Below are 56,710 nucleotides of genomic sequence, written 5' to 3' on the forward strand. Positions count from 1 at the left end.
CCGGCGTGGGGACCCAAGCTACTTCACGGTCGAAAGACCTAGATCCACACGGTCGCCCACGCCGGGCTCTCGGCACCTAAAGTGCCAGATCGGCAAGAGATAAGATCCACGCCATGCGTGGATGGGAGCGTGCAGGACCCATCTGGGGTCAGAGCCCTGGCCTGCGGCAAGGGATCCGACCCCGAAACCGGGGCCTCACCCCACCCGGCGCAGGAACTCCTCGGCGTCCATCGGCCGCCCCAGGTGGTAGCCCTGCAACTGGTCACATCCCAGTTCGCTCAGGTACTCGCGCTGCGCCTGCGTCTCCACGCCTTCGGCCACCACCTGCAGCTGCAGGGTGCGGCCCAGCGCGATGATCGACGAGACGATGGCGGCATCTTCGGCGTTGCACTCCAGGTCGTGCACGAATGCACGGTCGATCTTCAGTTCGGTGGCGGGCATGCGCTTGAGATAAAGCAGGCTGGAATAGCCGGTGCCGAAATCGTCGATGGCAATGTGTACCCCCATCGCGGTCAGGTCGTTGAGGATCGCCAGGCTGGCGTCGACGTCCTTCATCGCGGTGGTCTCGGTGATCTCCAGGGTCAGGCACGCCGGTTCGATGCGGTGCCGCTCCAGTGCCTCGCGCACGCTGTCCAGCAGGGCCGGTGAGGAGAACTGCAGTGGCGACAGGTTCACCGCCATCGACCATTGGGAATGTCCGGCATCGTGCCACGCGCGCAGCTGCGCGCAGGCGCGGTCCAGTACCCAGTCGCCGATCGGCAGGATCAGGCCGCTGCGTTCGGCGATGGGAATGAACACATCCGGTGCCAGCAGGCCCAGCTCCGGGTGTTGCCAGCGCAGCAGGGCCTCGGCACCGGTGGCCGGTGCACCCGCCGCGGGGAACTTGGGCTGGTAATGCAGCACCAGTTCGTTGCGCGTCACGGCCTTGCGCAGGTCCTGCAGCAGGCGCAGCTGGCGGTTCGCGCTCAGCTGCATCGACGGCGTGAAGAAGGTATAGCCGTTCCGGCCGGTTTCCTTGGTGTGGTACATCGCCGCATCGGCGTGTGCCATCAGCTCGCGTTCGTTGCCGGCATCATCCGGATACAGGGCGATGCCGAGGCTGGCGCTGACCTGCAGTTCGGCCGCGTCCAGGGTGAACGGCTCGCCCGCGGCAGCGATGATGCGCTCGGCCACGACCACGGCATCGTCGGGAATATCGATGGCCAGCACGATCACGAACTCGTCGCCGCCGAGGCGGGCGAAGGTGTCCTGCGGGCGCAGCAGGCCGCCGATGCGCTGTGCCACCGCCACCAGCAGGCGGTCACCGAGCTGGTGGCCATAGGCATCATTGACCGCCTTGAAGCCGTCCAGGTCGCAGAACATCACCGCCACCGCATGGTTGCGGCGGCGCGCCTTCTCGATGGCCTGCTCGATGCGGTCCTGCAGCAGCATGCGATTGGGCAGCTGGGTCAGCGGGTCATGCAGCGCAGCCTGGATCAGCTTGTCATTGGCGTGCGCCAGCGAGTCGGCCAGCAGGCCGGTGCGCACGCGCATCTGCCGGTCGAACAGCGAGGCGACCAAGGCGATGCCCAGGGTGGCCACGGTGGTGACGATCACCAGCACCGCCAGCCACCGCGTATCGATGCCGCCACTGCCGACCGCGCCGCAGATGCTGCCCTCGGGGAAGCGTGCCGCGGCCATGCCGGTGTAGTGCATGCCAACGATGGCCAGGCCCATCACCAGCGAGGCGAGCAGTCGCAGGCGCGTGGTGTTGCGCTGCTCGGAACGCAGGCGGAATGCAATCCACAGCGCCGCACCGGCGGCACCGATGGCCACCGCGATCGAGGCGGCGAACCAGCCGGGGTGGTAGTCGATCCCCGGTTGCATGCGCATCGCGGCCATGCCCAGGTAGTGCATGGTGGCAATGCCCAGCCCCATCAGTACCGCGCCGGCCAGCAGCCGGCGCCAGGGCAGGCTGGGTCGCGACACCAGCCACAGTGCGTAGGCCGAAGCACCGATCGAGACCGCAAGCGAATACAGGGTGATGCCAAGGTCGTAGCCGACCGGGATCGGCAGGTCGAAGGCCAGCATGCCGATGAAGTGCATCGACCAGATGCCCAGGCCCATCGCCGCCGCGCCACCGGCCAGCCACCAGCGGGCCACGCGGCCCTCGGCCGTGGCCAGGCGTCCGGCCATGTCCAGCGCCGTGTACGAAGCAAGAATGGCCACCAGCAGGGAGATGATGACCAGGCTCTGACTGTAACTGCCAGTCATGTTGAATCCAGTGGGGGGAGGGAGGGGCGCCCGCAAGGCGCACGCCCGCGACCCCTATCGGCGCGGGTGGGCGGGACTTGAGCGGTCGCAGCACCTGCGACCCGGCTCGGCTATCCTGCCACGCCTGTTCCCGTTGCTGGAAATCATCCGATGGCAAAAGCCCGCACCGCCTACGTCTGCAATGAATGCGGCGCCGAATTCAGCAAGTGGCAGGGCCAATGCACCGAGTGCAACGCCTGGAACTCGCTGTCGGAAATCGTGCTGGAAAGCGCGGCGGCGGCCAAGGCACCGGCCTCGCGCCGGGCCGGCTGGGCCGGCAAGATCGATCCGCCGAAGATCACCGCACTGAAGGACGTGGAGCAGACCGAGCACCGCCGGGTCAGCACCGGCATCGGCGAATTCGATCGCGTGCTGGGTGGTGGCCTGGTCGAGGGAGCGGTGGTACTGGTCGGCGGCGACCCCGGCATCGGCAAGTCGACCCTGCTGCTGCAGGCGGTGGCGAAGATGGCGGCCGAACTGCCGGTGCTGTACGTCACCGGCGAGGAGTCGCTGGCGCAGGTGGCCGGCCGTGCGCACCGGCTGGAACTGCCACTGGATGGGGTCAACGCGCTGGCCGAGACCGGCGTCGAGTCGATCCTGCAGCATGCCTCCAGGGCGGGCCCGCGGCTGATCGTGGCCGATTCGGTGCAGACCCTGTGGACCGAGAGCCTGACCGCCGCGCCGGGTTCGGTCAGCCAGGTGCGCGAGAGCGCCGCGCGACTGGTGCGCTTTGCCAAGGAGACCGGCACCGCCGTGTTCCTGGTTGGCCACGTGACCAAGGAGGGCGGCATCGCCGGCCCGCGCGTGCTCGAGCACATGGTCGACGCGGTGCTGTACTTCGAAGGCGAGAGCGGCAGCCGCTTCCGTTTGCTGCGCGCGTTCAAGAACCGCTTCGGCGCGGTCAACGAACTGGGCGTGTTCGCGATGGGCGACAAGGGCCTGAAGGAAGTCTCCAACCCATCGGCGATCTTCCTTTCCGGTGGCAGTACCCACCAACCCGGCAGCTGCGTGATGGTCACCCGCGAGGGCACCCGGCCGCTGCTGGTTGAAGTGCAGGCGCTGGTGGATGCCTCGCCGCTGTCGAACCCGCGCCGTGTCGCCGTCGGCCTGGAGCAGAACCGCCTGGCCATGCTGCTGGCCGTGCTGCACCGTCATGGTGGCGTGCTGGTCGGCGACCAGGACGTGTTCGTCAATGTGGTCGGGGGTATCCGCGTACAGGAGACCGCAGCCGACCTGCCGGTGCTGCTGGCGGTGCTGTCCTCGCTGCAGGACCGGCCGCTGGCGGAAAAGACGATTGCGTTTGGCGAGGTTGGCCTGTCCGGTGAGATCCGCCCGGTGCCCAACGGCGAGGACCGCCTGCGCGAGGCCGCCACCCATGGTTTCAAGCGCGCCATCGTGCCCAAGGCCAACGCGCCCAAGGGCGGTTCGGTGAAGGGCATGGAAGTGATCGCGGTGGAACGCCTGTCCGAGGCCATCGACGCGGCGTAAACCCCGTTGCGTAGAGTCGAGCTTGCTCGACTGCCTTTCCGTAGAGCCGAGCCCATGCTCGGCTGCTTTTCCGCCAGGAGCAGCCGAGCACGGGCTCGGCTCTACAAAGAGCGAACAGCACCCGATGCAGTAACGGTCAGCTTCCCTGTGCTAGTTTTTCCCGCTCGACGAAGGCGCCCTCTGGCGGCTTTCCGCGCCCAGGAGTAAACGATTACATGCAGGACACCGCGCTCACCGCCCCCAACGCCGAAATCCGTCGTGCAGGGGTCGATCTCAATGGACTGATGACGGTGCTGGGCAAGCACCTGTATTCCACCCCGGTGGTGGCGCTGCGTGAGCTGGTGCAGAACGCGCACGACTCGATCATCCGCCGCCGCATCGAACAGCCCGGCATCGAAGTGCCATCGCGCATTTCGGTGCAGATTGATGCCGCAGCCGGCGTGCTGCGCATCATCGATACCGGCGCCGGCCTGACCCGCCAGGAGATCCATGACTACCTGGCGACCGTCGGCGTCGGCTACACCCGCGGCCTGCGCCAGGGCGGCGAGGACGATGAGGGCCTGATCGGCATGTTCGGCCTCGGCTTCCTGTCGGCCTTCGTGCTGGCGCGCCGGGTCAGCGTGCGCACCACCTCGTACCAGACGCCGGAACTGGGCCATCTGTATGTGTCCAGCAACGCCGAGCAGTACACCGTCAGCGAAGTGCCGGCACGCGCGGTCGGTACCGAGGTGGAACTGGAACTGCATGCGGACTTCCTGCCGCTGGCCAACGAGGCGCGCCTGCACGAGGTGCTGGGTCGCTACTGCGCGCTGCTGTCCGAGCCGATCTTCATCGGTGCTGCAGGCGAGGCGCTCAATCCCGAGCCGCCGCCGTGGCGCGGCCAGGGCGACGTCGCTGTGCATCCGGTGCAGGCGCGGCGCCAGGCGCTGCAGTTCGCGGCGCGCTTCGAGCACGATTTCGAGCCGATCGTCACCGTGCCGTTGCGCGCCGATGGCAGCAGTGATGCCACCGGCCTGCTGTGGGTGCAGGACGGTGCTACCTACGGCACCAGCGACAACCGCAACCTGTCGGTGTTCGTGCGCGGCATGCTGCTGGACGACGACGCCCGCGACCTGCTGCCGCCCTGGGCTGGTTTCATCGGTGGGGTGATCGAATCCTCGCGGCTGACGCCTACCGCCAGCCGCGAAGACCTGCAGCGCGACGACCAGTATCGCGCCGTGCAGCATGCACTGCTGGAAGCGCTGATCGATGGCCTGGCCGACGTCGCGCGGCAGCAGCCGGAAGCCTGGCGACGCGTTCTCACGCGCCACAATGAGGCCTTGCTGGGCGCAGCGCTGTGCGATGACCGCCTGTTCGACCTGCTGCTGGAACACGTGCGCGTGCCGACTTCGCAGGGCGACCTGCCGGCCAGTGCGTTGCCGGCGCGCGGTGCCGTGCACGTGATCCTCGACAATGGCGGCGGCTTCGAGGAAATGCTGTTCCGTGCGATGGGCGTGCCGGTGGCGCACGGCCATCGCTATGCGGTGGTGCCGTTCCTGCGGCGCTGGGCCCAGGCCAAGGGCCTGCGCCTGGTTGAACTCGGCACCGAGCAGGGCAACCGCGCGCTGTTCCGCACTGACGACAGCCTCGACGAGGCGCAGCTGGCATGGCTGCGCGAGCAGCTCGGCGATGGCGAACAATTGCTGCCGGCACGCTTCAGCCCGGAGGCATTGCCGGTGGTGGTGGTACCCGACCGCGAGGCCGAACTGAAGCAGCGCCTGGAAGACGACGAGAACGACAAGCGCGTTTCAATGGCGGCGCTGCGCCTGGCCCGGCAGTTCACCGCGCGCATCGAATCGCGTGCGCCGTCGCGGTTGTACCTCAACCTCGACAACCCGGCCGTGCAGGCGCTGTTGCGCGCCCAGCGCGAGGGCCATCCGCAGGCCGAGGCTGCAGCACGCCTGCTGCGTTCGCTGAAGATCATCGTCGCCGCGCAGGGCCGTCCGCTGGCCCGCGCGACCGCCACGCCAGGCCCGGATCTCAACGGCGCCTTCACCGATATCGCCGGTGCCCTGCAGCAGATGCTGCGCTGAGCACCGCCCCCTCTCATCCAGCCTTCGCTAGACAGGAGCACTTACCCCATGGACATCTGGAACTGGGTCGAAAAACTGCAGGGTGACCTGCGCCAGGCAGGCCAGGCGCAGAACGCGCACCTGCTGAACCGCCTCGCCGACGAGGTGAGCGAGCTGCGCGTCGACCGCGTCGACGCACTGCTGCCCGAGGCGCGTGCGCTGGGCAAGGCGCTCGACAACCCGTGGGTCGACGTCTACGTCGGCCACTGGGCGCTGCGCAACCGCGTCGGCAACCGCGTCGAAGGCGAGAGCGCGCTGGGCGAAGCCGTGGCGCTGTTCGAACGCGCGCATCGTGAGGACACGCTGGAGTGCCCGCAGTCGATCTGCGTGACCCAGGATCTGGCTGCCTGCTACGGCAACATCGATGGCCCGGGCTGGGTTCCCGAGCGCGTCGAGGTGTGTGATGAAACACTGGCTCGCATCGACCCGAGCTGGGCGTGCTTCCAGTGCCTGAGCTGCGAGAAGGCCGATGCACTGCTCGACGATGGCCGCGGCCAGGATGCGCTGGATTACCTGCAGGTGCAGTCCGATGCGATCGAGGCCTGCGGCAAGGAAGTTTTCGACAGCTTCCCGGAGATGCAGATCAAGATCCTGCTCGGCATGGGCCGCGCCGAAGAAGCCTTGGCACTGATCGAGAAGCGTGAGGCCGAAGTCGCCGCGTCCGGCGAGTACGAGCCGGCCAACTGCACGGTGCCGCGCCGCCTGTCCAAGGCCTGGGCGCTGGTGCAGCTCGGCCGCGACGAAGAAGCGCTGCAGCAGCTGGTGCCGTGGAATGAACTGACCCCGACCTATTGGCGGCTGTGGGCCAACACGGCCGCCGCCCTGTGCCAGCGTGATCCGTCGCGCAATACCTGGGACCTGGGCACGCGCTACACCACCATCATCGAGCACTTCGCGAAGGTTGGCTCGCACCGCCTGCTGATCGAAGTGGCCGCGCTGAGCCTGGAGCTGGCCCTGCAGCGCGGCGCACGCTGGGTGGCGCAGCGCCAGCTGGAGCTGGCGCGGACCCACCTGGCGCAGCTGCGCCAGGACCGCGGTGCCGCAGCGCTGGTGGCCAGCCTGGCCGCTCGCATCGATGCCTTGCCGGACGTGGCGCCGCTGCCGGTTCCGGCACCGGAACTGCTGGCCTGGCTGGAAGCACAGGGCGAGCAGAACCGGTCGCGTGATCCGGAGCGTGAGGCGCAGTGGCTGCTGCAGGCACAGCTGCAGCTGCCGGATGATGAAGCACTGGCCGAGATGGCTGCCTCGGCATTGGGCGCCTGTGGTGCGCAGGCGGAAGCGCGCGCGTTGCTGTGGCGTTTCGTGCGTGCGCACGCGCAGGATGATGGTCCGGCCGCGTATACGCTGATGCGCTGGCTGACCGAGCAGGGCGACGACGACGGGCTGCGCCAACTGGCTGAACTCTACCGGGGCAGCGTGCCGGTGTTCGCGCACTGGTGCGAGGTGCAGCGCGCCCGCCGCGTATCCGACTGGCCAGCGCTGGAGCAGGCCGCACAGGCATTGCTGGCCGCCTCGCCGGGTTCGCACGGCGCGCGTGGCACGCTGGCGCGCATGTACATGGAAACCGGCCGCTTCAGCGAGGCGCAGGCCTGCTATGCGCAGCTGGTGGAGCTGCTGGAAGAACCGAATGCCGCGCACTGGGACCACATGAGTGCGGCCAGCGCGGCGCAGGATTGGGACGCGGTGCGTCGCTCGGCGGCGGCGATCGGCATGGAGCTGTCCAGCCAGGACGGCGTGGTCGAAGAACCATGGGGCTGGGTGATCATCCGCAGCGAAGAGAACGGCGAGCCGATGGAGTACTACGCGCGCCGTAGTGGCCCGGTGACCGCACGCATCGTCGAGAACGCACCGGCCAACCGTGCCCAGCAGGTCGGTGACTGGGTGGTGTTCGACGCCGCGCTGGTGCACCCGGCGCCGGAGGAGGAAGAGGCTCGCGAGCACTTCATCCCAACCTATGCGCAGGTCCATGTGCTGGAACGCGGTGGTTTTGCCCGCAGCTGGCTGGTCGATGGTGCGCACCCCGGCGAAGAGGCCTGGAATGCCTTTGTCGAAGCCGCCGAGGCGCAGGGCTGGCAGGTGTGGTCGCATAGCCGCGCGGACTACACGGTGACCGATCCGGATAGGGAGGAGAGCACCCTGCCGGGCCTGCTGTTCACCGTCGCCCAGCCGCAGGACCATGCGCCGCTGGCGCTGCACCGCTTCCTGCAGCAGGAGACCGCGAAGTGGCTGTATCCGCATTGCTGGCTGCGATTGGCCGAGGCCTGCGACCAGGATCAACAGCCGCACCTGGACGTGATCGAGCGCTACGGGCTGTAAGTAGAGCCGAGCCTGCGCTCGGCTTATGCTGGAACGCAGCCGAGCATGGGCTCGGCTCTACAACAGATCGCCATCACGACCAACGGGACTGGACATGCGAAAGACAAGGATGTTGATGATTGCCGGGCTGCTGCTGGCCCCCACCGTGCAGGCGGCACCTGCCTGCCAGGAGCCTGCCGCCATGGCCCGCGCCTTCTACGAGGCGACGACCGGCAACGGTGATCTGCTGGAGCCGCCGGCCACACTGGTCAGCCCGGCCTTCGGCAAGGCACTGCGTGGCGAACGCGCCTGCCAACAGCGCGAAGAAGGCATCTGCACGATCGATTCCGATCCGTGGCTGGATGCGCAGGACGGCGACATCGACACCCCGGTGCGTTACAGCTGGAAAGAGGCCTCAGCCACCGCCGGCCAGGTCGAGATGCGCTATTCGGTATGGAAGAAGGCCTACGTGACCCGCCTGCCGATGGTGCGCCAGGCGCAGGGCTGCTGGCAGGTCGATGACATCCTCACCAACAGCGGTCGTTCGGTGCGCAAGATCCTGGCCCAGCCGGTGCCTTGACCTTCTGCGGCGTCCACGCATGGCGTGCTCCTGTTGCCGGCCAGCGGCCGGCACTACCAGGGTGGGTGCCGACCGTGGGTCGGCACGCTGCTATCGCGTATGCCCGAACACCAGCTCGATCACGAACTGGCTGCCGAAGAACGCCAGCAGCAGCAACAGCATCGCCACCAGCGTCCAGTGCACCGCCTTCATGCCGCGCCAGCCGTAGCGCCGGCGGCCGATCAGCAGCACGCCGAACACGATCCACGACAGCACGCTCAGCACGGTCTTGTGCACCAGCTTCTGTGCCAGCAGGTCGTCGACAAACAGCACGCCGGTGACCAGGGTCAGGGTGAGCAGCGCGAAGCCGACGGTGATCACCCGGAACAGCAGCGATTCGAGGTCGGCCAGCGGCGGCAGGGCACGCAGCCAAGGGCGGAACTCACGGCGGCGCAGGGCACGTTCCTGCAGCCACAGCATGATCGCCAGCAGCGCGGCGATGCTCAACGTCGCGTAGGCCAGCAGCGCCAGCCAGGCATGGCTGGCCAGGCGCCAGCCCAGCACTTTGCTCGGTTCGTGGCCGTAGCCGTGGTAGGCCAGCAGCAGCACGGCAGCCAGCGGGAACACCACCACGCCCAGCGCCGACATCCGCCCGCGCGCGCCGACCAGCGAGGTCAGCCAGGCCATGCCCAGGCCGACCAGCGACAATGCGGCGAAGAAGTGCATGTCCGGCCCGCCGGTGGTGCGCATCGCCACCATCGCGTGGTAGCCGCCATGCAGCAGCATGGCCGGCAGGGCCGGCCACAGCCAGGTGGGCGCGCCAGAGGTTCCATCGCGGCCGAGCGCACGCACCAGCAGGGCACTGGCAGCCAGGTACAGCAGGACGGCGATGAGAACGATTGTCATCGTTGCAGTTTCGCATACCCCCGCGGTGGTGGCGACGGCCGCGGCGTCGCAGCCCGGGGGCAGGGGCGGACCCGTTATACTCTTTGCCTTATTGTCCCCCGCTTTCAGACAGGTTGCGCCGCATGTTCGAGTCCCTGACCCAGCGCCTTTCCGGCACCATCGAGCGCCTGCGTGGCCGTGGCCGCCTGACCGAGGAGAACATCCGCGAGGCGACCCGCGAGGTCCGCATCGCGCTGCTTGAAGCCGACGTCGCGCTGCCGGTGGTGCAGGCCCTGATCGAGCGCATCAAGGTGCGCGCGGTCGGCCAGGAAGTGCTGAAGTCGCTGACCCCGGGCCAGGCCCTGATCAAGGTCGTGCGCGACGAGCTGACCGCGGTGATGGGCGCCGAGGCCAGCGACCTGAACCTCAACGTTCCGGCCCCGGCCATCATCCTGATGGCAGGCCTGCAGGGCGCCGGCAAGACCACCACGGTGGGCAAGCTGGCCAAGCACCTGAAGGAAAAGCGCAAGAAGAAGGTGATGGTGGTCTCGGCGGACGTCTACCGCCCGGCCGCGATCGAGCAGCTGAAGACCCTGGCCGAGCAGGTCGGCGTGCTGTTCTTCCCGTCCAGCGCCGACCAGAAGCCGGAAGCGATCGTGCGCGCCGCCATCGACGATGCGCGCAAGTCGTTCGTGGACGTGCTGCTGGTCGATACCGCCGGCCGCCTGGCCATCGACGAAGCGATGATGGCCGAGATCAAGGCCCTGCACGCGGCGGTGAACCCGGCCGAAACCCTGTTCGTGGTCGATGCCATGACCGGCCAGGATGCGGCCAATACCGCCAAGGCCTTCGGCGACGCGCTGCCGCTGACCGGCGTGGTGCTGACCAAGACCGACGGTGACGCCCGTGGCGGTGCCGCGCTGAGCGTGCGCTACATCACCGGCAAGCCGATCAAGTTCGTCGGTGTCAGCGAAAAGCCGGAAGGCCTGGACGTGTTCCACCCGGACCGTATCGCCAGCCGCATCCTGGACATGGGCGACGTGCTGTCGCTGGTCGAGCAGGTCGAGCAGCAGGTCGACAAGGACAAGGCCGCCAAGCTGGCCGAGAAGGTCGCCAAGGGCAAGAAATTCGACCTGAACGACATGCGTGACCAGCTTGAGCAGATGCAGAACATGGGCGGCATCGGCGGCCTGATGGACAAGCTGCCGGGCCTGGGCAACATCCCCGACCATCTGAAGCAGCAGGTCAGCCAGGGCAAGGAAGTGCCGCGCATGATCGCCATCATCGGCTCGATGACCAAGAAGGAACGGCGCAACCCGAACCTGCTCAATGGCTCGCGCCGCGCGCGCATCGCCAAGGGCTCGGGCGTGACCCCGGCCGACGTCAACAAGCTCATGAAGCAGTACATGCAGATGGAAAAGATGATGAGCAAGATGGCCGGCGGCGGCATGAAGGGCATGCTGCGCAGCATGAAAGGCATGATGGGTGCCATGGGTGGCCGCGGCATGCCGTTCCGTTGATCGACGTGAGGGCCGAACGCAGGTGCCGGGATCGGCACTTGCGTGCCCCGGTCCGTATTGCTTGACTACCTTCCGTATCTGACAAGGGAATGTTCATGAACAAAGTGATCGTGGTGATGGTCCTGGCCCTGGGCCTGGCCGCATGCAAGGACGACACCTCGGTGTCGCAGAAGGCTGGCAGTGCCATCAGTGGCACGGCGGCTGATTTCGTTGCGGGCCTGGGCGAGGGCGTGGACAAGCGCATGAACGTGACGCTGCAGGCTGATCCGGGCCTGGCCGCACATGGCCTGACCGTGACCCTGGGCAAGAGCCGCGGCATGGGTTCCAAGGAAGCAGCGGTGTATGTGGTGGCCGACAAGGCCTTCAAGGGCAAGCTGGTGGCGCGCGCGCTGGACGCCGACGGCACCGAGATCGGCCGTGCAGCGGCCGAGGTGGAGTTCGCCGCAGACGACGCGCGCTACGTGACCTTCCAGTTCAACGAGGAAATGGACAGCCAGCTGGTGCGCACCTACGCGGTGGTGGCGCGCTGATCCCTGCGCGACCGGATCCACGGATCCGGTCGCGGCGACTGGCGTATGCTGGGTGGTGACTTCTCCCACAGGTATGTCGCGTGAACGCATCGCCGATTCTTGAACGCGCCGACACCTTCTGTCGGCGTTTTTCATTGCAGCTTCCGGTCCTGCTGGCGCCGATGGCCGGCGCCTGCCCCGTACCGTTGTCGGTTGCGCTGGCCAACGCCGGCAGCATGGGCGCGATGGGCGCGGTGCTGTCGTCGTCGGCCGATATCGGTCGTTGGATGGACGATTTCCGCGCCGCTTCGACCGGCCCGGCGCAGGTGAACCTGTGGGTGCCGGACCCGGCACCGACCCGTGATGTCGCCGCCGAAGCTGCAAGCCGCGCCTTCCTCGCGCAGTGGGGCCCGGACGTGCCAGCCAGCGCCGCCGATGCCACGCCCGCCGATTTCGAAGAACAGTTCGCCGCGCTGCTGGCCGCACGGCCGGCGGTGGCCTCGACCATCATGGGCGTGCTGCTGCCGCGCCACGTGCAGCAGTTGAAGGATGCCGGCATTGCCTGGATTGCCTGTGCGACCACGTTGTCTGAAGCACGCGCGGCGCAGGATGCCGGCGCCGATGCCGTGGTGGCGCAGGGTGTGGAAGCGGGTGGGCATCGTGGTTCATTCGATCCGGCGATGGCCGAGCGCCAGCTGGTGGGCCTGTTCGCGCTGCTGCCGCGCTTGGCTGATCAGCTGACGATTCCGGTGATTGCTGCCGGTGGCATCGCCGATGGTCGCGGCATCGCTGCGGCGCTCACGTTGGGTGCCAGTGCCGTGCAGATCGGCACCGCGTTCCTGCGCACGCCGGAAGCGGCGATCGCTTCGGCGTGGGCCGATGGGCTGGCCGCCAGCGAACCGGAAGACACCTGGCCGACCCGTGCGTTCAGTGGTCGCTTGGGTCGTGGCCTGGCCACGCCTTATGTGCGCGCCGCCGCTGCGGAAGGTGCCCCGGCGCCGCGTCCGTACCCGGTGCAGCGCGGCCTGACCGCGCCGATGCGCAGGCAGGCCGTGCAGGAAAATCGACTGGCCGCGATGCAGGCCTGGGCCGGGCAGTCGGCGTGGATGGCGCCGGCAGAGCCCGCTGCCGAAGTGCTGCGCGGTATGTGGAACCAGGCGCAGGCGCTGCTGCGATGACGGTGACCTGCAACGGCCAGCCGGCGCAGGTGGAGGATCTGCTGCCCGCGCTGGTGAATTACGGCCATTTCACCTCGCTGCAGGTGCGCGACCGCGCCGTGCAGGGGCTGGGCCTGCATCTGGCGCGGCTGTCGCAGGCGACGCGGGAGCTGTTCGGCAGCGCGCTGGACACGGTGCAGGTACAGGCCTGGATGGTGCAGGCATTGCAGCAGGCCGGTCTTGCCGATGCCTCGCTGCGGATCACGGTGTACTCGCGCCGGTTCGATTTCCGCAATCCGCTGGCGGCGGTGCCGGTGGATGTGTTGGTGGCGGTGTCTGCGCCGGTGGCGCTGAGTGCACCCAAGCGCGTGCGCAGCGTGGCCTGGCAGCGTGAACTGCCGCAGATCAAGCATGTGGGTACCTTCGGCCTGTTTGCCGAGCGTCGTGCGGCGATGGCGGAAGGATTCGACGATGTGCTGTTCGTGACCGCCGATGGCGACGTGAGTGAAGGCAGCACCTGGAACCTGGCCGTTCACGATGGTGAGCGTCTGCTCTGGCCGCAGGCGCCGGCCCTGCGCGGGACCGCCGAGACGCTGTTGAAGCAGCACTGGCCTGGGCCGCAGCTGACGCGGCCGTTGGCACTGGCTGAACTGGATAGGGTGAAGGCCGCTTTTGCCTGCAACGCCAGCGGCCTGTGGGCGCTGGAGGCCATCGACAGGCATGTCCTGCCCGGCTCGCAGGCACTGGCTGAACAGGGCAGGGCGGTGCTGGCGGCGGTGCCTTGGGACGGTTTGGGGTCGGAACCCTTTTGCGTCGCAAAAGGGTTCTGACCCCGGGCGAGCCCCCGGGGTTGGCTCGGCCGGGCTCTGCCGCTATAATCGCCCGCTTACCTCGCCATCCTGGCGACTGGGCAATAGGAAAAACACCATGGTCAAGATTCGACTGACCCGCGGCGGCGCCAAGAAGCGTCCGTTCTACCACATCATCGTGACCGACGTGCGCAGCGCGCGCGACGGCCGCAACATCGAGCGCGTTGGTTTCTACAACCCGGTCGCCCAGGGCGGCGAGAAGCGCATCGAGCTGGACCTGGCCCGCGTTGACCATTGGGTCAAGAACGGCGCCCAGCCGACCGACAAGGTCCGCAACCTGATCAAGGAAGCGACCAAGTCCCAGGCCGCTGCGGCCTGATCCTGACGGGCCACGCTTCGGCGTGGCCCTCTTGGTTGAAGCAGATGAAAGATATCGAGCGCCGCATCCTGCTGGGCAGGGTTGTCGGCGCTTTTGGTGTGCGCGGCGAGATCAAGCTCGAGTCCTGGACCGAGCCACGTTCCGCCATTTTCCGTTACCAGCCGTGGATCGTGCGCAGCCCGTCCGGCGTGGAAACCACGATTGAAGGTGTACGCGGCCGCGACAGCGGCAAGCACCTGGTCGCCCGTTTCCCCGGCGTCGAGGACCGCGATACCGTCGAAGCGATGCACGGCACCGAGATCTACGTGGCCCGCAGTGCCTTGCCGCCGCCGAAACCCGATGAGTACTACTGGGTGGACCTGGAAGGCCTGGACGTGAAGACCACCGAGGGCGTTGCCCTGGGCCAGGTCTCGCACCTGTTCAGCACTGGCGCCAACGACGTGGTGGTGGTCCGGGGTGACCGCGAGCGGATGATTCCGTTCGTGCAGCCGGACTTCGTCAAATCCGTCGACTTCGAGGCCAACCTGGTCGTGGTCGACTGGGATCCCGAGTTCTGAGTGTGAGCATGCGTTTCGACGTCATCACCCTGTTCCCCGAGTTCCTCGCCCAGTCCGCTGGACTGGGCGTGGTCGGGCGCGCGCAGGAGAAGGGGTTGTTCAGCCTGCATGGCTGGAACCCCCGTGATTACGCCGAAGGCAACTACCGCCGGGTGGATGACCGTCCGTTCGGCGGTGGCCCCGGTATGGTGATGCTGATCGAGCCACTGCAGGCCTGCCTGCAGGCGATCCGTGATGCCGATCCGACCCCGGCGCGGGTGATCTACCTCAGCCCGCAGGGTGCGCCGCTGACCCAGGCCAAGGTGCGGGAACTGGCGGCACTGCCGCGCATGGTCCTGCTCTGCGGCCGCTACGAGGGCATCGACGAGCGTTTCCTGGAAGCCAATGTCGACGAGGAGATTTCCCTCGGCGACTATGTGCTGTCCGGCGGCGAACTGGGCGCGGCGGTCATCATCGATGCCGTGGCCCGCCTGCAGGACGGGGCCCTGAACGACGCCGAATCGGCCGCCCAGGACAGCTTCGAAGGTGACCTGGGCCTGCTCGACTGCCCGCACTACAGCCAGCCGGCCCAGCACCCGCTGGGTGACGTGCCGGACGTGCTGCGCTCGGGCAACCATGCGGCCATCGCCGCCTGGCGCCGCCAGCAGTCGCTGGTCCGTACCGCCCAGCGGCGCCCGGACCTGCTGGATGAACAGGCGCTGGGCAAGGCCGACCGCAAACTGCTGGACCAGGCCCGCCGGGCCCCGGAACAGAAGGCCGACCCCTAGCGCAGGGCCGGCTTTATCGGCTATCATGGCCAATTACCGCCAGCCTCGGCCGGCGCGCGCAGTACCCACAACAAACGTGCAGCACAGTCCGGTGACTGCATGAGCCTACGTTGTCGACACGACACGCCCACCCGAACAAGAATCGGTGTAACCCATGAGCAAGCTGAACAAGTCCATCGTCGCGGAATTCGAATCCGCCCAGATCACCCGTGAACTGCCGAAGTTCAGCCAGGGCGACACCGTTGTCGTCAACGTGAAGGTGAAGGAAGGCAGCCGCGAGCGCGTGCAGGCCTACGAAGGCGTCGTCATCGCCACCAAGAACGCCGGCCTGAACTCCTCGTTCACCGTGCGCAAGATCTCGCACGGCTACGGCGTCGAGCGCGTTTTCCAGACCCACAGCGCCATCATCGACTCGGTCGAAGTGAAGCGTCGTGGTAAGGTCCGCGCCGGCAAGCTGTACTACCTGCGTGGCCTGGAAGGCAAGGCTGCCCGCATCAAGGAAGACCTGGCTGCCGCTGCTGCCGCCAAGGCTGCCCGTCTGGCCGAAAAGGCCTGATAAACAACTTCGGTTGTTGCCGCGACGGCCACCTTCGGGTGGCCGTTTGCGTTTCCGGCATCGCATCGGCCAGGATCAGGTGATGAACGACATCAACCCGCGCTATCCCGCCGTGATCCAGGCGGCATTGCGCTTCCTCGACGGCAAGGGGCTGGCGCGCGTGCAGTCGGCGCCGCTGCTGCACCGACTGCTGTGGCGCCTGGGCATTGCCCTGCCGCCACCGATCCTGGCCGGCTTCGGCATCAATGCGCTGGTGCAGGGCCTGCTGTTCGGGTTGTTCTGGACCGCGCTGATGTGGCTGATGCTGTGGCAGGGCAGTGAGCGTCCGCTGGCCTTGCTGCTGTTGGCCGGGCTGTTGGCCGGTGCGCTGTTCGGCGTGGTGATGGCGGCCCTGATGCGCTCGCTGCGCCGTCACCGCAAGCTGCCGGAGTGGCGAGCCTTCCGGGCGCGGCAGGCGGACTGAGCCGATGGCGCACTGCGCCGTGACCGCCCGGTACAGGCCGCGCTAGGCTGCGGTGTCATTCCGATGGACGTGCCGTGCGATGCCCGCCAAGCGAACCGCACCCTCCGCCGCCCCCACGCTGCTGTCCGGCGGCAACCCGCAGATAGCCAAGGGCGAGGGCAATGCCCCGGTGCAGGCCTACATTGCCGCCATGCCTGGCTGGAAACGTCCGATCGGCGAACAGCTGGATGCGTTGATCGAACAGGCCGTACCCGGCGTGCACAAGGCGGTGAAGTGGAACTCGCCGATGTACGCGGTGGCCAGGGGCGAAGGCTGGTTCCTCAGTTTCCATTGCTTCACCCGCTACATAAAGGTCGCCTTCTTCCGTGGCGCTGCGCTGAGGCCGGTGCCGCCGGAATCGTCCAAAAGTGCCGATACGCGTTACCTGCACATCGAGCAGGATGGTGTGCGGGATGAGGCACAGTTCCTCGACTGGGTGCGCCAGGCAGCCGCATTGCCTGGCGAACGCATGTAAGTCCACCGTTACGATCTCCTTGCCGACGAGAACCGCTGATGGCCACCCATTCGCCTGATCCCGCCGACGCGGGCACTCCTGCCTCCACCCTGATCGACGCCCGTATCGCCGAATTGGGCGACTGGCGTGGCCAGACACTGGCGCGCGTGCGTGCATTGATCCATGAGGCGCTGCCGGACGTGCAGGAAACCTGGAAATGGCGGGGCACGCCGGTGTGGGAGCACAACGGCATCCTGTGCACCGGCGAAACCTACAAGCAGGCGGTGAAGCTGACCTTCGCCAACGGTGCGGCGCTGGCCGATCCGAAGGGCCTGTTCAACGCCAGCCTGGACGGCAATACGCGGCGTGCGATCGACATCCATGAAGGTGCGATGCCGAATGCCACGGCGTTGAAGGCGTTGCTGCGGGAAGCAGCGAAGTTCAACGCTGCCAAAAAGAAGAAGCGGTAGAGCCGGCCGCTGGCCGGCTGCGCGATGCTTCCGCAGAGGTTTGAAGTTGCCGGCCAGCGGCCGGCACTACCGTGGTAATGACCGGCCGCGAAGAAGAAACGGTAGAGCCGGCCGCTGGCCGGCTGTTGCGCGATGCTTCCGCAGAGGTTTGAAATTGCCGGCCAGCGGCCGGCACTACCGCAGTGGCGCCGCATCCGGGTCGGCCACCGGCGACGGCGGGCAGGCCGGAATTTCCGACGGTGTGGCCAGTTCCTCGGCGTGCGAGGGTTTGCCGATCATCTTCGCCTTGCGCCAGCCGCCCCAGCGGTAATACGCCAGCGACAACAGCATCGACACGAACGAGCTGACCGGGAAGCTCCACCAGATCGCATCCGCACCCCAGTACGGCTGCAGCAGTTCGGCGAACGGCACGCGCACGCCCCACAGCGAACCAGCCAGGATCAGCAGCGGCGGAATCACCGCGCCGGTGGAGCGCACCACGCCGGAGATGACAAAGCTGACACCGAAGAACAGGAACGAGCCGATCACCACGTGGTTGAGGTGGCGGGCGATGTCCAGTGCCTGGCTGGCCGGTGGCAGGAACAATGCAAGCAGCTGGCGATCGAACACCACCAGCGGCAGGATCAGCGCGCCGGTCAGCAGGAAGTTGAACAACACGCCCTGGCGCGCGGTGCCACGCACCCGGTCCCAACGCTGCGCTCCCACGTTCTGTGCGGCCATCGACGAGCACGCTGCACCGATGGCCATCGCCGGCATCTGCAGGTAGTTCCACAGCTGCAGCGCGGCGCCATAACCGGCGCCGGTATCGGTGCCGTACTGGTTGACCATGGTCATCAGCAGGATCACCGACAGCGAGATCAGCACCATCTGCAGGCCCATCGGCACGCCCTTGACCACCAGTGCCTTGAGGATGGTCAGGTCGAGCTTGAACAGGCGCATGTCGGCACGGCCCAGCCACAGCGTGTGGCGCTTGTGCCGCATGTACAGCAGCAGGCCGGCCAGCGACAGCGTCTGCGCGACCAGCGTGGCCCAGGCCGAGCCGGCGATGCCCAGCGCGGGGAACGGCCCCATGCCGAAGATCAGCACCGGGTTCAGCACGATGTCCAGCGCCACCGACACCATCAGGAAACGGAACGGCGTGCGCGAGTCACCGGCACCGCGCAGTGCGGCGGTGAGGAAGGCGAACGCGTACAGCGTCGGCATCGCCAGGAAGATGATCTGCAGGTAGGCCTCGGCCAATGGCAGCGAGGCGGCCGGCGTGCCCATCGCCGCCAGCAGCGGATGGGCCATGAACCAGCCGGCGATGGCGATGATCACCGACAGGCCGATGAAGAAGGTGGCACTGGTGCCGACCACGCGCCGCGCCTGCGCGATGTCGCGCGCGCCGATGGCCTGGCCGATCAGGATGGTCGAGGCCATGCCGAAGCCGAACACCGAGCCGATCAGGAAGAACATGATGTTGTTGGCGTTCGCGGTGGCGGTCAGTGCCGCCTCGCCGAGGAAGCGCCCGACCCACACCGCATTCACCGAACCGTTCAGCGACTGCGCGATGTTGCCGGCCAGGATCGGCAGCGAAAACAGCAGGAGATTGCGGCCGATCGGGCCGGAGGTCAGGTCAAGCGGCGCTTTGGCCATGGAGTGGTGATCGAATCCCGGGAGGCGCACACTAGCACCAAGCCGGTTTGCGGGATGTGGCAATGCATCAACGACTGCGGGTGAAGTGGAGCGTGGCGCTGGCCTTGATCAGCGCTGTACTGGCCGCATGTTCGACAGGTGACCGGCTGGGTGATACCCAGGTGCGGCCGACCGACCGCCCCGAGTGCCTGGTCGGCAGCCAGCGCCAGGATCTGTCTGCTGGCGTACCCACCCTGATCGGGGGCAGCGGTTGCCGCACCGACCCCGATCATCCGCGTCCCCTGAACAAGCCACCGGAGTAGCACCGAACAATGCCTGAGCTTTCCCCGCTGTCGCCCAGTGTCCGCCTGGACATCTGGCTGTGGGCGGCCCGTTTCTTCAAGACCCGCAGCCTGGCCAAGCAGGCCATCGAAACCGGCAAGGTCAGCGTTGCGGGGCAGCGCCCGAAATCCTCACGTGCGGTGCGCGTGGGCGAGCAGCTGCAGGTGGATCGTGGCGAGGAGCATTTCGAGATCCAGGTGCTGGGCCTGAGCGATCAGCGCGGGCCGGCACCGGCGGCGCAGCAGCTGTATGCCGAGAGCGAGGCCTCGAAGGCGCGCCGTGCCGAGCAGCGTGCGCTGCGCATCGCCGCACGCGATGGTTTCCAGCCGCCGGAGCACAAGCCGGACAAGCGTGCGCGGCGGCTGATCCGTGCGCTGGGAGACATCGACGCGCTGTGACGCATCCGCCATGCATGGCGGATGCCGTACGTGCGGAACACCGTCGGGAGCGCCGAGCCATGCCCGGCGGGCAAGGTTCCGGTCAGCCATTGTTGGGTTGACCTCCTGCAGGGTCGGAACATCCTGTCATGGAAGATTGCAATGCGCCTGCGCCACAGCCTGCTGTGCCTGACCCTCGCCGCAGCCCCGGTGTACGCCGCCGACATCACCTTCTGGGATGCTCCGCAACGCGGCGGTAACAGCATGAACATGTCGCCGCCCGACCGGCCTTACTTCGATGCCCTGCGCGCGACCGGCGCGACCTGGGTGAGGCTGGTACCAGACAAGTGGAAGGGGCAGGGCGGGCGTGACTTCCTGATCGGCAACGCCGACGACTACCGTGGCCTGGTTCCGGCCGACCTGGCCATGCTGCGGCGGGTGCTGGATGATGCCGACGCGGCCGGGCTGAAAGTGGTGCTGACCCCTTTGTCGTTGCCGTTGCTGCGCTGGAAGCAGCACAACGGCGACAAGGTCGACCCGCGCCTGTGGCAGTCCTTCGACAATCACGTGCCGGCCCGGCGCTTCTGGAACGACCTCGCCACGGCATTGAAGGGCCATCCCGCACTGGCCGCCTACAACCTGATCAACGAACCGGTTCCCGAGTACGGTGCTGGCCTGGCCGAACACGCCTCCGCCGACGCCATGCAGCAGTGGTATGCCGGTGTGGAAGACGGGCCGCGCGATCTGCGCCGTTTCTATTCGGAACTGATCGCCAGCATCCGCGCGGTCGATGCGGACATGCCGTTGATGCTGGATGCCGGCTGGTACGCCGCTGCCGATGGTTTCAACTACTGGCCGGCGCCGCTGGCGGACTCGAAACTGCTGTACAGCGTGCACATGTATGAGCCGTATGCCGCCACCAGCGCGCCGAACCAGAGGCGCACCACGCCGTATCGCTACCCGGGCGTGGTGCCGTTTGGCGAGCGCAGCGAACGCTGGGATGCCACGCGTGTCCGCAGTTACCTGCAGCAGCCGATGGACTGGGCGAAGACGCATGGCGTGGGAGCCAACCGCATGGTGGTTGGCGAGTTCGGCTGCATGCGGCGCTGGCCCGACTGCCGGCGCTACCTGCAGGATGTGCTGCAGGTGCTGGAGCAGGAGGAGGTGCATTGGGCCTTCTACGCCTTCCGCGAGGATGGGTGGGATGGCATGGACTACGAGCTGGGCGACGGTCCGCTGCCGTGGTCGTACTGGCAGGCCCAGGAGAAGGGGAAGGCCGTGGCGCCGCCGCGTTCGATGCAGGCACCGGTGTTCGCACCGATCCTGGAGCGGCTGAAGGCGGGCAACCGGTAACACGCCGGGCATGGCCCGGCGCTACTCATGGCGAAGCCGGACACGCCCGGCGGATATCGATGAAGGCGACGCCCGGTAGCGCCGGGCCATGCCCGGCGACACCTTCCGTCAGCGCTTGCCACCCAACAGGTTGCCGCCCAGCTTCAGCAGGTCGCCCACGCCCAGCTGGCCATCGCCGTCCTGGTCCAGCAGGCTGCCAAGCAGGCCGCCGGCCAGACCGCCCTGCTGCTGTACCTGCTGCTTCTCCTGGCCCAGCGCCTGGCTGAGCGAACCGGCGTCGGCCTGGCCGCCGCCCAGACGCTGGGCGAGGAAGGCCATCACGATCGGAGCGAGGATCTGCAGCAGCTGGCTGGTGCGGCCGCTGTCGAGCTGGGTGGCCTGGGCCAGGCCGGTTTCGACCTTCTGCTGGCTGCCACCGAAGATGTGGCCGAGGATGCCGGCGCCATCACTGGCAGCACCACCGCCACCGCCGCCCAGCACCGAGCCGAGCACGCTGCCCAGGTCCAGTCCACTGTGGTTGTTCTGCAGTGCGCCGAGCAGCGCCTGCGCGCCCTGCGGCTGCGAGGCGTTGTTGCCCAGCGCGCCCATCAGCACCGGCAGCGCAGCACTGATCGCACCGGAGGCCTGGGTGTCGCTGATGCCGAGCTGCTGCGACACCTGCTGCAGCGGGGCGCCCTGCAGTTTGGAGAGAAGTTCATCGGTCAGGCTCATCAGGGGGCTCCTTGATTGGGTTTGGGCGTGCTGACGATACGACGCGGACCGTTAAAACGGCGACGCCGCCCCACAGGGAGGCGGCGTGCCGTACACGGGGCCGGGCGATCAGAGCTCGATGTCTTCCGCGCCCGGGGTGGCGGCCGGGAAGTCGGTTTCCGGCTGGGCCGGCTTGAACGGATCCGACGGCTGGCTGGCCAGCGCCTTCAGCGCCGCGGCAACACCGGCACCGTAGGCCGGGTCGGCCTTGCTGCAGTTGTCGATGTGGCGCTGCTTGATGAAGTCCGGCGCATCGCCCAGGGCACGGGCGGTGTTGGCGAACAGGCGGTCCTTCTGGGCCTGGTTGTAGCTGCGGAACAGCGCACCGGGCTGGCTGAAGTAGTCGGCGTCGTCCTCACGGAAGTTCCAGAAGTCGGCGTCGCCGCGGATCTTCATCGGCGGTTCGCGGTACTGCGGCTGTTCCTGCCACTGGCCGTAGCTGTTCGGTTCGTAGTGCGGCAGGCCGCCGTAGTTGCCGTCCACGCGCATCGCACCATCGCGGTGGTTGCTGTGCACCGGGCAGCGCGCTGCGTTCACCGGAATCTGGTGGTGGTTCACGCCCAGGCGGTAGCGCTGCGCATCGGAGTAGGCGAACAGGCGCGCCTGCAGCATCTTGTCCGGCGACGGGCCGATGCCCGGCACCAGGTTGCTCGGCGCGAACGCCGACTGCTCCACGTCCTGGTACCAGTTGACCGGGTTGCGGTTCAGTTCGAACTGGCCCACTTCGATCAGCGGGTAGTCGCTCTTCGGCCACACCTTGGTCAGGTCGAACGGATGCACGCGGTAGGTTTCCGCGTCCAGCTCCGGCATGACCTGGATGAACAGCTTCCACTTCGGGAAGTCGCCCTTCTCGATCGCGGCGAACAGGTCGCGGCCGTGGCTTTCGCGGTCATGGCCGACCAGGATCTGCGCCTGTGCGTCGGTCAGCGATTCGATGCCCTGCTGGCTGACGAAGTGGAACTTCACCCAGAAGCGTTCGCTGTCGGCGTTGGTGAAGCTGTAGGTGTGCGAGCCGAAACCGTGCATGTGGCGGAAGCTGCGCGGAATGCCGCGGTCGCTCATCACCACGGTCACCTGCAGCAGGGCTTCAGGCAGCAGCGTCCAGAAGTCCCAGTTGTTGCGCGCGCTGCGCAGGTTGGTGTGCGGGTCGCGCTTGACCGCCTTGTTGAGGTCGGCGAACTTGCGCGGGTCGCGCAGGAAGAACACCGGGGTGTTGTTGCCGACCAGGTCCCAGTTGCCTTCTTCGGTATAGAACTTCAGCGCGAAGCCGCGGATGTCGCGCTCGGCGTCGGCGGCGCCACGCTCGCCGGCCACGGTGGTGAAGCGGGCGAACATCTCGGTCTGCTTGCCGACCTTCTCGAACAGTCTGGCGCGGGTGTACTTGCTGATGTCGTGGGTGACGGTGAAGGTACCGAACGCGCCCGAGCCCTTGGCGTGCATGCGGCGCTCGGGAATGATCTCGCGGTTGAGGTTGGCCAGCTTCTCCAGCAGCCACACGTCTTCCATCAGCAGCGGGCCCCGCGGGCCGGCGGTCTTGCTGTTCTGGTTGTCCACCACCGGTGCGCCGAAGGCCGTGGTCATCGGCGTGACCGGGTCATCGCCGTGCTTCTGCTTGGGCGTGGTGCTCAGCTCGCGCTGCTGCTTTGCGCCCTGCTCCGGCGACGGGGCGGTATGGTACGGGCACTTGGCGTTGTTGTTGTCGGACTGGCTCATCGGCTGGCTCCTGGTGGCGGTGAAGACGTGGGTAAACATCTTCACTCGACTTTAGCTATGGCCGGATGAAATGAATAATCGAATGATTCGTTCAGGTTGATAGATTCTGTCAATTGAAACGCAGAATCGGATTTGCAAAGCCTTTCGATGGGCCTCCCGCAAGGTGGGCGGGAGGCCTTGGGCGCGCGCTGCGGTTACAGCAGCGCCTTCAACCGGTACAGGGCTTCCAGCGCCTGCTTCGGCGTCAGTTCGTCCGGGTCGATCGCAGCCAGCGCTTCCTGCGCCTTGCTGGCCGGTGCACTGAACAGGCCGAACTGCTGCGGCGCATCCAGTGCCTGCGGTGCCAGCTCGGCGGCATGGCTTTCACCACTGCGCTGCTCCAACTCGGCCAGGCGACGACGCGCCTGCGCCACGGTGGCGCGCGGCAGGCCGGCCAACGCGGCCACCTGCAGGCCGAAGCTGCGGTTGGCCGGGCCGTCCTTCACTGCGTGCATGAACACCAGCGCTTCACCGTGCTCGACGGCATCCAGGTGCACGTTGGCGATGCCGCTGCGACCGCCCTCGTGCTGCTCGTCAGCCAGCGCGGTCAGCTCGAAGTAGTGGGTGGCGAACAGCGTGTAGCAGCGGTTCTGGTAGGCCAGGTGGCGGGCCACTGCGTCGGCCAGGGCCAGGCCATCGTAGGTGGAGGTGCCGCGGCCGATCTCGTCCATCAGCACCAGCGAATGCGCGGTGGCGTGATGCAGGATGTAGCTGGTCTCGGCCATCTCGACCATGAAGGTGGACTGCCCGCGGGCAAGGTCGTCGCCGGCGCCGATGCGGGTGAGGATGCGGTCGATCGGGCCGATCAGCGCACGGCTGGCCGGCACGAAGCTGCCGATGTGTGCCAGCAGCACGATCAGCGCGTTCTGCCGCATGTAGGTCGATTTACCGCCCATGTTCGGGCCGGTGATGACCAGCATGCGACGGTCCGGATGCAGGTCCAGGTCGTTCGGTTCGAACGGCTGCTCGCGCACCGCCTCGACCACCGGGTGGCGGCCACGCTCGATCTTCAGGCAGGGCTCGGCCTGCAGCTCCGGGCGCGCCCAGTCCAGCGCCTGCGCGCGTTCGGCGAAGGCTGCCAGCACATCCAGTTCGCTCAGTGCGGCGGCGCACTGCTTCAACGGTTCCAGCTGCGCGCCAAGGGTATCCAGCAGCTGCTCGTACAGGTACTTCTCGCGCGACAGCGAACGGTCGCGCGCGGACAGCACCTTGTCCTCGAACGCCTTCAGTTCTTCGGTGATGTAGCGCTCGGCATTGGTCAGCGTCTGGCGGCGGGTGTAGTGCACCGGCGCGCGGTCGGATTGGCCCTTGCTGATTTCGATGTAGTAACCGTGCACGCGGTTGTAGCCCACCTTCAGGGTGGGAATGCCGCTGCTCTCGCGCTCGCGCTGTTCCAGGTCGACCAGGAACTGGTCGGCATGGGTGGACAGGCGGCGCAGTTCGTCCAGCTCTTCATCGAAGCCGTCGGCCAGCACGCCGCCATCGCTCAGCTTCAGCGGCGGCATCTCGGTGATGGCGCTGGCCAGCAGCTGTGCGCATTCGTCATGTTCACCCAGCGCGGCATGCAGCGCCTGCAGGCGCGGCGAATCCAGCGGCGCCAGCACCTCGCGCACCGCCGGCAGCAGGCCCAGGCCATCGCGCAGGGTGGAGAAATCGCGCGGGCGCGCCGAACGCAGTGCGACGCGGGTGAGGATGCGTTCCAGGTCACCGAGGCGGCGGAACTGCTCGCGGATGTCGGCGTCGCTGCCACGGTCGATCAGGGTTTCCACCGCATGGTGGCGCTGCACCAGCACCTCGCGCAGGCGCAGCGGGCGGTGCAGCCAGCGGCGCAGCAGGCGCCCGCCCATCGGCGTTACCGTGCTGTCGAGCACGCCCAGCAGGGTGTTGCGGGTATCGCCGTCGACGCGCGTATCCAGTTCCAGGTGGCGGCGGGTGGCGGCGTTCATCGCGATCGCCTCGCCAGCGGTTTCCATCGCGATCGAGGTCAGGTGCGGCAGGCGCTGCTTCTGGGTTTCCTCGACATAACCGAGCAGGGCGCCGGCGGCAGCGGTCGCGCGCGGCTTGTCATCGATGCCGAAGCCGCTCAGGTCATGCAGCTTGAAGAAGTTCAGCAGCTGGCGGCGGCCGCTGTCGGCGTCGAACAGCCACGGCGCACGGCGGCGCACGCCGGTGCGCTGGCGCAGGAAGTCGGGCCAGTTCTCTTCGTCGGGCACCAGCAGCTCGGCTGGCTCCAGTCGGGCCAGTTCGGCTTCCAGCGCGTCGTCGGTCTCGACTTCGTTGACGAGGAAGCGGCCACCGGCCAGGTCGGCCCAGGCCAGGCCGTAGCCCTGCTTCGTGCGCGACAGGGCCATCAGCAGGGTATCGCGGCGTTCGTCCAGCAGTGCTTCGTCGGTGACGGTGCCGGGGGTGACGATGCGCACCACCTTGCGTTCGACCAGACCCTTGGCCAGCGCCGGGTCGCCGATCTGCTCGCAGATCGCCACTGATTCGCCCAGCGCCACCAGCCGTGCCAGGTAGCCTTCATAGGCGTGCACCGGCACGCCGGCCATCGGGATCGGCGCGCCGCCGGAGCTGCCGCGCTGGGTCAGGGTGATGTCGAGCAGGCGCGTGGCCTTGCGCGCATCGTCGTAGAACAGCTCGTAGAAGTCGCCCATGCGGAAGAACAGCAGCAGGTCCGGGTAGTCGGACTTGGCTGCGAAGAACTGCTTCATCAGCGGGGTGTGTTCGGCGGACTTTTCTTTGGACATGGGGCTCGTGAATCCGGGGCATCCGTTCGCGCCGGAGGGCAGCGCGGCGGAGCGGGTACAGGGATGCCCATGGTAACTGGTGGGGGCAGGGGCTGCCGCATTCGCAGGCCTGGGCTGCCGCTTGCTTCAGGCCTGCACCAGTGTGATGTCCGGATGGGCTGCGAAGATCTCCATCACGATCTCGAAGTAGGTCTGCCCCTCGCCGCACTCCAATGCCGCCAGCTGCTGCTCGATGGCCGCGGTGTCGAATGTGCCGGGGTGGGCCAGTTTGGCCTGCAGCCAGCTGCGTGTGGCAGCCACGCCCAATGCTGCGCGGCTGAGTTCGACATCGCGCCAGATGATGGTGCGGGTGGACCGTCCGGCCAGGGCGCCGTACCCGCCGTACAGCAGGTCATCCAGCGCATCCAGGCTGGGCGCCAGCTGCCAGTCTTCGCCGGCCATGAACACGCGGTTGATCTCGGCATAGAGGCCGGCGATGTCGCCGATGGCGGCGCCTTCGATCTGCAGGAAAGTCGTCATGTTCCGACTGTAGCGTCCGCAGGCGAAAGCCGGCGTGGCTGGCGCGACAGGACACCACGGACAGCCAATCCAGCCAGGCCAGCAAGTCCAGCGGCTTCTCGGTGGGCGTGACCTACGACCCGACCAAGGCCTACCGCAGCGCCCGCGATTCGACCACCGAGGGCATGGCCGACAGTGGCTCGGCAATGGGGCGGATCACCCGCACCGCTGAAGGCGCAGCCTCCGGCCTGCGCGCGGCCACCACTTCGACCGTGGTGACTGCCGGCAGCCAGCGCACCAACAGCGAACAGAGCCATTCGACCAGTGATGCCCGCGTCAGCCAGTTGGCTGCAGGTGGCGACCTCACGTTGATTGCCAACGGCGGCTCGATCCTCAGCCAGGGCACGCAGATGTCGGCCGAGGGCAACGCCGTGCTGCTGGCCACCAAGGACATCGTGTTCGACGTGGCCCACAACACCGAGCGCAGCGACAGCAGCAGCCGCGGCAAGGGCTGGGGCTTTGCCAACAACACCAGCGGCCTGCCGTTCGGTACCAACAACTCGCAGAGCCAGGGCAGCGGTAGCAGTGACACCATCACTGGCACGCAGCTGTCGGTCGGTGGCGGTGTGCGCGTGGCCACCACCGAGGGCAACATCAGCCTGACCGCAGCCAACATCGCCGCCGAGAAGGACGTCAGCATCCGTGCGGCCGGTGATCTGCTGGTCCGCAGCGGGCAGGATACGGTCAGTAACGCCAATACGTCGGACAGCAAGGCGATCGGCACGGTACAGATATCGGATACAGAGAAGTTCTCCGGCTGGCACCGCGAGCAGCACCAGGACGACAGCGCGCAGGTGTCACAGGTGGCCAGCAGCATCGGCAGTCTGGGTGGCAGCGTGAACCTGGCCGCCGGTGGCAAGTACACGCAGACGGCCAGCAACGTGGTGGCCGCCAAGGACGTGAACATCACCGCTGCCGAGATCGAGCTGCTGACCGCCGACGAAAGTGGTCACTACTCGCAGAGCGACAAGGACCTGAAGATCGGCGTGTTCGCGCGGGTGAAGTCGCCGTTGATCGACCTGATCAACAACGTGGACGCGGCCCGTCAGTCCGATGATCGCCTGCAGAAGATGCAAGGCATGGCGGCAGGCGCCAACGCGTACCAGGCAGCCAGTGCGATCTCGGCACTGTCCGGCCGTGGCGGCAGTGGCGAACTGTTCCGTGCTGAAGCAGGCATCGGCTTCAAGACCGCCAACAGCAGTGCCGATGGCAGCAGCATGGTGTCGCGTGGTTCCACCATCCAGGGCGGCGGCAACGTCAACCTCACCAGCCCCAGGGCGACATCCATGTGGTGCAGGGCAACCTCAGCGCGGGCAACACCCTCAGCCTGGATTCGGCCGGAGATATCCTGCTGGAAGCTGGCAAGGCGCATGTGGCCGACCGCAGCAAGAGCAGCAATGCCGGCGCCGAGGTGGGCGTAGGCGTCTCTGTAGGCGCGCAGACCGGCGTGTATGTGTACGCCGAAGCGAGTGTTGGCAGCAGCAAGGCCAATGCCGAGAGCAGCAGCTGGCAGAACACCATGCTGACCGGCAAGAACATCTCGATGAAGGCAGAGGGCGATACCACGCTGCGTGGCGCCACGGCGACCGCTGATCGCATCGACGTCAAGACCGGCGGCACGCTGACCATCGAGTCGCTGCAGGACATCGCCGAGAGCATGTCCAAGAACAGCCAGGTGGGTGGCCGCGTGCAGGTGTCGTTCGGCACTGCGTGGAATGCTGATGGTTATGCCAGTGCAGGCAAGGCCAGCGGCAGCTATCAGGGTGTTGGCCAGCAGAGCGGCCTGTTTGCCGGCAATGGTGGGTACCACGTCGACGCCGGCCACGTGAATCTGGTGGGCGGCGCGATTGCCAGCACCAATGCGGGCAACAGTGAACTGACTGCGGGCTCGCTGACGTTCACCGACCTGCAGAACCACATGGACTACACGGCCAGCTCCGGCAGCATCAGTGGTGGTGCGGGCGGGGAGATGGATGGCTGGACGCCCAAGCCGGGAACTGCCACACCCCGAGGTGGTCCGGGCCTGCCGATGATGGAAAAGGGCAGCGACAGCAGCTCCACCCTTGCCACCTTGACCGAGGGCAACATCACCATCGGTGGCAGACAGACGTCGGCGGCCGAGCTGGGCATCAACACCGATGCCAGTGGAGCGCATCGTGCGCTAGATGCACTGCCGGATGCGAGCAAGCTGCTGGCGGACCAGCAGGCAACGGCGGCTGCGGCGGGGACGGTGCTGGCGACCAGCCAGCAGATTGCCTGGGATATCGGCAGTGCGGATGCGAAGAAGATCACGGACAAGTATCGGGAAGGGATGAGTCCCGAAGAGAAACGGGTATTCGATGCGCTCCTTCCCGATGAGAAGTTCAAGCGCCTGGTCGCGTTCGATGCATCCTACCCGGAAGCGCTGGTGACCCAGCAGAAGTGGGCCCCTGATGGCGTCTATGGTCGCGCACTCGGCGCAGTGACCAGCGCGTTGGTCGGTGGTGTTGAAGGGCAGGGGCTGGGTCAGCTGGGTTCCAACGCGCTGGCGCCGTATGCGGCTGAACTGATCGGCAAGACGTTTGACCCGAACAAGCAGAGTGCTGCGCCTAGCGAGGCCATGCAGATGCTGTCGCACGCGCTGCTGGGCGCGCTGTTGGCAGAGGCCAATGGTGGCAAGGCGGGGAGTGGGGCGTTGGCGGCTGGTGGTGGTGAGCTGGCAGCCAAGGTCCTGACGGACACGTTGTTCGGCGGCAACCCGGCGAATCTCAGCCCGCAGCAAAGGGAGGCGGTTCTGGCGCTTTCACAAGCGGTGGGAGCGCTGGCGGGTGGGCTGTCGGGGCAGGATCTGGCTGGGATCGCGTTGAATGCGGGGATTGCCAAGAATTCGGTTGAGAACAACTTCCTTACAGAGGACCAGGCTCGTGTACTGAAGCAGCAGCTCGACGAGTGCGRTGGCGACACGTCATGCCAGAAGACGGTGCGCGACGTTGYCAAGCAATTGTCGGAGAGAATGGATTACGAGCTGCTCTCGGTGTGCACTGCGAACTCAGCRAGCCCCGCGTGTCAGGCGTTTGTCAATGCGGCCGTTTCGTACAAGTAYGGCTTGTGGCCCGGAGAGCTTGGGCTGTTCGATGATCTCGGCCGCAGTAGCGAGGCGCTTTCTTCGTTTGCCCACTCCATGAATGGACGTGCCTATCGTGAGCTGATATTTGAGAACGGGGGGATCCAGCCGGTCTATATCCTGCCTCAGGAACACACTGTAGCTGCACTGGCGGAGTGGACCGGGAATCTTGACAGAACGATTGATCAGTACGGCCTCTTCTCGAAGGAATCGTCAGCTGAGCTTGGGCTTGGACTTGCGAAGGTACTGCTTCGAAAATATGGCGCTGTTACCATAATCGAAGGGAGCGGAGGCTTCGGGAAGGGGGCGAAGGCGGGCAGTTCCGAAGCACTGCCGCGAGCGACGTCTGGGCCAGTCTATGCAACGAATAAGGAGGCGACTGCCGCTGCCACGGCTTTGGGCTTTAGGCGTGTAAAGGAGACTGCTCACGATGGTGAGCTTGTCTTTACTAATGGAAAGATATTTATTTCAAGGGATGTGGATGGCCATAATGGTGGTGCTTGGAAGGCAGCGAAATCGGTGAAGGCGCTAGGTAGCCGAGATACCCGGCTTGGTACGTTTGATTCCAGTTTGAAAAGGATAGGGGGGTGAACTTTGAGTGGGTCTTCTTGGGTAGTTCGTGGTAAGACAATCAAGGATTTAATTGAGGAGCTTATGGCTTTTGAGGATCAAGGCATGTATGTAGAGATTTCAGTTGATGGTGGTGATACCGTTCGGCCGATAAGCTTGGTTGGGAAAGATGGAGGGAAGTGCGTGCTGTTCTATTTCGGTGATGACGCTTAGTGCTAGGTATTTCCTCAGTCTTTCTTTCTGGGCTGATTCTTGAGTGTCTTTGCCTCTGACTGGTCTGCCGCCTCGACGCTTCTCAGAAAATGGTCTGTTGATCTGTGCTTCCGCCGCGCGTCGACGCATCGGGTGGACTGGAGACGTCGTGCTAAAAGCGGTGTCGAACGGTGGCAATGGTCCATGGTGGCAATCTGTCCATGAACAGCACTCGCCTTCTGGTTTCCGAGCTGCGGGCGCTCGCCCCGATTGCTTTGCTATCGGGCGGGGGGCGGGGGCGATCCGTATGTACAGGTGTCGTCCGGCACCGCTGGGCGCGCTGTTGGCTGAGGCCAATGGTGGGTCGGCGGGGAGTGGGGCGTTGGCGGCCGGTGGTGGTGAGCTTGCGGCTAAAGTCCTGACGGACACGTTGTTCGGCGGCAACCCGGCGAATCTCAGCCCGCAGCAAAGGGAGGCGGTTCTGGCGCTTTCACAAGCGGTGGGAGCGCTGGCGGGTGGGCTGTCGGGGCAGGATCTGGCTGGGATCGCGTTGAATGCGGGGATTGCCAAGAATTCGGTTGAGAACAACTTCCTTACAGAGGACCAGGCTCGTGTACTGAAGCAGCAGCTCGACGAGTGCGRTGGCGACACGTCATGCCAGAAGACGGTGCGCGACGTTGYCAAGCAATTGTCGGAGAGAATGGATTACGAGCTGCTCTCGGTGTGCACTGCGAACTCAGCRAGCCCCGCGTGTCAGGCGTTTGTCAATGCGGCCGTTTCGTACAAGTAYGGCTTGTGGCCCGGAGAGCTTGGGCTGTTCGATGATCTCGGCCGCAGTAGCGAGGCGCTTTCTTCGTTTGCCCACTCCATGAATGGACGTGCCTATCGTGAGCTGATATTTGAGAACGGGGGGATCCAGCCGGTCTATATCCTGCCTCAGGAACACACTGTAGCTGCGCTGGCGGAGTGGACCGGGAATCTTGACAGGACGATTGATCAGTACGGCCTCTTCTCGAAGGAGTCGTCAGCTGAGCTGGGGCTTGGACTTGCGAAGGTCTTGTTCCGTAAATATGGAATCGTGAACATGGTTGGCGGAAACGGAGGCTTCGGATCTGGAGCCTCCGGGAACGCTGCTGACTATCAGAAGTTGAAGGATGCGCTGGTCGCTGAGGACCTCCGAGCTATCAGTGCGAGAGATCCTCGCCTTAACATTGCCGTTGGGGGGAGTGGGACAAGCAACCCCAACTTCAGCGTTGGGCGAGGTACGCATGCTGAAGCAGAGCAAATGGGGAAGATATGGGTTGGTGACGGGGCAAGACGAACCAGTGATGGGACTGGTTGGATCAGCGCTGATGGTACTAGGGTGTATCGACCTCCGTCGGAGAAGCTGAGTGAGCTGGCGGTAACAGGAGTTCAGGCGAACTTTGAGCGCTATGAGATAAATAAAATAACGGGTGCCCGCAAGAAGATTGGTAATGGGCATATGGATATCGATAAATAAGGGTGGTTAGATATGAGGGCGCGGTTGAACGGTATATTTAATGATTTCGTGGATCTGCGGGCGTGGGTTCCGGATGGGGGCGACTTCAGTATTGATGTCAGGGTCAATGTCGGCATGGTTGATGTGTCTGGAGGTGATGACTTTGATCTGAATATTTGCACGGCTGGGTGGCTTTCTAAGAACTCTCCGTCTGCTCTCTGGGGGAGGGGAATTCTGGTGGTTAGGGAGTTTGATTTCTCAGAGATCGAATCTGTAATTTCTAGTTACGTCGATTCTTGTGAGGCGGAAAATTGGGTGGGGATAGTTGCCAAGCTTTGCAGGGTTATGAAGTGGGAGTTTGATGATTATCAAACCCCGTGAAGATTCTGAGCAGATTGAGCGTTTCATGGCGGCTTGGCCGCCTGAGTTGGGCTGGGATCCGGACATGTTCTGGGTTGCCAAGCCTGGGTATGGCTGGGTTCCTGGTGGTTTTGTCTGGAAGCTGGAAGATGGTAGCTATTTCAGTCCGCAGATCTAAGTGCTGCTAGGGGTGGAGATGTCGGATCGAAGGAGGATGAATCCGAAACATGGACAATGGTATTAATCCAGTCGGTCGCTGACGGAATCGGAGGGGAGCTATTGATGAATGATGCGTTTGAGTTTCTTATGGAGGCTGTTCCATGGGTTCACGTGTGCACGCTGCTGGAATCGACCGGTCGCATGGCTGAGTCCGTCTCGCGGACTGAGCTGGATGGCGAGCCGATAGCGATTGGCAACTGGGGAGTGCAAAAGTGAAATTAAGGGTTAGTTTTCCAGATAATATTTCTTCTGAGGATATTATAAATCAGAAGCGAATTCCCTGCTTGTGTAAAGTGGCTGATTGCTTTGAGGTGGTGATCTTCGATAGCAGTCCTGAAGTCACGGGTGTGATGGAGGAGTGGGATCGTCGGGAGCTGGCGTTGAGAGCGGTTGCGGGTGCCGGCGGGAAGTACTCTCACTATGCGAGAGGGCTTATCACGATTCGGCCGGTAAGTTTGGGTCTCTATGACGTTATTGATCTGCAGTTTTTCTATGCCAGCATGGGTTGGTGTCCGGTGATTCGGGATGGGGAATACGCACCTCCGCTATCTTATGAGGGTGATGGCTGGGGGGTTAGTAGCTAGGATCATGCCGTCTCTTTGTTGGCTCCGATTTTTGGTGCGTAAGAGTGGTTGGGCTGGTGTAATTCAATTTTATTGCGCGTCGTTGTTGTCGATTGGTGGATTTAAAATCGTAAATATTTTGGTAGTATGTTTTTTCGGTGGCTGCGATTATCAGTGGATTTCTTGCTTGGATCAGGAATCAATGCGGGTGGGCATTGCGTCCGCTTCCTGCTGTCTGAATGATTCTTTTGGCGATGACAGTGAGGGTGATTCACAAGGGTTGGGCACTACGTGGAGCTGAGTGGGATCGGTTCTACAAGGGCGAAGTCGCCGTTGATCGACCCGATCAACAACGTCGACGCGGCGCGAAAGTCCAATGATCGCCTGCAGAAGATGCGAGGCATGGCAGCGCAAGAACATTTCGATGAAGGCCGAGGGCGATACCACTCTGCGTGTCTTCAACAGGCATACCCTTATCGACTTGTGTAAGTAATGAGCATTTCGCTGTTTCTCGAAGTCGAAGCCGGTGCCGACCTGGATGCCATTCTGCATGCCCTGGATTCGATCCAGGCCGAGTACTCCGACGGTACTGACGGTCTGCATGGGTATCTTCCAGTGTCCAACACCGGCTTCGGGTTCTGCATCATTGACCCGCCGGAGGCGCTCGTAGCGGAAGGGATTGAAGCCGAGTGGCAGGTGGGCCTGCTCGGCTCGTTTCATTTCCGCGCGAGCGGGTTTGAAAGCGCCTGGGAGGAAATCTGCCGCTTCACAAAGCGCTACGCCGCGACGTGCGGGTTTCGATTTGTGCTCTCGTTCCAGTTCGAGAGCGTCTATGCGGCAAGGCTCGGGAAGGATCTGGTCTTCCCGGGGCCTGCTGCACCGTAATGCCGGATACCGGAGCGGCAGGCCCCGGCCTGATCCCATTCTGGCTACCGGTGGCGATACACCCTATGGATATAACGCCTTCGTGAGTCGTCTGATTTCACACCTGTCTGCACAGTTCCAGAGTTTTGGATCGATATAATAATATCGACCCATAAAGTTTCCCCTGCCTGCGCCGCCATCGATCGTACGGCCATGATCAAGGGAATTGAGATGCTCGCCTTACGCAACCTCCGAGTGGGATCCCGGCTGGGTGCCGGGTTTGGTCTGCTGCTGCTGTTCATCGTGGCCATCGTTGGCCTGGCGCTGTACGGGAATCACCTGAAGTCCGCCCAGTTCGAGAAAGTGGTGGACGTCAACATGGTGAAGATGCGGCTGTTGAACGACATGCTGGATACCAACAACGCGGTGCTGATGCATCGCCGGCTGATGGTGATCAAGCGCGGCGACGATTTCGACAAGGATTATCAGAAGGCGCAGGAGCTGTCGCAGACCTACGACGGTATCTGGGCCAAGTACATCAAGATTCCGCGTGATGCCACCGGCGATACCCTGGTGGCGAAGATCGACGCGGCACGCAAGGCCACCGATGCTTCCACCCAGCACCTGCATGAGCGCATGAAGGCCGGTGATTTCGACGGCGCGGCCAAGGAACTGCTGGCCGAACATGGCCTGGCGACGGCCTGGAACGAAGCCATCTCGACCCTGCTGCGGCACCAGGAAGCACTGACCGCGCGCAGCCGCGAGGAGTACCGCTCGACCGAATCGTGGACCGGTACGTTGTCGATCGTGTTCGGCGTGATGAGTCTGCTGCTGGGCTCGCTGGCGGCATGGGCGATTACCCGCAGCCTGACCCGCCCGCTTGCAGGGGCGGTGAAGCTGGCCGACGGTATTGCCGGTGGCCGCCTGGACAGCAGCATCGACGCCTCCGGCAATGACGAGGTGACCCAGCTGCTCAGGTCGATGCAGCGCATGCAGGCGCAGCTGCAGTCGGTGATGGCGGCGCAGGGCGAGCTGGCCCGCCAGCACGATGCGGGCAGCCTCAGTTACCGCATGGATGAGAGCGCCTTCCCCGGCGACTACGGGCGCATGGTGCACGAGACGAATGCACTGGTCGGCTCGCATGTGCAGGTGCAGAACCGGTTGATCGAGGTGATGAAGCACTACGCCCGTGGCGACCTGTCGGTGGACATGGATCCGCTGCCGGGCGAGAAGGCCGCAATCACCCAGGCCATGGACGAAACCAAGACCAGCCTGTCGGCGATCAACGGTGAGATCCGCCGCCTGGCGACGGCCGCGGCCGCCGGTGACTTCAGCCTGCGCGGTGATGAAGATCGCTTCGCCTACGACTTCCGCGAGATGGTCGCCGGGCTCAATCGGCTGATGCAGACCACCGACGAGAACCTGGTGCAGGTCTCGACCCTGCTGCAGGCGATCTCGCGCGGAGACCTGACCGTGCGCATGCAGGGTGACTTCCACGGCGTGTTCGCCCGCATGCGCGATGACTGCAATGCTACCGTCGACCAGCTCAAGCAGATTGTCGGTCGCATCCAGTCCAGCGCGTCCAGCATCAACCTGGCGGCAGGCGAGATCGCCTCGGGCAACACCGATCTGTCGCGGCGCACAGAGCAGCAGGCGGCGAACCTGGAAGAAACGGCTGCGTCGATGGAGGAGCTGACCTCTACCGTGAAGCAGAACGCCGAGCATGCCCGCCAGGCCAACCAGCTTGCCATCGGCGCGCACGGTGTTGCCTCGCAGGGTGGCGAGGTGGTCGGACAGGTGGTCACCACCATGTCGGCCATCGAAGCCTCGTCGAAGAAGATCGCCGAGATCATCTCGGTCATCGACGGCATCGCCTTCCAGACCAACATCCTGGCCTTGAACGCGGCGGTGGAAGCCGCGCGTGCCGGCGAGCAGGGCAGGGGCTTTGCGGTGGTGGCCAGTGAGGTGCGCACGCTGGCACAGCGTTCGGCCGGTGCGGCCAAGGAGATCAAGGGCCTGATCGAGGATTCGGTCGGCAAGGTCGCCGATGGATCGGCGCTGGTCCGCCAGGCTGGCACCACGATGGGCGAGATCGTGGCCTCGGTGCAGCGCGTGACCGACATCATGGCCGATATCTCTGCTGCCTCGCAGGAGCAGAGCTCGGGCATCGAACAGGTGAACCAGGCGGTGGTGCAGATGGACGAGACCACGCAGCAGAATGCGGCGCTGGTGGAAGAGGCCAGTGCAGCGGCACGCTCGATGGAAGAGCAGGCCAACCTGCTGGCCGAGGCGGTTTCGGTGTTCCGTACGGGTGCGGCGACGGCCGCGGCGGTGGTACGCCCTGCGTTGGCAGCGGTGGCTGCGACGGTCACTCCGGTGCGTCGGCCCGCTGCGCTTTCACCCCGCATCGAACCGACACTGGCGGCCAACGCCGGTGGCTGGGAAGAGTTCTAGCAAGGCAGCACGCCGGTAGGGAGACGGCGCCCATCACGATGGCTGATCGTGATGGGCGCGGATTTTCTTCCTGAACGCGCGATGGCCGATGAGGTGGCGGACACGCGCATTTCACTTCCGGTTGCCAACCGCGGGAGGACACTTGCGGCATACCGGAACTCAGGAGATGGCCATGAAGACCTCGATCCGACTGCTTGTGCTGGGCACCCTGCTGGCGGCTTCGTCGGTAGCCGGTGCACAGACCTACGGGCCGCGCGATGAAGGACGCCGATTCAACGATGGCAGCCGCGTGGTCTGCAAGAACGTGGAAGTGCAGCGCAACTCGCGCGATCCCAACCGCATTGCCGGTACTGCCACCGGCGCGGTGATCGGCGGCCTGCTGGGCAACCAGGTGGGCGGCGGCAATGGCAAGAAGCTCGCTACCGTGGCAGGTGCTGTTGCCGGTGGTGCGGCCGGTCGCCAGATCCAGGGCAACAGCCAGCAAAAGAACGGCGACCGCGTGGTCGAGCGCCGCTGCGAACGCGTCTATCGCTGACCGATCGCCGGCAGCCCCGGTTTTCCCCTTCCACATCGCAGTACTCGAACGCCGGCCCTGCGCCGGCGTTCTTCGTTGCAGGAAAAGGGGACGGAGGGGATTAAGTCGCAATTCCCCCAGCCGGCCGTTTACGACTTAATCCCCTCCGTCCCCCTTTTTGCGAGGAGGCGCCAGGTGGCGAGGCTGCCGTAGAGCAGCAGCAGGACGGTGAGGGTGATCAGCTCGTGGCTGACTTCGGCCAGGCTGGCGTCCATCTGGTTCAGGCGCACCATCAGGTTGATGCCCGAGGTGGTGGGCAGCAGCTGCGCCAGCCAGACCAGCGGTTGCGGTGTCATCACCGCTGGCCACGACAGATTGGCCAGGAAGAACAGCGGGATCGAGGTGGCGATGATGTACTGGAAGGCGCGTTCGCGGGTGCGGAAGAAGCTGCCGACGAACAGGCCGAAGGCCACCGTGGCGGCGATGAACAGGGTGCCACCCAGCAGTTGCCCCAGCGGGTTGCCGCCGCGCGGATAGTCCTGCACCCAGGCGGTGAAGCCGGCGTAGTAGAACAGGCCGAACAGGCCGATCAGGCCGAAGCCCAGTGCCATGCCTGCCAGCGTCGGCAGGTCGAATCGAAGGCGGCGGCCCAGCGCGAGTCGACGGCCACCAAGCAGCACGCCGATGCCCATCAACAGGGTCTGGTGCACGATCAGTTCGGCCACGCCGGGCACGATGGCGCTGCCATAGCCTTCCTGGGTGTTGTAAAGCGGGCGCTGCACCAGGGTGACCGGCGGTGCCTGCGGTGCCCCCATGAAGGCGGCCTGGCCGACCACGGCATCACGTCCGAACGCGCCCAGTGCATCGGCCACGCTGCCCAGCACCCAGCTGGCACGCCCCAGGTAGGCGCCGTTGCCGAGCAGCACCAGCTTGGCCGGGTGGCCGCGCAGGATGTCGCGCTCCAGGTTGGCCGGGATCAGCACGATGCCTTCAGCGTGGCCGGCCTCCAGCTGCTGGCGCGCACTGTCGATGTCGGCCGGTTGCCCGACCACGCGCGCGACTCGCAGCGCGTCCAGCTTGCGCAGCAGCTCGCGGCTGGTGGCGCTGTGGTCTTCGTCCACCACCAGCACCGGCAGGTTGCCGGCCACCTGGTGACGGTACGCCGCCGGGTAGAAGAACGAGTACAGGATCACCGCGCCGACCATCACCACGATCGCATAGCGGTCGCACAGCACCGCCATCAGGGTCTGCCGCAGGCTGCGCCAGAGCGTGCTCATGCGTCGGCCCTCGCCGGCTGCGAAGCTTCGGGCGTGCGCGCGAAGGCGATCAGGCGCAGGCCGCCGATGCCACCAGCCACCACTGACATCAACACCAGCGTGGCCAGTGGCCATGCCGAAACCAGCAGCGGCGAACCGATGAACTGCTGCTGGGTCTGCAGCTTGATGTAGGCGCTGAGCGGCAGCAGCTGATGCCAGACACGAGTGAACAACGGCCCGTCCAGCACCGGGAAGGTGGCGCTGGAGAACGCCAGCGCGGTGCCGATGCTGAGGCCCACCGCGGACAGCGCGGTACCCATGTCGCGGGTGACGCCGACGAAGAACAACGCGTAGGCGGCCGTAGCCAGGTAGAACAGCGGCTGGGCGAGCAGCAGCAGGAGCCCGCTGCCCGCAACACCATCGCCGCGCAGCCACGCCAGGTAACCGATGCCGAGCGCGCCATACAGCGAGAACAGCAGGATGTACGGCGTGACCTTGCCGGCAATCGCCGGCCACGGTGTGCGGCCCAGCCAGGCGGGCAGGGTGCCGTCGCGGATCTCGCGGCCGAGGCTGCCGGCCACGGCCAGTGCCAGGACCAGCGACAGCACCGCCGGGAAGATCAGCGGCAGCAGGAAGAGCTCGTAGCTGCGCGCCGGGTTGTACAGGATGTCCGACTGCACCGCGATAGGTGCCGCACGCAGTTTGCCCGGGCCGACCTGCAGTCCGATGCGCTCGCGCAGCAGGCGTGCGTTCCAGGCCGAGACCGCGTCGCCGATATCGCGCGCCGCCGACTGGCCGGTGGTCATGTAGGTGGCGTTGTAATAGGCGAACACCGTGCCCTGGCGTCCACGCAACGCTTGCCGGGTGACATCGCGCGGCACCAGCACGATGGCGAACACCTCCAGGCGGCGCAGCTGCGAGCGCGCATCTTCCATGTCTGCAGGCTGGCTGGCGATGCGCACGCCGGGGCTGGCATCGAGCATGCGCAGCAGCAGGCGGCTGTCACTGCTGTGGTCGAGGTCGACCACGGCGATCGGGATGTCGCGCATCACTGAAGGCGTGAACATCCACCCCATTACCACCAGCATCAGCAGGGGCAGCAGGGTAACCAGCATCAGGTCGGCGCGGTTGCCGCGCAGCGACTGCAGCTCGCGCCGCCAGCTGGCGGCGAAACCGCCGCTATCCGGGCTCAGTGCTGGGGCCATGCGAACAGCACGCTCATGCCGGGGCGGAAGCCCTCGATGCGGCGTACCGGGCGCACCCGCACCTCGAAGCTGCGGACGTCGTAGCCGGACGACTGGCGGGTGGTACGCCAGGTTGCATAGTCGCCGGCAGGGTTGATGAAGTAGACCTCGAATTCGCTGTCCACGCCGAGTGCCGGCACGCTGCCCTGCAGCTTGCTGCCGACCTTCAGGCCCTGCATCTGCGATTCGCGCAGGTTCATCGCCACCCACATGCGGTCGATGTCGACCAGGGTGAATACCGGGTAGCCGGCCGGCACCAGTTCGCCCGGGTCGGCCATGCGCTTGTTGATCTCGCCGGCCACCGGCGCGCGCCCTTCCACTTCAGCGCGCGCGGCGTTGACTTCAGCCACCGCGCCCTGTGCCTGCTGCACCTGGCCCTGCGCAGCACGCTTGTCCTGCTCGCGTGCGCCGGCCAACGCCATGTCGTACTGCGCGCGGGCGGCACGCGCCAGTTCACGCGAGCTGGTGGCCTGGGCATGCGCTTCATCGCGCTTCTGCCGGGTCATCACCCCTTCGTTGAACAGGTTCTGCACGCGCTGGTAGGTGGCTTCGGCCAGCGTCGCGCCGGCTTCGGCCCGCTTCCAGTTGGCTTCGGCGGCGCGGATGTCTTCGCTGCGCGCGCCCTCGTCGGCCTTGTCGGCCACGGCCTGTGCGGCAGCCAGGGCACCGTGCGCCTGCTGTTCCTTGGCGGCCACTTCGGGGCTGTCGAGCAGGAACAGCACCTGCCCGGGCTGTACGCGGTCACCCTCGCGCACCTTCAGTTCAGCCACGCGCGCGGTGATCTTGGCGGCCACGTTGATCGTGTCCGCATCGGCCATGCCCTGGATCTGGTCGGCCGGGCTGCGCCAGGCCAGCCACAGGCCCAGTACCACCACGATCAGCAGTACCACTATCAGGATCGGGCCCAGGCGGCGCTTGGCAGGGGGCGTCGTTGCATCGTCGTGCAGCACATCACTCATGGTCGATCACCTCGTCCGCACGGCGCCGGAACTCTTCGAAACGGTCCATCTGTCCACTGACCTCCAGCAACTGTGCCAGCGCAATATCGTATTGGTAGGCGGCCTGTGCGCGCTCTACGCGGGCACCGCCAAGGCCCAGCCGCGCGTCGATCACATCCAGCGAAGTCGCCTGGCCTTCGCGGAACGCCAGCTCCTGCAGGCGCAGGTTTTCCTGTGCCTGGGCGATGCTGCTGTCGAGCAGCACGTACTGCTGGCGCGCGGTTTCCAGTTCGTTCCAGGCCTTGCGCACGCCCAGCGCGACCTGGTTCTCGGCCTCGCGCAGACCCGCTTCTGCCTGCTCCTGCTGCGCGCGCGCGGCGCTGATCTGCGCAGTTCGCGAGTTCGGCGACAGGAAGGTGTACTTCAGGCCGATGCCGAACGCCCAGTCCGGGTCGGTCAGCATCTCGTCGCGGCGGCGGAAGTCGTACTGGCCGAAGGCGAAGATCTGCGGTTTCAGCTTGGCCTGCTGCACGCGCACGCCCTGTTCGGCCTGCGCCACCATCGCCCGCAGGCGCGCGATCTGCGGCTGGCGCGCCTGCGCGGTGCGCTCGAAGCTGGCCGCCGGTTCCAGTGGCACGCGCTGAACGAACAGCGGCGATACCGGCTGCACTTCGCCTCCGCTGCGGAGCAGCGTGGCCAGTGCGGCCTTCAGCGTGGCCAGGTCGTTCACCGTCTTCTGGTATTCGCGCTCGGCCTTGTCGCGGGCCACGGTGGCCTGCAGGCGCTGGGCGCGGGTGGCGAAGCCCTCGCGTTCCAGCTTCTCCGCATCGGACAGGTGGCGGTTGAGGCCATCGCGTACGTCGCGGCGCACGTCCACCGCCTGCTCGGCCAGTCGCTGGCCGAAATAGGCCTGGGCCAGCTGCACGGTCAGCGATTGGCGCTGTGCCTCGCGCTCGGCACTGGCCTGTTCGTGGGCGGCGCTGGCGGCACGTTGTGCGGCCGGAATCACGCCGCCGGTGTACAGCGGCAGCACAGCAGTGACCACCGGGCGCGTGCGCCAGTCGCGTTCGGTGAACGACAGCGGCGAGTCGATGCCATAGGCCTCGGCCACCGGTGCCAGCGAACCCAGTGGCAGGGTGAGGGTCTTCTGGAACTGCAGCCGGCGCACTTCGCCGGTGATCTCCGGCAGGCGCAGCAGGCGGGTGGCGTCCTGCAGGTCCTGCTTGTTGCGCACCGCTGCATCGGCGGCGGCCAGTGCATCGGAGACCTGCTCCAGGCGCTGCCGTGCCTGTTCCCAGTCCAATGCGGGTGCATCGGTGAGGGTCTGCGCCAGCGCAGCGGGTGGCAGGCAGGTTGCCAGCGCCAGCGCCAGCGCGACCTTCGCGCGGTGCATCCTTGTACGTCGGCCGATCACGCCCATGCCGTCCCAGTGGTGAAGAAGTGCGCAAACGGTAGTGCGCGCGGCGTGAAGCCCGGGTCTGCGGTCATCGGTGTGTCCTCAACGAAGGGTGCCGCTGGCCGCAGTGCGCAGCGCCTGGGTGATGTGCTGCAGTGTGCTTGAGCGCACGGCGGCATGCTGCCAATACAGCGGCACATCGAGCCAGCGGCGGGGTTCCAGTACCACCACGCGGCCGGCGCGCACGGCGGGCGCGACCAGGGTTTCCGGGGCCATGCCCCAGCCGAGTCCGCACGCGGCGGCTTCGACGAAACCGGTGGAAGAGGGCAGGTAGTGCAGCGGCGGCTGCAGTCGCGCGCGGGTCAGCCGTCGCACGAAGCGCCACTGCAGTTCATCCTTGCGGTTGAACACCAGCATCGGCGCCCGCGCCAGGGATGCGGCCTGCATGCCATCGCTGAAGTACTGTCGGGCGAAGCCGGGCGAGGCAATGGCGTGGTAACGCATCGCGCCGAGCGGGTGCACGTTGCAGCCCTTTTCCGGCTGGCTTTCGGCAGTAACCGCGCCGAGTACGCTGCCATCGCGCAGCAGCTGCAGGGTATGGTCCTGGTCATCCATGCGCAGGTCGAACAGGTAGCCATGGCGCTGGTGCAGTTCGGCGATGGCCGGCACGAACCAGGTATCGAGCGAGTCATCGTTGACCGCCAACGGGATCGGCGTGCGCGCGGCATCGCTGCCGCGTTCGGGCAGCAGCTCGGCCAATGCCTCGGCCTCCAGCGCCTGCATCGGCCGGACCCGGCGCAGCAGCGCTTCGCCTGCGGCGGTGGGGCGGCACGGTGCCTGACGTACCACCAGTACCTGGCCAAGCCTGTCCTCCAGCGCCTTGATCCGCTGCGACAGTGCCGACGGGCTGATCGACAGCCGGCGTGCGGCGGCCTCGAAGCTGCCTTCTTCCAGCACTGCAGCAAATGCGGACAGTTGCGGATGTACCAGGTCCACACCGGCACCTCTTCAGTATTTCTGCACAGGATAAAGGAAAATCAGTTTGTCTTAACGTGTCCGTTGGCCGCACCCTGCGCGTCCCCCGCTGCCTGGCCTGTCCCGATGTGGATTGCTGCTACCGCCGCCGGCCTGTTCGCAGGTGCCGGCCTGATCATCGCCATCGGCGCGCAGAACGCCTTCGTGCTGCGCCAGGGCCTGCAGCAGCGCCATGTGGGGAGGGTAGTGCTGGCTTGCGCAGGTGCGGACATCGCGCTGATCCTTGCCGGCGTTGGCGGAATGGGTGCGCTGGTGCTGCAGTGGCCGCTGCTGCTGCAGGTCCTGCGTTTCGGTGGCGCGGCCTTCCTGCTCTGGTATGGCCTGCAGGCCGGGCTGCGCGCGTGGCGAGGTGGCAGTGCACTGGCGGCGGGTGACGTGGACGGTGGCGATCGACGGCAGGTGCTGCTGACCTGCCTGGCCTTCACCCTGCTCAATCCGCACGTCTATCTGGACACCGTGGTGCTGCTGGGCAGCCTGTCCACGCGCTATCCGGGCGATCTGCGCTGGGCGTTTGCTGCCGGCGCCTGCGCAGCCAGCGTCATCTGGTTCTGCACGCTGGGCTATGGCGCGCGCCTGTTGCAGCCGGTGTTCCGCAGGCCGTCTGCGTGGCGGGTGCTGGATGCTGGCGTGGCGATGTTCATGTTCTGCCTTGCGACGTTGTTGCTGTTGCGTCCTCTATCGCCATGAGTGCGCGGTCGGGTACCGCGCGCTTGAGTCGTACTTCGTGCATACATCGATCACAGCGGGAGCTCCCATTGCAGGCGAAGGCTGGGTACGGAACGTCGGGTGTTGCGAAGTACCTGCGACCCGCCTTCGTCGAAACGCCACTGGCCGGTCTCGATGTCCTGCGCCAACAGGTTCGAGGCGGTCAAGCGCAGCTTGCCGTGCCGCTCGGTCGCGTACTGTGCCCAGGCTTCCAGTTCGCGTCGATAGGACGTGATGTCCAGCTCGCTCAGGCTGTAGCGTATTCTGCCTCCGCTGCGATGGGTGTAGGCCAGGCCGCTGCTCCAGCGCGATGAGATGCGGTAATCGAGCGACGCATTGGCGGTGAATGGCACCTGGTCTTCAATCCGATTGTCAGGCCCGGGAAGATCCCTGACCCGGGAGTGGTTCCAGGTGGCGTTGCCGCGCAGCTCGATATCCGGCCCTCTGCGGTACAGGCGTGCCAGCGGCATCCTGCCATCCATCTCGATTCCCCAGGCCATGGCGCGGGTACCGTTGACCGGCGTCGATACCCAGCGCCCGTCACGTAGCACCGTTTCATTGCGGATCGGTGCATCGATGCGACGCAGGTAGCCGCCGATGCTTCCTTGAGTACCTTCACCGCCGTGCATTTCCCAAGCCGCATCCAGACCCCACGCCAGTTCCGGACGCAGCGATGGATTCCCGATCTCGTCGGGGTTCAGTGGACGGTTGTTGGTAGAGGTGTACGGACGCGGGACCAGCGAGCGCAGCGCTGGTGCGCGGAAGCTGCGGCTCAATGAGACCCGTAGCTGGTCCTTGCCCTTTGCACGCTTCCACAGGCCCTGCAGGACCGGCGTGAACACGCTGGCACGGTGACGCGTGGTGGCGAAATTCCGCCCTTCGCTGCGGGTCTGCAGTTGTTCCCAGCGACCGCCGACGTAGAAGGCACTGCGCGCGCCCCAAGGAAACTCATCCTGCGCGTACAGCGCCACGCGATTCAGCCGCGCATCGAAGGAGAGGTCGCTGACCGTCGATGGTTCGCTGGGGGAAGAATGCAATTGCTGCACTCGGGATTCACGCCGCGAGTCCATGCTGCTTTCGGCACCGACCTGCAGTGTATGGCGGCCCCACGCCGGCAGGGTCCACTTCACGCGGGTGGTGCCACCCAGCACGTGCAGCTTCGCATCGGTGCGATCGAAAAGATTATCCTGCTGTGCCTCATCCTGTCCTTGTTCGCGAAAGCGGTAGTCCTCCCGGTTTCCGTCCATTTCCAGGCGCAGGTTCAGGCTGCCTCCATCCGACAGTTTTTTCTCCCACTCTGCACTGACCTGGCCCTGGTCAAGGCGCAGGTGCGTGCGTTGCCGGTAATGGGGAGTGCGTAGTGCCGGGCCCAGCAGCGTGTCCCAATCAATGGTCATGTCGCGACGGAAGTCGGACGCGTCCACCAGGGCCTGCAGCGAAAGGGTGGTGTCATCGCTGGTTCTGAACGTCAGTGAGGGCGAGAGCGAAACGCTGTTGCGTTGGCCGGTGGCACGCAGGCGCGATTGTCGATGCAGCAACGGCGTACCAATACCATCCCAGGCGTCCTCTCTACTGCGTTCCTCCGCCAGGAATGCGCGGGCGGTTGCCGTGGCGGTCAGTGAAACATCACGGTCGAGATTGGAACAGGCCTGCCGCCAGCTCGCTGACGGGGTCATGCGCCCTTGGGTATCCGTCCATGAAACCGTCAGCCGTTGACTGTCTTTTGCAACCGGTGCACGGGTGACGATGTTGAGTGTGCCGGCGATGGCACCCATGCCCTGATCAGCGGAGGGCGCGCGCAGGATTTCGATGCGCTCGATCAGATCGGTGGCCAGTGAGTCCAGGCTGAAAGCGGCGGGTGTGCGCTGGCCGTTCAACAGGATCTGCGTGTAGCCCGCGCCCAGGCCGCGTAGCGACACGGTGCCTGGACGGCCCGGTGCGCCGTTCGAAACGCTGACACCGGGCAAGCGCTTGAGTGCCTCCAGCAGGTCGGTATCGCCATGCCGTTGCAGCGCCTCGCGGTCCACCACGATGCGGCTCGCAGTGTCGTCACGGCGAGCGTCGTAGCGCTCGGACTGGACGTGCACTGCATCCAGATCGGTCGTGTTTGAAGGGGAGGGTGTCGTTGGTGGAAGGGCCATGGCATTCGCTGGTCCCATCAGGCAGCCAATGGTGAGCCACACGCCCGCGTGTGGCCGCAGTGTTGTCGGGGAGGGCGAAGATCGACGCATGGTCGTGCGGTTCCTTTGTCACGGCGGGACAGCGGGCCGCAGCAGTACCTCCCGCGGCCGGGTATCGAAACGATGCATGGAGGGCGGCGGCAGGGCGCCGGTCAGTGCATTACTGCAACCAGTGCTGCGGGTCCACTCGTGTTCCGTTGCGCAGCAGTTCCATGTGCAGGTGTGGGCCGGTAGTGCGCCCGGTGTTGCCGCTGCGGGCGATGGGATCGCCCCTGCGCACCTGCTGGCCTGGCTGTACCGCGAAGTCCTGCAGGTGTGCAAACAGCGACTGCCAGCCACCGCCGTGATCGATCACGACAACCGTGCCGTAGTTCGCACCACCGGGATAGGCGTGCGTGGCAGCGATCACGGTGCCGTCGGCGGGGGCGAGCACGGCGGTGCCACGGCGCGCGGCGAAGTCGGTGCCGTGGTGGGCGCTCTGGCGGAAGTCGGCGACGTGCCCGAACACGCTGGTGACCCGCGCATTGGACAGTGGCATGAAGAATGACGGAGGTGGCAGCGTGGCTTCCACCAGTGTTACCGATGCGATGGGGAGTGGCAGCGTCACGGGCGTCGGTCCTGCCACCACGGTCGCCTGTACGGTGGCCACGCCGACTGTGCAGGCAGAGCCCAGTGCGAGCAGCAGCAGGACGCTGGTGAGGCCTGGGCGGCGACCGCTGTCACCCTTCAGCATGTGCTGCAGGCGCACCTGGTGGCCGCCGAGATCGCGATGGGTGAGGGCGCTGGCCGGCTGCACGGCCGTCGCGTAGCGAAGGGTCTGGACATAGGCGTGGGCCAACAGACGGCCGTCGTTGGCGGCGCCACCCTCGGCCAGTGCTCGCGCATCGCATTGCAGTTCGGCGGCCAGTTGCATGCGCGCGGCAATGCGTCGAACGAAGGGATTGAACCAGTACAGCGCACCAACAAACCGCATCAGCGCAGCGCGCTGGGGGTCGCGGCGCTGCAGGTGGGCCGCCTCGTGGCCGATGACCAGGCGAAGCGTACGATCAGGCAGGGCCAGGCATGCCGTGGGCAGGATGATCTGCGGCTGCGGCCTGCACAGGGCGAACGGCGTGCCGCTGCCTTCTACAATGCGCAACGCGACGCCTTCCTGCTGAAGCCCCTGCACAGCGTGGTGCGATTGCGGGCCAGGCAACTGCGCAGTCTGCAGCGGGTGGCTGCGGCGTAGCAGGGCCCGCAGCCGGCCGCTGGCCAATGCCCAACGAACGAGGGCCAGCATGACCCCCGCGATATAGACGGTCAGCAGCAGTGGCGTCAGCCAAGCCATCAATGGCTCGGTCGCCGCGAGTGCAGGCAGTTGTTGCACTGGCCGCAGTACGGCGGTGCCGCTGTCCAGCGCAACGGGCAATGCGCTGGCCAGCTTCTGCAACGGTGCCGCCTGCACCGGCAGCAACAGCGCAAGCAAGGGGGGCAGCACGGCACACAACCACGCCCCCAGCCAAAAGCGTGTCGACGCATGTGAAAGCCTGAGCAGCCGCTGCAGCGATTGCGCGCCGTACCAGGCCAGGCCAGCCCCCAGCAGGCTCGCAGCGAGGCTGATCATCCACGGCGCGGTTGATGACAGGCTCATGGCTGGTCCTCGTCATCCTGGAGCAGCAGCGCCTGCAGTTGCTCGATTTCCTTGTCGCTCAGCAGGCGGCTTTCGGCGAATGCCTGGGTCGGCAGCGGCCCGTCGATCTCCAGTACGCGACGAGCGAAGTCGGCACTGAGTGCGGCCAGGGTGGCCACCTTGCCGACCTTGGCACTGTAGACATTCAGACCGTGCTGGCTGCCCTCTTTCACCAGGCCCTTGTCGACCATCCGTTCCAGCGTCTTGCGCGTGGACGAGTACGACCAGTCCAGTGCGGCAGCTGCCGCGTTGTGCAATTCACGCGCGCTGCAGGCGCCGTCGCGCCACAGGCACTTCAACAACTCCAGTTCGGCGTTCGAAGGTGTTGGGACGCGGGGCATGGTCAGACCTGTGCGTGCGATTGATGTCGTGAGTGTGCGACAGATGTCGCACGCCATGCAAGAGGCACATCAAGGCGCGGAGGTGCTGAGGTGCTGAGGTCAGCCGGTCGCCATCCGGTCGATGGCGCACAACGGTGTCTCGCCGGGGCGCAGGGTCAGGACGCGCACGCCATTGCGGGTGACTGCCACGGTGTGTTCGAACTGCGCCGACAGCTTGCCGTCGCGCGTGTAGACCGGCCATTCGTCTGGCTGCTGGCGGATGGCCGGCTTGCCCTGGTTGAGCATCGGCTCGATGGTGAACACCATGCCTTCCTCCAGCACCATGCCGGTGTTGGGATGGCCGTAGTGCAGGATCTGCGGATCCTCGTGCATTTCCTGGCCGATGCCGTGGCCGCAGTACTCCTTCACCACGCTGTAGCCGTGGCTGCGCGCGTGGCGGGCGATGGCGTGGCCGATATCGCCCAGGCGGGCTCCCGGGCGCACCGCGGCGATGCCTTTCCACATCGCCTGGTAGGTGGTCTGCACCAGCCTGCGCGCGCCGTAGTCGACCTCACCCACCAGGTAGGTGGTGCTGGAGTCGGCGATGTAGCCGTTCTTTTCCAGGGTGATGTCGAGGTTGACGATCTGGCCGCTGCGCAGCACGTCGGTGGTACTGGGTACGCCGTGGCAGATGACGTTGTCGATCGAGGTGTTGAGCACGTACGGGAAGCCGTACTGGCCCTTGCTGGCCGGCCGTGCCTGCAGTTCGTCGACGATCATGCGCTCGACGAAATCGTTGATCTGCATCGTGCTGCGGCCCTGCAGCGGCAGCCGGTCGAGCGCGGCGAACACCTGCGCCAGCAGGCGCCCGGACTCGGCCATCAGCGCGATCTCGTCGGGGCGCTTGATGATGCCCATGGGCTCAGGCCTGGCCCGGTGGCAGCAACGGGGGCTGCACGCCGGCCGCGCGCAGTTCGCTGGCGACGATGTCCTGGAAGCTCAGGGTCGGGTTCATCTCGCACAGCATGCCGACCCGGATCCAGAAGTTGGCCTGGGCGTTGATCGAGCGGCTGGAGACGGTGCAGGCACGGCGCAGCTGGTCGTGCAGGGTGTCATCGATGTTGACGATGCCCATGGGCGGTCCTGGAGAAGTGGATATACGAATCGTATATGTTTCGTATATCCATCTCAAGCCCGCGTCGTTCAGTCCACGTGGGTGGCAAAGCGCAGGCGGTTGCCGTCGGGGTCGCGCAGCAGCATCTCGCGGCTGCCCCACTCGGTGTCATGCGGCGGCTGTTCGATCAGCACGCTGGCGGCGCTGAAGGCACGGTGCAGGGCGTCGAGATCCTCGACGATGAAGTACACCGCGCCGCCGACCTCGCAGTCGCCGCTGTGCTCGGTGAGGAAGATCGTCTGGCCATCGCGGGTGAGCTGGGCGAACAGCGGGAAGCCGGGTTCGAAGCGGTGTTCCCAGTCGACCACGAAGCCCAGCCCCTGCACGTAGAACGGCAGGGTGGTATCGGCGTGGCGCATGCGCAGTTGCGGGATGACGGTCTGGGGCATGGCGGTGGCTCCTGGGGCAGGCGTCCGGTGTAGTGCCGGCCGCTGGCCGGCATCCTCGTGAGCCCGGGAACAATGAGGTTGCCGGCCAGCGGCCGGCACTACCGACTCTGCCTGGGTCTGGTAGTTGCCAACCTTGGTTGGCATTGCCGGCCAGCGGCCGGCACTACCGAAGCCACGCCGGCCAACGGCCGGCATGACCGACGCGGTCAGCAGGCCATCGGCACGGCGGCCATCGCCGCCAGCAGTTCGCGGTTCACCTGCTGGTGCCGTGCCTGCCACACGGGAAGATCGTCGGCGCTGATGTCCGGCTGGCCATCCAGCGACGACAGCCAGCGCTTGAAGCGACTCTGATAGTTGGCCAGCGACACTTCGCCGGTGATGTCACTGCCAACCAGACCGCCGGCACGCAGCGCCTCGATCACCACCAGCGCGTCTTCCAGCTGGAAACGGCCCTGGTCCCAGTTGCTGCGCGCGACGTCCTCGGCGAACACGTCCTTGTCGATCGACAGGTAGGTCGGCTGGGGCGACTTGGCCTGTTCGGCTGCGAACGCGGCCACCAGCGCTTCAGGGTGCTCGAAGCGGCGGAACGCGTGGCCCATGCCGAGGCGATGGCTCCAGCCGACATCCACGTCCATGCACCAGTAGGTCAGGCGACCGCCCATCAGCGGGCGCCAGTGGTTCTCCCAGGCATGGCCGAGGCCGATGTCGCTGGAGGTAATGCCGAGCACATGGATGTGCGAGATCTGCGGCAGCTTGCTGGCGGCATTCACCCATGAACCGCAATGCATGCCGAACGGAAAACGCATGTTGTCCGGATGGTTGTCCAGCACCACCAGCTGGAACGGCGCCTGTGCGCGCATGCGACGCAGCAGCGGCAGGCTGAGATGGTGGAAGTCACCACTGCCAAGCATGACCGTGCCGGGTTGCGCAGGCAGCGACGCGAGCACTTCAGTGCCGAAGCGATCCAGGGTGGCGTTGCTGCAGGCAAAGCGCAGCGGGTCGTGCCACTGCGGCAGCGCCAGGGTCTGTGCCTGGGGCAGTGGCAGCACGCCACCGTCCAGGTCGAGGATCAGCGGGGAACGCAACGGCATCGCTCAGCCGCCTCCATCAGGTTCGCCCTGCAGGTACGGCGCCAGCCGGCGCAGGGCGACACGCAGCAGCGGGGAACGGGCGTGGATCGCGTGCCGGGTGGAGGTGAAGCTGGCCCCCAGCTCGGCCTTGATCCGCGAGTCGGTCCAGCCGGCCACGTAGTGGCTCAGGCCGTGCTGCAGGGCGTACTCGAGGTTGTGCATCCAGCTGACCGCGTACAGGTTGTGCTCGCGCGACTGCGGGTAGGCCAGGCCGATGTACTTGTCCACCAGCTTGCCGGCATGCACGTAGCACAGGTTCCAGCCGATCAGCTGGCCCTGATGGCGGTACAGGAACATCCGGCCCTGGCCCTGGCTGTCGGCCAGTAGGTACTGGAAATAGGGCAGGTCGAGCTGGTCGAAATGCACCGCGCTCTGCGCGTACACGCCCAGGTACAGCGCATACAGTTCGGCCTGCAGCTGCGGGTCGGCCAGGGCCGGATCACCGGTGGCGATGCAGTCGATCTGCAGGTCGTCGCGCGAGCGCAGCTTGCGCCGGATGTTCTTGCGGCGCGACGACGACAGGCGGCTGAGATAGCCGTCGATCGAATCGAAATCGATCGCCACCCAGGCCAGTGGCATGCCTTCCAGTTCAACGAAGCCGCGTGCCAGCAATGCCTGCAGGAAGGCTGCGCTGTGCGCGTTGGCGGCGTCGTCCAGCAGCGGTGAAGCGACCGCCAGGTCCTTGACCACCAGAAGGCGCGTATCGCCGATCGCGTGACGCGTCACGTCCTCGGCCAGCGCCTCCGGCGCGACGTGCGGCGGCAGGGGGGTGTACTCGGTGCTGGTGGCACCCACGAAGCGGGTCTTCCAGGTGATCCACGGCCGCCACAGGCGCGACAGCGGCAGGCCGAGCAGCTTGCTGCGCAGCGCGTCGTCCATCGTGGTGGTCAGGTCCAGCGGTGCGCGGAAGGTCGGCAGGCCGCTGGGAAGGCGGCCTGCCTCGAATCCGAGCGGCGGGTGGGCCAGGAAGCCCTCCAGCAGCGCGGCCGGTTCCAGCGCGGTGCTGGAGGCACGTGACGTCATTTCCATCGGCACGGGAACCGGCAGTGCATCCAACCTCAGCCCTTGGCCTTGGTCAGCGCCTGGTCGAGCAGGGTGATCGCCAGGTCGATCTCTTCGTAGCTGATGTCCAGCGACGGCGCGAAGGTGATCACGTTCTTGTACCAGCCACCCACGTCGAGCACGAGGCCCATGCGCTTGCCGTCGTGCAGCAGGTCACCGGCCAGGCCGATGTCGACCATGCGGTCCAGCAGTTCCTTGTTCGGGGTGTAGCCGTCGGTCTGGCAGATTTCCGCGCGCAGGGCCAGGCCCAGGCCGTCGACGTCGCCGATTTCCGGATGGCGCTTCTGCAGGCCACGCAGGCCGTCGAGGAAGTACGCGCCCTTTTCCGGCACGGTGCGCTCGTAATCCATTTCCTTGCCCAGCTTCAGCACTTCCAGGCCCAGGCGGGTGCCCAGCGGGTTGGAGTTGAAGGTGGAGTGGGTGGAGCCCGGCGGGAACACGGTCGGGTTGATCAGTTCTTCGCGCGCCCACAGGCCCGACAGCGGGTTCAGGCCGTTGGTCAGCGCCTTGCCGAACACCAGAACGTCCGGGGTCACACCGAAGTGCTCGATCGACCACAGCTTGCCGGTGCGCCAGAAGCCCATCTGGATTTCATCGACCACCATCAGAATGCCGTACTTGTCCAGCACGCGCTTGAGGCCGGTGAAGAAGTTGCGCGGCGGGATGACGTAGCCGCCGGTGCCCTGGATCGGCTCGACGTAGAACGCGGCGTACTCGGCCTGGCCGACCTTGGGATCCCACACGCCGTTGTACTCGCTCTCGAACAGGCGCTCGAACTGCCAGACGCAGTGGTCGGAATACTCGTCCGGGGTCATGCCCTTCGGGCGACGGAACGGGTACGGGAACGGGATGAACATCGCGCGCTCGCCGAAGTGGCCGTAGCGGCGGCGGTAGCGGTAGCTGGAGGTGATGGACGAGGCGCCCAGGGTACGGCCGTGGTAACCGCCCTCGAAGGCGAACATCAGGCTCTTGCCGCCACGCGCGTTGCGGACGATCTTCAGCGAGTCCTCGATGGCCTGCGCACCGCCGACGTTGAAGTGCACGCGGCCGTCGAGGCCGAACTTCTCGTGCATGTCCACGGCAATGGTCTTGGCCAGCTGCACGCGGGTCGGGTGCAGGTACTGGCTGGCGACCTGCGGCAGGGTGTCGATCTGGTCCTTCAGCGCATCGTTCAGGCGCTTGTTGCTGTAGCCGAAGTTGCAGGCCGAGTACCACATCTGCAGGTCGAGGTAGGGCACGCCCGCACCGTCGAACATGTAGCTGCCTTCGCCACGCTTGAAGATCTTCGGCGGGTCGACGTAGTGGACGGTGTCGCCGAAGGAGCTGTAGCGGGCTTCGTCGGCCAGCAGCTGCGCATCGGAGGCAGCGGCGTCGGCGTTCTTGTCAAAAATGTTCATGCAGTTCGGTTCCGTGAAGGACGTTCAAAAGGGGCAACGGGGAGCGGGTCTGGAAGGGAGGGCTCAGGCGGTGGCCAGCAGGGGCAGTACGATGGGCTGCGGGCTGGCGTCGAAATGACGTGGCTGCAGCAGGCTGCCATCGAGCAGGCGCGGCAGCAGCGCGACTGCATCGTGGAAGGTGTCGATGGCGGCGTGCTCGATGCCGGCCTTCGTGCAATGGGTGATCAGGCGGCGCTTGGCGAACACGAAGTCGGCATCTTCGGAGACGCAGAAATCCGAGCTGCCATCGCCGATCATCAGCACGCGCGGTGCTTCGTTGGCGCGCGCCTGCGCAGCGCAGGTGCACTTGCAGGTGCCGCTGCGGCAACCTTCGGCCTGGTAGGGCGATTCCAGTTCCCAGTGGTCTTCGCACCAGCGCAGGTGGTTGGCCACCACCGGCAGCCGCGACAGGCCGTGGTTGGCGAGGATGCGGTGGATCGCATAGTCCAGGCCGTCGCTGACGATGCGCAGCGGCAGGCCCAGTTGTTCGGCGCGGCTGACAAAGGCGACGAAGCCCGGATCGATCTGCACCTGGTCCAGGTGGGCGTCGAGCGTGGCCGGGTCCAGCTTCAGCAGCCGCACCTGGCCCTGCATGCATTCACGCGAGCCGATCTTTCCCGACTTCCACTGCTCTTCCAGTTCCTGCCAGCCCGGCTGGCCGTACTTCTCCAGCAGCGAGTCGATGACATCTTCGAGGCTGATGGTGCCGTCGAAGTCACACAGGATGCTCCAGCGCATGGGCAGGTCCGTCGATGAAAGAAACGTCCGGCGCGATGCCGGGGCAGGCTCAATGTAGGCAGGCCGCCTTTCTCGTTCCTTTCCTGTTGAAAGGCTCTATTGACGGGCTGGGAAAGCGTTCAGGAAGGTGCATGGATGAATGCGCGGAGCGCAGGCCAGGCGCGCACCTGCGGGTCAGGCGCGGGCCAGGACCTGCAGGATCTCGGCCGTGTCTTCACGGGTCTGCCAGGCGCTGTTGCCCAGGGTCAGCATGCGTGCAGCGAAGTCGCGTGCGTTGGGCACGTCGGCGGCCGGCACGATGCCGCGCAGGTACGCGTAGTCGGGCAGGGCATGGATGAACATGCGGCTGGCGCCGAGGCCGCGTGGCCACAGGTCTTTCAGCACGGCATCGCGGGCTCGCTGGCTGGGCAGCAGCAGCATCAGCATCGGCCAGGTGCCGCCGGTACCGGCCAGCCCATCGACCACGTCCACCGCCGGCAGCTGGGCCAGCTGCACGCGCAGCTGCAATGCACGCAGGCGCCCGGCCTGCAGGAAGGCAGGCAGGCGCCGCGCGGCATGGGCACCGATGTTCTGCCGCCACGGGCTGACCCGGTGCTGCGGAATCTCCAGCGGGAAAATGTCACCGACCGCTTCTTCCAGGTCGCCACGCTGCAGCGCGCTGCGCAGCGGATTGCCGTACACCAGCGACAGCAGTGAAGGACGGTAGCAGGCCGCAAGACCGAGCAGCTGCACGCTGCGCAGCAGCTCCCAGCGCAGGCTGGAGCGAACGTGCTGGACGGCATGTCCGGCCAGCGCGGCACGCAGTTCGTCATCGCGGCTGACCAGCAGGCCGCCCTCATGCAGGCTCAGGCCCTTGCCGGCGGCCAGGCTGAAGAACCCGATATCGCCGCGCAGGCCGACACTGGTGTTGCCAACGCGTGCGCCGAGCGCCTGCGCGGCATCCTCGATCACCCAGGCGCCGGCGCCGCGCGCAACCTCGCAGGCCAGCTCGACATCGGCGATGCGACCACCCAGGTGGGTGGGCAGTATCGCCAGCGTGCGTGCATCGGTCAGCCGCTTGAGCTGACCAGGATCAAAGTCGAAGTGGCCATGACGGGTATCGCACAGCTGCACGCGCAGGCCCAGGCTGTGCACCGCGATCGGCACCAGCGGGCAGGTATAGGCCGGCAGGATCACGGTGTCGCGCTGGGGTGCGCGCTTGCGCAGCGTCCGCAGGGCGATCAGCAGCGCGTGCGTGCCGGAACAGGTCAACTGCAGCGGCGGTGTGCCGAGCTGGCTGGCCAGGATCGCGCGCAGGTCGCCACCGCCAGGAAGAAAGTCGCTGGCCTGCATCGGCAGGCCGGCGGTGGGCGGCAGCTCGCGTGCGAACAGGCTCATCGCAACGCGCTCATGCGGTGCTTTCGGCAGGGCTGTGCGGATCGTCCGCTTCGGCGCGCCCCAGGCAGACGATGCCGGCCACGATCAGCACCGCGCCGACCAGGTGATGCAGGGTCAGCGGCTCGTTCAACAGCCACGCCGACAGCAGCAGCACGCTGATCACTTCCAGGTGCGATGCGGCAAATGCAGGGCCGATCGGCGCATGGCGCAGCAGGCTCATCCAGGTGAAGAATGCACCCACGTAGCCCAGGATGGCGCCGTACACCCACGGCTGCGACAGCACGCGCAGCAGCCATGCCGTGTTGGCCTCGACCGGCAGTGCGGCATCGCCGGCGTACTTGAAGCACAGCTGGGCCAGCGTGTCGAAGGCCATCAGCAGCGGGAAGCCGATCACATACAGGCGCCTCATGAGCCGGCTCCCACCACGGCCACGCCGGCGGTGACCAGCAGCATGCCGGTTACCCGCAGCGGGGTGAGCTTCTCGCGGAACAGGAAGCGGCCGGCGATCATCAGCGCGACGATGTTGATCGAGCCCAGCAGCACGCCCTTGGACAGCGGCACCAGCGACAGGAAGGCGATCCAGGCGACGAACTCAAGCACGTAGCAGGCGATGCCGATCCACAGCCAGGGCCGGCTGAGCATGTGTTTCCAGCGCTGCAGGCCTTCGCCGTCCTGCGGGTCGCTGGCGGCGGCCTTGAAGGCAAGCTGGCCACCGGTATCGAGCACCACGTTGGCCAGCCACAGCAGCGTGGCAAGTGCCCCCATCTCAGGCCACCGCCTTGAGCACACCCGTACGCTCACCGATCTCGGTGAAGAAGCGTGCGCTGCGGCGGATCACGTCGCGGCGTTCGCGGTCGATGGTGATCATGTGGTAGCTGTCTTCCAGTACCACCAGCTCCTTCGGGCCGCTGACCCGCGACATCACAAGTTCGGCGTTGCCCATGCTGGCCACGTCGTCCTCGCGGGCATGCATCACCAGGCACGGCGCGGTGACCTGGTGCAGGTGGCGGCGGGTCCAGTGGCTGAGCGCACGCATCTCGGCCAGCGCATGCCAGGGGTTGCCCGGCAGGCCAGCGGCGGCGCTGTCGCCGGACAGCATGGCGGCGCTCACCTGCGCACGCAGGCGCTCGTCGCGCAGGCCATACGGCGGCTCTTCCATGAACATGCGGTCGCGGCCGATGTTGAAGCGCTTGAACCACGGCAGGAGGAACGAGAAGCGGGCCACGGCGGGAATGTTCCAGCCGTCGTAGCGGAACGTGGCGCCGTATACGCCCACGCCGGACACCCATTCGGGGCGACGTGCCGCCAGGGCCAGCGAAAGTACCGCGCCCATCGACAGGCCACCGACGAACAGCTGGTCGACCTTGCCGCGCAGGTTCGCCGCCGCATCTTCCACGCCCTGGTACCACTGTTCCCAGGTGGTCGCCAGCAGGTCATCCACGGTGCCGCAATGGCCGGGCAGCTGCACGCCGTGCACCGTGAAGCCTGCATTGTTCAGGCCCTTGCCCAGCATGCGCATTTCCGCCGGGGTGCCGGTCA

General features: G+C 66.1%; 51 protein-coding genes and 1 pseudogene (1 of these 52 cut by a window edge). 26 read left to right on the forward strand and 26 right to left on the reverse strand.

Going from position 1 to position 56,710, the window contains the following annotated elements:
• Positions 1-195 precede the first annotated feature (195 nt).
• Positions 196-2,253, reverse strand: a complete 2,058-nt coding sequence (locus D7T59_RS09955; protein WP_180852126.1) for a putative bifunctional diguanylate cyclase/phosphodiesterase — start codon at positions 2,251-2,253, stop codon at positions 196-198.
• A 150-nt stretch (positions 2,254-2,403) separates the two neighbouring features.
• On the opposite strand from D7T59_RS09955, the gene radA reads away from it, so the two are divergent.
• From radA to D7T59_RS09975, 4 genes are all read left to right on the forward strand, one after another.
• Positions 2,404-3,780, forward strand: a complete 1,377-nt coding sequence (gene radA, locus D7T59_RS09960; protein WP_005408586.1) for a DNA repair protein RadA — start codon at positions 2,404-2,406, stop codon at positions 3,778-3,780.
• Between the two features lie 215 nt (positions 3,781-3,995).
• Positions 3,996-5,852: an ATP-binding protein gene (locus D7T59_RS09965; protein WP_180852128.1), complete on the forward strand. Its 1,857-nt coding sequence runs from the start codon at positions 3,996-3,998 to the stop codon at positions 5,850-5,852.
• 48 nt (positions 5,853-5,900) lie between these two features.
• Positions 5,901-8,207, forward strand: coding sequence for a tetratricopeptide repeat protein (locus tag D7T59_RS09970; RefSeq protein WP_180852130.1), 2,307 nt, complete (start codon positions 5,901-5,903; stop codon positions 8,205-8,207).
• A 94-nt stretch (positions 8,208-8,301) separates the two neighbouring features.
• Positions 8,302-8,766 carry a YqhG/Tai3 family protein gene (locus D7T59_RS09975; RefSeq protein WP_180852132.1) on the forward strand — a complete coding sequence of 155 codons (465 nt, stop codon included), beginning with the start codon at positions 8,302-8,304 and terminating at the stop codon, positions 8,764-8,766.
• 90 nt (positions 8,767-8,856) lie between these two features.
• Here the strand turns inward: D7T59_RS09975 and D7T59_RS09980 are convergent, their stop codons facing one another.
• Positions 8,857-9,651, reverse strand: coding sequence for a cytochrome C assembly family protein (locus tag D7T59_RS09980; protein ID WP_180852134.1), 795 nt, complete (start codon positions 9,649-9,651; stop codon positions 8,857-8,859).
• Between the two features lie 122 nt (positions 9,652-9,773).
• Between D7T59_RS09980 and ffh the strand changes: the two genes are divergently transcribed.
• The 11 genes from ffh to D7T59_RS10035 all read left to right on the forward strand — a co-directional run bounded on the left by ffh (position 9,774) and on the right by D7T59_RS10035 (position 17,310).
• Entirely contained in the window at positions 9,774-11,150 is a 1,377-nt protein-coding gene (gene ffh, locus D7T59_RS09985; RefSeq protein WP_014036403.1) for a signal recognition particle protein, read from the forward strand.
• A gap of 95 nt (positions 11,151-11,245) precedes the next feature.
• Positions 11,246-11,680, forward strand: coding sequence for a hypothetical protein (locus tag D7T59_RS09990; RefSeq protein WP_180852136.1), 435 nt, complete (start codon positions 11,246-11,248; stop codon positions 11,678-11,680).
• Positions 11,681-11,760: 80 nt separating this feature from the next.
• Positions 11,761-12,837, forward strand: a complete 1,077-nt coding sequence (locus tag D7T59_RS09995) for a nitronate monooxygenase (RefSeq protein WP_180852137.1) — start codon at positions 11,761-11,763, stop codon at positions 12,835-12,837.
• Entirely contained in the window at positions 12,834-13,646 is an 813-nt protein-coding gene (locus D7T59_RS10000) for an aminotransferase class IV family protein (RefSeq protein ID WP_180852139.1), read from the forward strand. Before D7T59_RS09995 ends, D7T59_RS10000 begins: the two co-directional genes overlap by 4 nt.
• Positions 13,647-13,743: 97 nt before the next feature.
• The gene (gene rpsP, locus D7T59_RS10005) at positions 13,744-14,004 is read left to right on the forward strand and encodes a 30S ribosomal protein S16 (protein WP_005408594.1); all 261 of its coding nucleotides are present in this window, start codon (positions 13,744-13,746) and stop codon (positions 14,002-14,004) included.
• Between the two features lie 44 nt (positions 14,005-14,048).
• Entirely contained in the window at positions 14,049-14,561 is a 513-nt protein-coding gene (gene rimM, locus D7T59_RS10010) for a ribosome maturation factor RimM (protein ID WP_010483256.1), read from the forward strand.
• An 8-nt stretch (positions 14,562-14,569) separates the two neighbouring features.
• Positions 14,570-15,328, forward strand: a complete 759-nt coding sequence (gene trmD, locus D7T59_RS10015) for a tRNA (guanosine(37)-N1)-methyltransferase TrmD (RefSeq protein WP_180852140.1) — start codon at positions 14,570-14,572, stop codon at positions 15,326-15,328.
• A 154-nt stretch (positions 15,329-15,482) separates the two neighbouring features.
• A complete protein-coding gene (gene rplS / locus D7T59_RS10020) occupies positions 15,483-15,884 on the forward strand; it encodes a 50S ribosomal protein L19 (RefSeq protein ID WP_005408597.1) in 402 nt (133 codons plus the stop codon).
• An 82-nt stretch (positions 15,885-15,966) separates the two neighbouring features.
• Complete coding sequence (locus D7T59_RS10025; protein ID WP_180852141.1) at positions 15,967-16,347, forward strand: DUF6404 family protein; 381 nt, start codon at positions 15,967-15,969, stop codon at positions 16,345-16,347.
• A gap of 79 nt (positions 16,348-16,426) precedes the next feature.
• Positions 16,427-16,861 (forward strand): DUF1801 domain-containing protein, encoded by a 435-nt coding sequence (locus D7T59_RS10030; RefSeq protein WP_180852143.1) that lies wholly within the window; start codon positions 16,427-16,429, stop codon positions 16,859-16,861.
• 38 nt (positions 16,862-16,899) lie between these two features.
• Positions 16,900-17,310: a DUF1801 domain-containing protein gene (locus D7T59_RS10035; protein WP_180852145.1), complete on the forward strand. Its 411-nt coding sequence runs from the start codon at positions 16,900-16,902 to the stop codon at positions 17,308-17,310.
• Between the two features lie 174 nt (positions 17,311-17,484).
• On the opposite strand, the gene D7T59_RS10040 is transcribed toward D7T59_RS10035, so the two are convergent.
• Positions 17,485-18,945: an MATE family efflux transporter gene (locus tag D7T59_RS10040; protein WP_164136836.1), complete on the reverse strand. Its 1,461-nt coding sequence runs from the start codon at positions 18,943-18,945 to the stop codon at positions 17,485-17,487.
• Between the two features lie 62 nt (positions 18,946-19,007).
• Here D7T59_RS10040 and D7T59_RS10045 point away from each other — a divergent pair, with 62 nt between their 5' ends.
• The 3 genes from D7T59_RS10045 to D7T59_RS10055 all read left to right on the forward strand — a co-directional run bounded on the left by D7T59_RS10045 (position 19,008) and on the right by D7T59_RS10055 (position 20,996).
• Positions 19,008-19,247: a hypothetical protein gene (locus tag D7T59_RS10045; RefSeq protein ID WP_180852147.1), complete on the forward strand. Its 240-nt coding sequence runs from the start codon at positions 19,008-19,010 to the stop codon at positions 19,245-19,247.
• A gap of 9 nt (positions 19,248-19,256) precedes the next feature.
• A complete protein-coding gene (locus D7T59_RS10050) occupies positions 19,257-19,664 on the forward strand; it encodes an RNA-binding S4 domain-containing protein (RefSeq protein WP_110711637.1) in 408 nt (135 codons plus the stop codon).
• A gap of 141 nt (positions 19,665-19,805) precedes the next feature.
• Positions 19,806-20,996, forward strand: coding sequence for a glycoside hydrolase family 5 protein (locus D7T59_RS10055; protein WP_258013051.1), 1,191 nt, complete (start codon positions 19,806-19,808; stop codon positions 20,994-20,996).
• A 108-nt stretch (positions 20,997-21,104) separates the two neighbouring features.
• Here the strand turns inward: D7T59_RS10055 and D7T59_RS10060 are convergent, their stop codons facing one another.
• The 4 genes from D7T59_RS10060 to D7T59_RS10075 all read right to left on the reverse strand — a co-directional run bounded on the left by D7T59_RS10060 (position 21,105) and on the right by D7T59_RS10075 (position 26,764).
• On the reverse strand, positions 21,105-21,707 hold the full coding sequence (locus D7T59_RS10060; protein ID WP_049429956.1) for a DUF937 domain-containing protein: 603 nt from the start codon (positions 21,705-21,707) through the stop codon (positions 21,105-21,107).
• Between the two features lie 108 nt (positions 21,708-21,815).
• On the reverse strand, positions 21,816-23,459 hold the full coding sequence (locus tag D7T59_RS10065; protein ID WP_180852149.1) for a catalase: 1,644 nt from the start codon (positions 23,457-23,459) through the stop codon (positions 21,816-21,818).
• Between the two features lie 194 nt (positions 23,460-23,653).
• Positions 23,654-26,245 (reverse strand): DNA mismatch repair protein MutS, encoded by a 2,592-nt coding sequence (gene mutS / locus D7T59_RS10070; RefSeq protein WP_180852151.1) that lies wholly within the window; start codon positions 26,243-26,245, stop codon positions 23,654-23,656.
• Positions 26,246-26,371: 126 nt separating this feature from the next.
• A complete protein-coding gene (locus D7T59_RS10075) occupies positions 26,372-26,764 on the reverse strand; it encodes a barstar family protein (protein ID WP_180852153.1) in 393 nt (130 codons plus the stop codon).
• 32 nt (positions 26,765-26,796) lie between these two features.
• On the opposite strand from D7T59_RS10075, the pseudogene D7T59_RS21495 reads away from it, so the two are divergent.
• The 7 genes and pseudogenes from D7T59_RS21495 to D7T59_RS10110 all read left to right on the forward strand — a co-directional run.
• A pseudogene (locus D7T59_RS21495) lies at positions 26,797-30,497 on the forward strand (hemagglutinin repeat-containing protein); the annotation flags it as partial.
• Between the two features lie 514 nt (positions 30,498-31,011).
• Entirely contained in the window at positions 31,012-32,169 is a 1,158-nt protein-coding gene (locus tag D7T59_RS10085; protein WP_258016830.1) for a VENN motif pre-toxin domain-containing protein, read from the forward strand.
• A 24-nt stretch (positions 32,170-32,193) separates the two neighbouring features.
• A complete protein-coding gene (locus tag D7T59_RS10090; RefSeq protein ID WP_180852155.1) occupies positions 32,194-32,529 on the forward strand; it encodes an Imm8 family immunity protein in 336 nt (111 codons plus the stop codon).
• Entirely contained in the window at positions 32,510-32,686 is a 177-nt protein-coding gene (locus D7T59_RS10095; protein WP_180852157.1) for a hypothetical protein, read from the forward strand. Before D7T59_RS10090 ends, D7T59_RS10095 begins: the two co-directional genes overlap by 20 nt.
• A 1,096-nt stretch (positions 32,687-33,782) precedes the next feature.
• Positions 33,783-34,175, forward strand: a complete 393-nt coding sequence (locus tag D7T59_RS10100; protein ID WP_180852158.1) for a hypothetical protein — start codon at positions 33,783-33,785, stop codon at positions 34,173-34,175.
• A gap of 210 nt (positions 34,176-34,385) precedes the next feature.
• Positions 34,386-36,608 carry a methyl-accepting chemotaxis protein gene (locus tag D7T59_RS10105; protein WP_180852160.1) on the forward strand — a complete coding sequence of 741 codons (2,223 nt, stop codon included), beginning with the start codon at positions 34,386-34,388 and terminating at the stop codon, positions 36,606-36,608.
• A gap of 166 nt (positions 36,609-36,774) precedes the next feature.
• A complete protein-coding gene (locus D7T59_RS10110) occupies positions 36,775-37,143 on the forward strand; it encodes a glycine zipper 2TM domain-containing protein (RefSeq protein WP_180852162.1) in 369 nt (122 codons plus the stop codon).
• A 128-nt stretch (positions 37,144-37,271) separates the two neighbouring features.
• On the opposite strand, the gene D7T59_RS10115 is transcribed toward D7T59_RS10110, so the two are convergent.
• The 5 genes from D7T59_RS10115 to D7T59_RS10135 form a co-directional block, all read right to left on the reverse strand.
• Positions 37,272-38,399 (reverse strand): ABC transporter permease, encoded by a 1,128-nt coding sequence (locus D7T59_RS10115; protein WP_180852164.1) that lies wholly within the window; start codon positions 38,397-38,399, stop codon positions 37,272-37,274.
• Complete coding sequence (locus tag D7T59_RS10120) at positions 38,396-39,583, reverse strand: ABC transporter permease (protein WP_180852166.1); 1,188 nt, start codon at positions 39,581-39,583, stop codon at positions 38,396-38,398. Before D7T59_RS10120 ends, D7T59_RS10115 begins: the two co-directional genes overlap by 4 nt.
• A complete protein-coding gene (locus tag D7T59_RS10125) occupies positions 39,568-40,581 on the reverse strand; it encodes an HlyD family secretion protein (protein WP_180852167.1) in 1,014 nt (337 codons plus the stop codon). The genes D7T59_RS10120 and D7T59_RS10125 overlap by 16 nt, the downstream gene beginning before the upstream one ends.
• Positions 40,574-41,980, reverse strand: a complete 1,407-nt coding sequence (locus D7T59_RS10130) for a TolC family protein (protein ID WP_180852169.1) — start codon at positions 41,978-41,980, stop codon at positions 40,574-40,576. The genes D7T59_RS10125 and D7T59_RS10130 overlap by 8 nt, the downstream gene beginning before the upstream one ends.
• Positions 41,981-42,058: 78 nt before the next feature.
• Positions 42,059-42,952 (reverse strand): ArgP/LysG family DNA-binding transcriptional regulator, encoded by an 894-nt coding sequence (locus tag D7T59_RS10135; RefSeq protein ID WP_180852171.1) that lies wholly within the window; start codon positions 42,950-42,952, stop codon positions 42,059-42,061.
• 105 nt (positions 42,953-43,057) lie between these two features.
• Here D7T59_RS10135 and D7T59_RS10140 point away from each other — a divergent pair, with 105 nt between their 5' ends.
• On the forward strand, positions 43,058-43,678 hold the full coding sequence (locus D7T59_RS10140) for a LysE/ArgO family amino acid transporter (RefSeq protein WP_180852173.1): 621 nt from the start codon (positions 43,058-43,060) through the stop codon (positions 43,676-43,678).
• Positions 43,679-43,728: 50 nt separating this feature from the next.
• Here D7T59_RS10140 and D7T59_RS10145 read toward each other — a convergent pair whose 3' ends face one another.
• The 14 genes from D7T59_RS10145 to D7T59_RS10210 form a co-directional block, all read right to left on the reverse strand.
• Positions 43,729-45,927 carry a TonB-dependent receptor plug domain-containing protein gene (locus D7T59_RS10145; RefSeq protein WP_258013053.1) on the reverse strand — a complete coding sequence of 733 codons (2,199 nt, stop codon included), beginning with the start codon at positions 45,925-45,927 and terminating at the stop codon, positions 43,729-43,731.
• 109 nt (positions 45,928-46,036) lie between these two features.
• Positions 46,037-47,506: a M23/M56 family metallopeptidase gene (locus tag D7T59_RS10150; RefSeq protein WP_180852175.1), complete on the reverse strand. Its 1,470-nt coding sequence runs from the start codon at positions 47,504-47,506 to the stop codon at positions 46,037-46,039.
• Complete coding sequence (locus tag D7T59_RS10155; RefSeq protein ID WP_005408657.1) at positions 47,503-47,886, reverse strand: BlaI/MecI/CopY family transcriptional regulator; 384 nt, start codon at positions 47,884-47,886, stop codon at positions 47,503-47,505. Before D7T59_RS10155 ends, D7T59_RS10150 begins: the two co-directional genes overlap by 4 nt.
• Positions 47,887-47,985: 99 nt before the next feature.
• The gene (map, locus tag D7T59_RS10160; RefSeq protein WP_180852183.1) at positions 47,986-48,777 is read right to left on the reverse strand and encodes a type I methionyl aminopeptidase; all 792 of its coding nucleotides are present in this window, start codon (positions 48,775-48,777) and stop codon (positions 47,986-47,988) included.
• A gap of 10 nt (positions 48,778-48,787) precedes the next feature.
• Positions 48,788-49,000 (reverse strand): ParD-like family protein, encoded by a 213-nt coding sequence (locus D7T59_RS10165; RefSeq protein ID WP_164136823.1) that lies wholly within the window; start codon positions 48,998-49,000, stop codon positions 48,788-48,790.
• 68 nt (positions 49,001-49,068) lie between these two features.
• Positions 49,069-49,428 carry a bleomycin resistance protein gene (locus tag D7T59_RS10170; RefSeq protein WP_180852177.1) on the reverse strand — a complete coding sequence of 120 codons (360 nt, stop codon included), beginning with the start codon at positions 49,426-49,428 and terminating at the stop codon, positions 49,069-49,071.
• Positions 49,429-49,634: 206 nt separating this feature from the next.
• Positions 49,635-50,519, reverse strand: coding sequence for an arginase family protein (locus D7T59_RS10175; RefSeq protein ID WP_180852185.1), 885 nt, complete (start codon positions 50,517-50,519; stop codon positions 49,635-49,637).
• Positions 50,520-50,522: 3 nt separating this feature from the next.
• Positions 50,523-51,587 (reverse strand): GNAT family N-acetyltransferase, encoded by a 1,065-nt coding sequence (locus D7T59_RS10180; protein ID WP_180852187.1) that lies wholly within the window; start codon positions 51,585-51,587, stop codon positions 50,523-50,525.
• A 29-nt stretch (positions 51,588-51,616) separates the two neighbouring features.
• Positions 51,617-53,017, reverse strand: a complete 1,401-nt coding sequence (locus D7T59_RS10185) for an aspartate aminotransferase family protein (RefSeq protein ID WP_180852188.1) — start codon at positions 53,015-53,017, stop codon at positions 51,617-51,619.
• A gap of 63 nt (positions 53,018-53,080) precedes the next feature.
• Complete coding sequence (locus D7T59_RS10190; protein WP_164136818.1) at positions 53,081-53,794, reverse strand: MtnX-like HAD-IB family phosphatase; 714 nt, start codon at positions 53,792-53,794, stop codon at positions 53,081-53,083.
• 174 nt (positions 53,795-53,968) lie between these two features.
• Positions 53,969-55,171, reverse strand: coding sequence for a DegT/DnrJ/EryC1/StrS family aminotransferase (locus D7T59_RS10195; RefSeq protein WP_180852190.1), 1,203 nt, complete (start codon positions 55,169-55,171; stop codon positions 53,969-53,971).
• A gap of 10 nt (positions 55,172-55,181) precedes the next feature.
• On the reverse strand, positions 55,182-55,580 hold the full coding sequence (locus tag D7T59_RS10200; RefSeq protein WP_049429588.1) for a DMT family transporter: 399 nt from the start codon (positions 55,578-55,580) through the stop codon (positions 55,182-55,184).
• Positions 55,577-55,936, reverse strand: a complete 360-nt coding sequence (locus tag D7T59_RS10205; RefSeq protein WP_006425769.1) for an EamA family transporter — start codon at positions 55,934-55,936, stop codon at positions 55,577-55,579. Before D7T59_RS10205 ends, D7T59_RS10200 begins: the two co-directional genes overlap by 4 nt.
• Position 55,937: 1 nt before the next feature.
• Positions 55,938-56,710: the 3' portion of an alpha/beta hydrolase gene (locus D7T59_RS10210; RefSeq protein ID WP_164136816.1), read on the reverse strand. Its footprint extends 64 nt past the window's final position; only the last 773 of its 837 coding nucleotides appear in the window; its start codon lies beyond the right edge, outside the window — the gene reads right to left on this strand; its stop codon occupies positions 55,938-55,940.

The sequence above is a fragment of the Stenotrophomonas maltophilia genome (assembly GCF_013464915.1).
GTDB classification, from domain to species: Bacteria; Pseudomonadota; Gammaproteobacteria; order Xanthomonadales; family Xanthomonadaceae; genus Stenotrophomonas; species Stenotrophomonas maltophilia_AT.

Bases quoted from the DNA above. Each gene is read 5' to 3' on its own strand.
- D7T59_RS10025 (WP_180852141.1), top strand. From the start codon at position 15,967: ATGAACGACATCAACCCGCGCTATCCCGCCGTGATCCAGGCGGCATTG.
- rpsP (WP_005408594.1), top strand. From the start codon at position 13,744: ATGGTCAAGATTCGACTGACCCGCGGCGGCGCCAAGAAGCGTCCGTTC.
- D7T59_RS10125 (WP_180852167.1), bottom strand. From the start codon at position 40,581: ATGAGTGATGTGCTGCACGACGATGCAACGACGCCCCCTGCCAAGCGC.
- D7T59_RS10195 (WP_180852190.1), bottom strand. From the start codon at position 55,171: ATGAGCCTGTTCGCACGCGAGCTGCCGCCCACCGCCGGCCTGCCGATG.
- D7T59_RS10060 (WP_049429956.1), bottom strand. From the start codon at position 21,707: ATGAGCCTGACCGATGAACTTCTCTCCAAACTGCAGGGCGCCCCGCTG.
- D7T59_RS10190 (WP_164136818.1), bottom strand. From the start codon at position 53,794: ATGCGCTGGAGCATCCTGTGTGACTTCGACGGCACCATCAGCCTCGAA.
- D7T59_RS10055 (WP_258013051.1), top strand. From the start codon at position 19,806: ATGCGCCTGCGCCACAGCCTGCTGTGCCTGACCCTCGCCGCAGCCCCG.
- D7T59_RS10185 (WP_180852188.1), bottom strand. From the start codon at position 53,017: ATGAACATTTTTGACAAGAACGCCGACGCCGCTGCCTCCGATGCGCAG.
- D7T59_RS09975 (WP_180852132.1), top strand. From the start codon at position 8,302: ATGCGAAAGACAAGGATGTTGATGATTGCCGGGCTGCTGCTGGCCCCC.
- D7T59_RS10140 (WP_180852173.1), top strand. From the start codon at position 43,058: ATGTGGATTGCTGCTACCGCCGCCGGCCTGTTCGCAGGTGCCGGCCTG.
- D7T59_RS10205 (WP_006425769.1), bottom strand. From the start codon at position 55,936: ATGGGGGCACTTGCCACGCTGCTGTGGCTGGCCAACGTGGTGCTCGAT.
- D7T59_RS10145 (WP_258013053.1), bottom strand. From the start codon at position 45,927: ATGCGTCGATCTTCGCCCTCCCCGACAACACTGCGGCCACACGCGGGC.
- D7T59_RS10035 (WP_180852145.1), top strand. From the start codon at position 16,900: ATGGCCACCCATTCGCCTGATCCCGCCGACGCGGGCACTCCTGCCTCC.
- mutS (WP_180852151.1), bottom strand. From the start codon at position 26,245: ATGTCCAAAGAAAAGTCCGCCGAACACACCCCGCTGATGAAGCAGTTC.
- ffh (WP_014036403.1), top strand. From the start codon at position 9,774: ATGTTCGAGTCCCTGACCCAGCGCCTTTCCGGCACCATCGAGCGCCTG.
- D7T59_RS10065 (WP_180852149.1), bottom strand. From the start codon at position 23,459: ATGAGCCAGTCCGACAACAACAACGCCAAGTGCCCGTACCATACCGCC.
- D7T59_RS10200 (WP_049429588.1), bottom strand. From the start codon at position 55,580: ATGAGGCGCCTGTATGTGATCGGCTTCCCGCTGCTGATGGCCTTCGAC.
- D7T59_RS10110 (WP_180852162.1), top strand. From the start codon at position 36,775: ATGGCCATGAAGACCTCGATCCGACTGCTTGTGCTGGGCACCCTGCTG.
- D7T59_RS10165 (WP_164136823.1), bottom strand. From the start codon at position 49,000: ATGGGCATCGTCAACATCGATGACACCCTGCACGACCAGCTGCGCCGT.
- D7T59_RS10120 (WP_180852166.1), bottom strand. From the start codon at position 39,583: ATGGCCCCAGCACTGAGCCCGGATAGCGGCGGTTTCGCCGCCAGCTGG.
- D7T59_RS10095 (WP_180852157.1), top strand. From the start codon at position 32,510: ATGATTATCAAACCCCGTGAAGATTCTGAGCAGATTGAGCGTTTCATG.
- D7T59_RS09970 (WP_180852130.1), top strand. From the start codon at position 5,901: ATGGACATCTGGAACTGGGTCGAAAAACTGCAGGGTGACCTGCGCCAG.
- D7T59_RS10130 (WP_180852169.1), bottom strand. From the start codon at position 41,980: ATGGGCGTGATCGGCCGACGTACAAGGATGCACCGCGCGAAGGTCGCG.
- D7T59_RS10150 (WP_180852175.1), bottom strand. From the start codon at position 47,506: ATGAGCCTGTCATCAACCGCGCCGTGGATGATCAGCCTCGCTGCGAGC.
- rplS (WP_005408597.1), top strand. From the start codon at position 15,483: ATGAGCAAGCTGAACAAGTCCATCGTCGCGGAATTCGAATCCGCCCAG.
- D7T59_RS10000 (WP_180852139.1), top strand. From the start codon at position 12,834: ATGACGGTGACCTGCAACGGCCAGCCGGCGCAGGTGGAGGATCTGCTG.
- D7T59_RS10050 (WP_110711637.1), top strand. From the start codon at position 19,257: ATGCCTGAGCTTTCCCCGCTGTCGCCCAGTGTCCGCCTGGACATCTGG.
- radA (WP_005408586.1), top strand. From the start codon at position 2,404: ATGGCAAAAGCCCGCACCGCCTACGTCTGCAATGAATGCGGCGCCGAA.
- D7T59_RS10100 (WP_180852158.1), top strand. From the start codon at position 33,783: ATGAGCATTTCGCTGTTTCTCGAAGTCGAAGCCGGTGCCGACCTGGAT.
- D7T59_RS10155 (WP_005408657.1), bottom strand. From the start codon at position 47,886: ATGCCCCGCGTCCCAACACCTTCGAACGCCGAACTGGAGTTGTTGAAG.
- trmD (WP_180852140.1), top strand. From the start codon at position 14,570: ATGCGTTTCGACGTCATCACCCTGTTCCCCGAGTTCCTCGCCCAGTCC.
- D7T59_RS09980 (WP_180852134.1), bottom strand. From the start codon at position 9,651: ATGACAATCGTTCTCATCGCCGTCCTGCTGTACCTGGCTGCCAGTGCC.
- D7T59_RS10040 (WP_164136836.1), bottom strand. From the start codon at position 18,945: ATGGCCAAAGCGCCGCTTGACCTGACCTCCGGCCCGATCGGCCGCAAT.
- D7T59_RS10170 (WP_180852177.1), bottom strand. From the start codon at position 49,428: ATGCCCCAGACCGTCATCCCGCAACTGCGCATGCGCCACGCCGATACC.
- rimM (WP_010483256.1), top strand. From the start codon at position 14,049: ATGAAAGATATCGAGCGCCGCATCCTGCTGGGCAGGGTTGTCGGCGCT.
- D7T59_RS10180 (WP_180852187.1), bottom strand. From the start codon at position 51,587: ATGGAAATGACGTCACGTGCCTCCAGCACCGCGCTGGAACCGGCCGCG.
- D7T59_RS10045 (WP_180852147.1), top strand. From the start codon at position 19,008: ATGCATCAACGACTGCGGGTGAAGTGGAGCGTGGCGCTGGCCTTGATC.
- D7T59_RS09990 (WP_180852136.1), top strand. From the start codon at position 11,246: ATGAACAAAGTGATCGTGGTGATGGTCCTGGCCCTGGGCCTGGCCGCA.
- D7T59_RS10115 (WP_180852164.1), bottom strand. From the start codon at position 38,399: ATGAGCACGCTCTGGCGCAGCCTGCGGCAGACCCTGATGGCGGTGCTG.
- D7T59_RS10105 (WP_180852160.1), top strand. From the start codon at position 34,386: ATGCTCGCCTTACGCAACCTCCGAGTGGGATCCCGGCTGGGTGCCGGG.
- D7T59_RS10030 (WP_180852143.1), top strand. From the start codon at position 16,427: ATGCCCGCCAAGCGAACCGCACCCTCCGCCGCCCCCACGCTGCTGTCC.
- D7T59_RS09965 (WP_180852128.1), top strand. From the start codon at position 3,996: ATGCAGGACACCGCGCTCACCGCCCCCAACGCCGAAATCCGTCGTGCA.
- D7T59_RS10175 (WP_180852185.1), bottom strand. From the start codon at position 50,519: ATGCCGTTGCGTTCCCCGCTGATCCTCGACCTGGACGGTGGCGTGCTG.
- D7T59_RS09955 (WP_180852126.1), bottom strand. From the start codon at position 2,253: ATGACTGGCAGTTACAGTCAGAGCCTGGTCATCATCTCCCTGCTGGTG.
- D7T59_RS10075 (WP_180852153.1), bottom strand. From the start codon at position 26,764: ATGACGACTTTCCTGCAGATCGAAGGCGCCGCCATCGGCGACATCGCC.